This window comes from Nocardia sp. JCM 38205 (assembly GCF_058222935.1).
Genome location: NZ_JBYHFL010000008.1, coordinates 113,152 through 167,629, shown reverse-complemented (window position 1 = coordinate 167,629; position 54,478 = coordinate 113,152). Strand labels below are relative to the sequence as shown.

The window sequence follows — 54,478 nt, the reverse complement described above, 5'->3', positions numbered from 1 at the left end:
GGCGGCTATAGCGGTGGGGAAACGCCCGGTCCCATTCCGAACCCGGAAGCTAAGGCCACCTGCGCCGATGGTACTGCACTCGACAGGGTGTGGGAGAGTAGGACACCGCCGGAACATCCTTTCACGATAGGGGACCCATACACTGGGTCCCCTATCGTCGTTTGTATGCCGAAATGCTCGGCGAACGTCGAGTAGATGTCAGGAATTCGTGGCCGAGCCACCTGTGCGCGCAACTCAGAAAGGGACCACCGTGCCGGAACAGAACGACGGTCGGAAACCCTTCCGCCGCAACGACCCCGAGCGCGGATACGGAGGCCGCGGCGATAATCGGGGCGACCGCGGTACCTCGGGGGAACGCGGCGGTCGGGGCCGAAGCGGAGACGACGAACGCAGAACGCGCCGAGGTGACGACCGCGCCGACCGAAGCAGCGGCGAACGTGGCGGCTTCCCGCGCGGTGGACGCGACAGCGGGCAACCCAGCGAAGGCGGGCAGGCTCGGCGCGGACCGCGCAATGAGAGCAATAGCCGCCCACAGCAGCGTGGCAGCAACTGGAACCGCAGCGACGATCGCGGCGGGTACCGGGACCGGCGTGAATCCGACCGCGGCAGCTCGTCCGAAGGCCGGCCACAGTGGCGGGATCGCCGCGACGACGCACCGCGGCGCGATACGGGCGACCGGCCGTGGAACGACCGTGGCGCGGACCGTCGCGGCGGCGAGCGGAGCGAGCGCGGATCGTCATCGGACCAGAACCGCGGTGGATACGGCCGATCCGGTGATCGAGATGATCGGCGCGGCGGAGACCGGCGCGAATGGGGCTCGTCCGGCCAGGATCGGCGCGGATACGGCCGGTCGGGCGATCGGGACGAGCGACGCGGGCCCGATGACCGGCGCCGATACGACGACACCACCGGTTCGGTGGAGCGTGGCGGCAACCGGGCCGGGTTCCGTGGTGATCGGGACCGCGATTCGCGGCCCGGCGGTCGGGCGAACTTCGGCGACCGGCCCGGTGGGTTCCGGCGCTCCGGCGACCAGGGACCGCGCGACGACCGGGCGCGCGGCGGGGACGATCGCTACCGCGGTGCGGACAAGGGCGGTTTCCGGCGTTCCTCGGACGACGCTCGCGCCCGGCGTGACGACCGCCCCGGCGGCGGAGATGACCGCTACCGTTCGGACCGGGGAGGCTTCCGGCGCTCGTCGGAAGAGCCTCGTGGCGGACGCGACGATCGAGATCGTGGCGGGAGCGACCGCTACCGGGGGACGGACAAGGGCGGTTTCCGGCGTTCCTCGGACGACGTTCGCGGCGGCCGCGACGACCGCCACGGATCCGACCAGGGTGGTTTCCGGCGTGGCGACAGCGGACGGCCGAGCACTTCGGGCGATCGTCCGGGCGGATTCCGGCGCTCAGGAGGCGAATCCCGCGGCGGGAGCGGCGGTGGATTCCGTCGCGGCGAGTTCGAGGGCGGACGCCCCGAGCGTGGATATGCCGAGCGGGACGACTCGGGCACCCAGGGCCGGCGCAGTGGTGGTTTCCGGCGGCAGGACGACCGTTCGTCGCAGCGGTCCTTCCCGAACACCGAAGCGGGCGATCGTTCTGGAACCGAGCGTGACGACATCGCGCCGATCGAGGCAGCAGCCAGCCCGGACCACGACCAGGACCTGAGCGCAGGATCCGCCGCTACCGAGCAGGCCACGGGCAACACTTCCCGGACCGAGTCGGTGCCTGCGGCCGCAAGCGGAGAAACTGAATCTCCCGCCGAGCGGACGGGCGACGAGCCGGCTCGTGCAGGCGAGTCCCACGCCGAATCGACAAACGCTGCCCGGGCGGACGACATCGAACGTCGAAGCTCGTCGGCGGACGACGCTGCTTTGCGCCGAACCGAGGAGACGGGTGCGGATGACACCGAGCGGTCGACCTCCGACGCAGACCCGGTCTCGGCGACGGAACTGATTGCTGACGCCGCACCGTCCGGTCGGCGTGGCGATGCCGATCGCGCGGATCGACCGGCAGACTGGACCGGCGGCGACGACGCGGGCACGGCTGTAACCGGGGCGCGCGCCGACGACCGCGACGATGCCGTCGAACAGCGGCCCTCGGTGGTCGCGCAGACCGGAGAGCGGGGCGATGTGACCGACAACGGCGACCGTGGCCGGCGCGAAGACAGCCGCGGCTGGAACGATCGCGGGCCGAAGCGGCGCGATGAGGGCCGTGGCGATGGACCCGGTGGCGATCGGCGTCGCGGCGGCGATGGTGGCCGGGCGCCCGGCGGCCGGATGATGGATCGCCGTCCGCCCCGGCCGGAAGAGCCGGACCTGCCCGATGACGTTCAGGCCTCCGACCTCGACACCACGATCCGGCGTGACCTGCTCAGCTTGGACAAGGGCAATGCCGAGACCGTCGCAAGGCATCTGGTGATGGCCGCGCGCCTGCTCGACGACGATCCGGGGCTGGCGCTGGCGCACGCGCGCGCCGCCCGGCAGCGGGCCGGCCGCATCGCGGTGGTGCGAGAAACCGCCGGTGTGGTGGCCTATCACGCGGGTGAATGGGCCGAAGCTCTCTCCGAGTTGCGGACCGCGCGACGCATGTCCGGTGGCTCCGGTCTGCTCGCGGTGATGGCCGACTGTGAACGCGGGCTCGGGCGCCCAGAACGCGCCATCGAGCTGGGCCGCAGCGAGGAAGCGCGAGCCCTGCGCGGCGACGAAGCCAACGAACTGCGGATCGTGGTCGCAGGCGCTCGCATGGACCTCGGCCAGTACGACCAGGCCGTCGTCACGTTGCAGACACCGGATCTGGACCCCTCACGCACCGGCTCGGCCGCCGCCCGCCTGTTCTACGCCTACGCCGACGCCCTGGTCGCCGCCGGCCGCACCGAGGAGGGCCTGACCTGGTTCCTCAACGCCGCCGCGGCAGATCTCGACGGCGACACCGACGCGGAGGAACGAGCGGCCGAACTCACCGGCGACGCCTGAGCGCGGCTCACCGGTCAGGTGAGGCCGCCGTCGGCGCGGATGATCTGCCCGGTGATCCAGCCGCTGTCCTGGTGCGCGAGCAACGCGACCATGCCCGCGATGTCGGCGGGGCCGCCGATCCGTCCGAGCGCTGTCATGGCCGCGGTCGCGTCGAGTGCGGCCGGTGGCGCGGTCGAGCGCAGCAGATCGGTGTCGGTCGGTCCGAGGGCGAGCACATTCGCGGTGATGCCGCGGCCGCCGAGTTCTCGGGAGGCGACGCGGGTCAGCTGCTCGGCCGCTGCCTTGCTCGCGGCATAGGCGGCCTCGCCGGGGCTCGGCCAGTGCGTGCCGATGGTGGAGATGGTGATGATGCGGCCGTTGTCGCGCAGGTTGCGCGCGGCGAATTGCAAGGTCAGCAGGGTGCCGCGGGCATTGACCGCCATCGCGTGGTCCCACTCGCTCAGGTCCAGCCCGTCGAGCGGGGCACTGGTGAAAATGCCTGCGTTGGCGACGACGATGTCGAGGCCGATGCCGAAACGGTCGGCGAGAGTGACCGTCGTGGCCTCGAACGCGCCGGCGGTCTGTTCGCTATCGGCCAGATCGCAGGGCACGGCGTGTGCGCGGCCGCCCTGTTCCCGGATCTCGTCGACGAGGGCCTCGGCCGCCGCGGCCGAGGTGCAGTAGGTGAAGACCACAGCCGCGCCCGCAGCGGCCAGCCGCGTGACGATCGCACGGCCGATGCCGCGGGATCCGCCGGTGACCAAGGCGCCGCGGTCGCGCAGTGGAGCGGACTCGGAAGAAGGTGGTGATGGGGTCATCTGGCCAGGATCGCAGGTATTGCGGCCGCATCTTGTCCTCGATTCGGTGCGCGGCTCATGTCGGTGCTGTTGCCTACACTGCTCCGCGACGGGACGGCGTTGATACGCAGGCCGTGCCGGTCGATCGCATGGGCACTGCGGGTGGGAGGATTTCGGGTGGACGCTGAATCGGTGCGAGGGAGTGAAGTGATGCGGGTGCGGGACCGATACGGCGCGCTGCTGCTGGATCTGGACGGGACGCTCTATCGCGGGCAGGTCGTCATCGACGGGGCGCCTGCGGCATTGTCGGAGGGGGACCAGCGGCTGGTGTACGTGACCAACAACGCGAGCCGGGGGCCCGCTGTGGTGGCCGAGCATCTGACCGAACTCGGGTTCCAGGCCGGTACCGAGGACGTCGTGACCAGCGCACAAGCCGCCGCGCGGCTGTTGGCCGAACGGCTCGAACCGCAGGCGCAGGTGCTCGTCGTCGGCACCGACGATCTCGCCGCCGAGGTGAGCGCGGTCGGACTGCGGCCGGTGCGCCGGTTCAACGGCTCGGCGCCGGAGGCGGTCGTGCAGGGCCATTCGCCCGAGACCGGCTGGCCCGACCTCGCCGAAGCCGCCTACGCCCTGCGTGCCGATGCGCTGTGGATCGCCGCCAACACCGACAAGACCTTGCCGAACGAGCGCGGCCTCGCGCCGGGCAACGGATCGATGGTGGCGGCGTTGCGGGCCGCCTCCGACCGCGAACCCGTCGTCGCCGGGAAGCCGTATGCACCGCTGCTCGAAGACGCGCTGGTGCGGGCGGGTACGCGCAACGCGCTCGTGGTCGGGGATCGACTCGATACCGACATCGAAGGCGCGGCACGCGTCGAGCTGGATTCGTTGCTGGTGCTCACCGGCGTCAGCACCGCGGCCGATGTCGCGGAATGGCCCGAGGAGCTGTGGCCCACTTACGTCGCGACGTCCCTGGACGCGCTGAATCAGCCGCCGGTGCCCGCGGGGGACGGTGATCTCGCCGACACCCTGCGCGACAATCCTGGTCGCGCCGTGACGGTACGCGCGTCCCGTTCCGAAATCCGATAGCGTTGTCGCCACGATGAGTACTCCCACGCCCCGTCCGCCTGTGCCCGGCCCCCGTCCAGGGGCGCCGCTGCCCGGTCAGCATCTGCCTGGTGCACAGGGACGACCGGAACCGGCCGATCCCGACCGCATCCGCACCGAGATCGATGCGCTGCTGGACGAACTCGGCGCCGGTGCGGGCGCGGGCGACGGTGATCCGGACAGCGGCACCGACCTCACCCGGCGGGCGCACATCCTGGAACAGGCCCACGAGGTCCTGGTGCAGGCGCTGGCGACGGTGGACAAGATCTGAGGTGGCCAGGCGCGCACGAGTGGACGCCGAGCTGGTACGCCGCGGATTGGCCAGATCGCGAGAACACGCGGTCGAGCTGATCGGGGCGGGCCGCGTCCTCATCAATGGCGCCGTCGCGGTGAAACCGGCGACGGCCGTGGAACCCGGAACACCGCTGCTGGTGCGGGAACAGCCGGACGAGGTGTCGTGGGCGTCGCGTGGCGCGCACAAACTCCTGGGAGCGCTGGAGGCGTTCGAACCGGGCGGTTTGCGTGTCGCCGGGAAACGTTGCCTGGATGCCGGCGCGTCCACCGGGGGATTCACCGATGTGCTGCTGTCGCGGCAGGCTCGTGAAGTGGTCGCCGCCGATGTCGGCTACGGCCAGCTGGTGTGGCGATTGCAGAACGACGAACGGGTGCGCGTGCTGGACCGCACCAATGTCCGCACGTTGACCCCCGAGGTTATCGGCGGCCCGGTGGAACTGGTGGTGACCGACCTGTCGTTCATCTCGCTCGCGCTGGTGCTGCCCGCGCTGGCCGCCTGCGCGGCACCCGGTGCCGACCTACTGCCGATGGTGAAGCCGCAATTCGAGGTGGGCAAGGAAAGAGTAGGCTCCGGCGGTGTGGTGCGTGATCCGGCGCTGCGCGCCGAAGCGGTCCGCACGGTGGCCTCGGCCGCGGGCGAACTGGGTCTGCGCACCCTGGCGGCGGTGGCCAGCCCACTGCCGGGGCCGTCGGGAAATGTCGAATACTTCCTGTGGTTGCACAACGACGGACCGTTCGACTACGACGACGCGGCGGTCGCGGCCCTGGTCGAACGCGCGGTTGAGGAGGGTCCACAGTGAACGCGCTGACGGGCGAGGCCGCCGGGCGGGAGATCCTGCTGGTCTCGCATCCGGGGCGGGCCGAGATCATCGAGACCTCGCATCGGGTGGCGAAGATCCTCGCCGACGCTGGCATCGGGCTACGGGTGCTGGCCGACGAGGCCTACAGCACCAAGTTCGAGGCGGATTCGAGCGCAGGCGGCGGCTATCCGGTGCGCGTCGTCGAACACAAGCCGGATGCCGCCCTCGGCTGTGAAATGGTGCTGGCCCTCGGCGGTGACGGCACGTTTCTGCGCGGGGCGGAACTGGCGCGGACAGCGTCGGTGCCGGTGCTGGGAATCAATCTGGGCCGCATCGGTTTCCTGACCGAAGCCGAGGCCGAACATCTGGACGAGGCGCTGGCGCAGGTGGTGCGCCGCGACTACCGGGTCGAGCAGCGGATGACGATCGATGTCTCGGTCCGCGTCGACGACGAGGTGGTCGAAAGCGGTTGGGCGCTCAACGAAGCCAGCATCGAGAACGCCGCCAGGATGGGTGTGCTGGAAGTGGTGCTCGAGGTGGACGGCAGGCCGGTGTCGGCGTTCGGTTGCGACGGCATCCTGATCGCCACGCCCACCGGCTCCACGGCTTATGCGTTTTCCGCCGGCGGGCCGGTGGTGTGGCCGGAGCTGGAAGCGCTGCTGGTCATTCCCAGTAACGCGCACGCCCTGTTCGCCCGTCCGCTGGTGACCAGCCCGGATTCCCGGATCGCGGTCGAATCCGTTGCGACGGGCCACGATGCGATAGTTTTCCTGGATGGCAGGCGCACCCTCGCCCTGCCGAGGGGTGGTCGAGTGGAAGCGGTCCGCGGCGCCGAACCGGTGCAGTGGGTGCGGTTGGATTCCGCGCCGTTCGCCGACCGGATGGTGCGCAAATTCCAATTGCCCGTGACAGGCTGGCGTGGCCGACGGCGAACGGAGAGCACACGTGCTGACAGAGATCAGGATTGACGGACTCGGCGTCATCTCCACGGCGACCGCGCAATTCCATGAGGGTCTGACGGTCCTGACCGGTGAGACCGGCGCCGGAAAGACGATGGTCGTCACCAGTTTGCATCTGCTGAGTGGTGCGCGCGCGGATGCCGGGCGGGTGCGGTTGGGCGCGTCCCGTGCGGTGGTGGAGGGCCGGTTCACCATCGACGAGGTGAACGAGGCGGCGCGCGCCGAGGTGGCCGAGGTGCTGGAGGCCGCTGCCGCCGAACGTGACGACGACGGCAGCGTGATCGCCATCCGCACCGTCGGCAACGATGGGCGTTCGCGTGCGCATCTGGGCGGGCGCGGCGTTCCGGCCTCGGTGCTGTCGGATTTCACGGCCCCGCTGCTGACGGTGCACGGGCAGAACGACCAGCTGCGGTTGCAGCGGCCGGATCAGCAGCTGAGCGCGCTGGATCAATTCGCCGCCGACACCGTCGGACCGCTGCTGCGCAAGTACCAGCAGCATCGCCGGGCTTGGCTGGATGCGCGCACCGAACTGCTCGAACGCACCGCGCGCAGCCGCGAACTCGCGTTGGAGGCCGACCGGCTCAAGCACTCGCTGGCCGAGATCGACGGCATCGCACCGGAGCCGGGCGAGGACGAACGCCTGGTCGCCGAGATCCGCAGGCTCAGCGATCTGGATTCCTTGCGCGAGGCCGCTTCCACCGCACACGATGCACTGGCCGGCCCGGCCGACAGCCCCGAGACCAACTCCGGCGCGCTGGATGCGCTGGGCACCGCCCGATCTCGGCTCGAATCGGCCGAGGATCCGGCCTTGGCGGCCTTGGCGCCCCGGCTGGGTGAGGCGATCGCGGTGGTGGTCGACCTGACCACCGAACTGAGCGGCTACCTGTCGGATCTACCGTCCGATCCGGGCGCCCTGGATTCGATGCTCACCCGCCAGGCCGAACTCAAAACGCTCACCCGCAAATACGCTCCCGATATCGACGGGGTGATCGCCTGGGCCGAGGAATCGCGGGCCCGGCTGGAATCACTGGACGTTTCCGAGGAGACCCTCGCCTCGCTGGCCAAAGAGGTCGAGGTGGCCGCGGACAAGGTGCGCGCGGCGGCCAGCAAGCTGACGGCGGCGCGGACCAAGGCGGCGGGCAAGCTCGCCGAGGCGGTGAGTGCCGAGCTGGGCGGGCTCGCGATGGGTAAGGCGCGGCTCGAGGTGGTGGTGCGGCCGGTGCCTGCGGCACCGCAGGATTCGGCCCCGTTGACCATCGGGGAGACCGAGCTGCACGCCGGGTCGACGGGTGTGGACGAGGTCGAGTTCCGGCTGTCGGCCCATTCGGGTGCGCAGTCGCTGCCGCTGAGCAAGAGCGCTTCGGGCGGTGAGCTCTCCCGGGTGATGCTGGCGCTGGAAGTGGTGCTCGCCGGCAGTGAGCACGGTGCGACGATGGTGTTCGACGAGGTCGACGCCGGCGTCGGCGGCCGGGCGGCGGTGGAGATCGGGCGCAGGCTTGCCCGTTTGGCGCGCACCCATCAGGTGATCGTGGTGACCCATCTGCCGCAGGTCGCGGCCTTCGCCGATACGCATCTGGTGGTCAACAAATCCGATGACGGTGCGGGTGCGGTGAATTCCGGCGTGCGGGCCCTGACCAACGACGAGCGGGTGATCGAATTGGCCCGCATGCTCGCAGGCCTCGACGACACCGAAACCGGGCGTGCGCACGCCGAAGAACTCTTGCAGATCGCGCGGTCCGAGCGGGCCACCGCGCGCTGAGCAGGCGCGGGAACCGAAACCCGGCCGATGCCGGTGCGTGATCGGCACGTGGAATCCGGGCCGGCCCGCCGAGCCGATCCAGACCCCATCGATGCGCAACGGCCGCGCCCGGTGCACTCCGGGCGCGGCCGTTGTCGGAAGGTCAGCTCAGCGCACGGCCTTCTTCGCTCCGTTGATGAACTGGGAGATCAGCACTTTCAGGCCGGCCTCCAGCACCTTGGCGGGCACGGGCAGCGACGGCTCGGACTCCATGGTGTAGGTGACGCGGGTGCCGCCGGGGGCGTCGGCGAAGGTGACGATGCCGACGTGCCGCTTGACCGGCGCGCCCTTGACGATCTTGTATTCCATCCGCTCGCCGGACACCAGCGCGGTGATCTCCTCGGTGACGCCGACCGGCCCGAGCCCGACGTGATGCTGCGCGCCGACACCTTCGCGTTCGGTGGTGCCCGGCTTGACCAGCTTGAGCTGGACGGGCAGGTAGGGGCTGATGCTCTCGCGGTCGGCGAACAGCCGGTACACGGTCTCCCGCGGTGCGGCGATGACGGTATCGACGGTGGTGCTGGCCATGACGTCTCCTCTTCGGATATCTGTGACCCGGAGAATACGGGTAGTCCCGGGCATTGCGAAAGGCGCACCCCGGATAATTGCGGGCAGGTGGTGTCAGTTTCCGGGCGGCAACTGCGCGATCACCTCGGCGACCTCTTCGGCAGGCGGGCGCCCGATTTCGACGACGATGCCGTTCTCGTCGGGTTCCAGCGGTTCCAAGGTGTCGACTTGGGATTGCAGTAGCGATGCGGGCATGAAGTGGCCGGCGCGGTGGCCGATGCGATCGCGGATCTGCTCGGTGCTGCCGGTCAGGTGCACGAAGATCACGCCGTCGCGGCGCAGGACGTCTCGGTAGCTGCGTTTGAGCGCCGAACAGGTGACGATGCCGGGGCGGCGGGCGGACTGGCGGGTGTCGATCCAGTCGGCGATGCGGCGCAGCCACGGCCAGCGGTCGGCATCGGTGAGCGGGGTGCCCGAGGCCATCTTCGCGACATTGGTCTCGGGGTGCAGATCGTCGCCCTCGAGCATGTCCCAGCCCAGCTTCTCCGCCAGCAGCCGGGCCACGGTCGACTTACCGGACCCCGACACACCCATGACGACCAGGACCGGCGTCACACGACCACGCTCAACGCCAGCACTCCGGCCAGACCGCATACCGATATCAGGCATTCCATCACCGTCCACGATTTGAGGTTTTGCGCAACTGTCAGCCCGAGAAACTCTTTCACCAGCCAGAATCCGGCGTCGTTGACATGAGACAGGAACAGCGAACCGGATCCGATCGCCAGCACCATCAGCGAGACGTGGGTGTTGGACAGGTCGGCGGCCACCGGCGCCAGAATTCCGGAAGCGGTGACCGTGGCGACGGTAGCCGATCCGGTCGCGACCCGGATGAGCACCGCGACCAGCCAGGCCAGGAACAGCACCGGCAAGCTGCTGTCCTGGATGGCGTCGGCGATCAGGTCGGCGATGCCGGTATCGACGAGCACCTGCTTGAAACCACCACCGGCGCCGACGATCAGCAGGATGCCCGCGATCGGCGGTAGCGAACTGTTCATCGTCGCGGAGATGTCGTCGCGGCTCATCCGGGCGGTGGAGCCGAGCAGCACGATGCCGGCCAGCAGGCCGATGCCGAGGGCGACGACGGGTGTGCCGAGGAAGTCGAGGACGGTCTTCGCCGCGGAGGTGGATTCGGGCGCGATCACGTCGGCGAGGGTCTTGCCGAGCATGAGCAGCACCGGCAGCAGGATGGTGCCGATGGCGACCAGGAAGGGTGGCTGGGGCTTCGTGTCGTCGGCGTCGTTGTCGTCCTCGTCGGTGAACAGCTCCGGGACCGGAACATCGACCCAGCGGGCCGCCAGCGTCCCGAACAGCGGGCCGGCGACCACGACCGTCGGGATCGCGACGAGCACACCGAACGCCAGGGTGAGACCGAGGTTGGCGTCGAGAGCGTCGACGGCGACGAGCGGACCTGGATGCGGCGGCACAAGTCCGTGCATGGCCGACAGGCCCGCCAGCGTGGGGATGGCGATGCGCATCAACGGAAGTCCGGAGTGGCGGGCCACCAGGATGATCACCGGCATCAACAGCACGACGCCGATTTCGAAGAACATCGGCAGTCCGATGACGGCACCGACCAGACCCATCGTCCACGGCATCAGTTTCGGGCCGGACAGTTTGAGCAACGTGTCGACCACGCGGGTGGCGCCACCGGAGTCTGCCAGCAGTTTGCCGAACATGGCGCCGAAGCCGATCAGGATGCCGACACTGCCCATCGTCGAGCCGAATCCGGAGACGAAACTGTCGACGGTGTCGGCGGCGCCGGACCCGGCACCGATGCCGACACCGATGGCACCGACGGTGAGTGCGATGAACGGATGAATCTTCAGCCAGGTGATCGCGGCGACGATGACGACGATGCCCGCGAGCGCGGCGATGACCAGGTGCGCGGTGCTCACCCGGGTACCCTACGTGGCCAGCGGCGTTTCGCCGGGCAGACACGTCCGGGGTTGCGGGCCGATTGCGTGGGGACTCGCCGGTGGCGGGAGGTGCGCAGTGGTATCACAGTGACGAATGTGGTAGCAGGTGCGGCGCGCCTCCACCAATGGTTGAGGGTTTGCGGCCATCATCGGCGTCATGAAGATGCTGGCGCTGTTGTCGAAGAACACCGAGACGCTGCCCGGTCGCACCGGAATAGCCCGCGTGGACCGCAACACCCGGCGTCTGCTCAAACGGGTCGGTCCCGGCGACATCGTCGTGCTCGACGAAATGGACCTGGACCGGCTCACCGCCGACCGTCTCGTCGAAGCGGGCGTGGTCGCGGTGATCAACACCTCGCCGTCGATCTCGGGCCGCTACCCGAACCTCGGCCCGGAAGTGCTGGTGGCCAACGACATCCTGCTGCTGGACACGGTGAGCTCGGATGCGTTCAGCAAGATCAAGGACGGCGCCAAGATCCGCATCGACGGTGGCGTCGTCTACGCCGACCGGCTCACCAAGAAGGAGCCGGAAGTCCTCGTCGAGGCCATCGAACTCACCGAGGCCGCCATCGCGGAACGGATGATCGAGGCCCGCAACGGCCTCGCCGATCATCTGGAAGCGTTCGCAGGCAACACCATCGAATTCGTGCGCACCGAATCGGCGCTGCTCATCGATGGGATCGGCGTGCCGGATCTGGAACTGGAGATGCGCGGCAGGCATGTGGTCGTCGTCGGCGACGGGCCGGGGCACGCGGAGGATCTGAAGAAGCTCAAGCCGTTCATCAAGGAGTACGCGCCGATCATGGTCGGCGTCGGGCGCGGCGCCGACACCCTGACCAAAGGCGGCTACCGCCCGGACCTGATCGTCGGCGACCCGGACGAGATCACCACCGCGACATTGAAATCCGGTGCGGAGGTGATCCTGCCCGCCGACACCGACGGCCACGCCAAGGGACTGGAACGCATCCAGGATCTGGGCATCGGCGCGACGACGTTCCCGTCCTCCGGTGCACCGACGGATCTGGCGTTGCTGCTGGCCCACCACCACGGTGCGGCGCTGATCGTCACCGCCGGAGCCGCCGCCTCGCTCGACGAATTCTTCGACCGCGGACGCCGCGACAGCAACCCGGCGACCTTCCTGACGCGGCTCAAGATCGGTTCGACGCTGATGGACGCCACCGCGGTGGCCACCCTGTACCGCAACCGAGTGTCCGGCACCGCGATCGCGCTGGTGGTGCTGGCCGCGCTGATCGCGGTGATCGTGGTGGTGCTGGCCTCGAATTCCGGCACCGAGATGCTGGATTGGGGCGCCGACACCTGGAACCGGTTCGTGCTCTGGGCGCGTGACCTACGGGGTGGGACGGCGGCGTGATCTCGCTTCGCCAGCACGCGATTTCGATCGCGGCGATCTTCCTCGCGCTCGCCCTTGGCGTGGTGCTCGGATCACAGACCCTGGCCTCGGACCTGCTGTCGGGTCTGCGCAGCGACAAGGACGATCTACGCGCCCAGGTCGATACCCTCACCGCAGAGAATCAACGCTTGACCGGGCAGATGAACGGCGCCGATGCCTTCATCGCCCGTTCCGCGCCGCGGCTGCTCGGCGGCACCCTCGCCGACCGCAGCGTCGTGGTGTTCACCACCCCCGACGCCGATCCCGGCGATGTGGACGGTGTCGTGGCCGCGTTGCAGACCGCGGGCGCCGCCGTCACCGGCCGGATCGCGTTCACCGAGGCGTTCGTCGACGCCACCGAGGGTGACCGGATGCGTTCGACTCTCACCAACGTCATCCCGGCGGGCGCCGAACTGCGCACCGGTGCCGTCGACCAGGGCAGCCTGGCCGGCGATCTGCTCGGCCTGGTGCTGCTGCTCGATCCGGCGTCGGGGCAGCCGCGCAGCACGCCGCAGGAACTGGGCCTGGCCCTGGAGACGCTGCGCGGCGGCGGATTCCTGGCCTACGGCGACACCCCCGTGCAGCCGGCCCAGCTGGCCGTCGTCGTCACCGGTGACGGCTCGAAGGCCGGGGAGAACAGCCGCGGCGCCAATACCGCCCGCTTCGCCGGCGCTCTGCGTGCTCGCGGCGCGGGCGTGGTCCTGGCCGGTCGCCCGGGCTCCGCCGAAGGCGCGGGCCCGCTCGCCGTCGTCCGCGACGACGCCCCCCTCGCCGCCGCCGTCACCACCGTCGACAACCTCGACCGCGAACTCGGCCGCGTCACCACCGCCCTTGCCCTGTCCGAGCAACTGGCCGGGCGCACCGGCCGCTACGGCACCGGCCCCACCGCGACCTCCCTGACCCTCGCCGCCCTGCCGGGCTGAGCGCCACCCGGTTGACCTGCCCGAGCAGGTCACCGACTGTATCGGCGGCTACAGGTCCCGGGACTGTCCATGCTCGCCATGCCGGTCTGACTGCCCATTGACCGGACGGGCCATGGCGGGTTCGATGGCAGTGCGGAGGTCATGGCTCCTGGTGGCGTCGCCGAAGAGGCTTGCTACCTCCGGGCGAGCTTGCGGCGCCAATCGCGACCGATCTGGCTGGACCGAATCGAACAGCAGTGGCGATTTACACCATCGAAGAAGGGGTCGTCATGTTCTTCTACAGTCACTCCGGAGCTGCCGCATCAGGGAAACTGGATGCCTCGGGTAACTACGTCAACCTGAAGGACTATCCAGCCGGTCAATTCGGACAGTGGCACTTTATTGTGCCCGCCGACGGTCAGCGGCTCTTCTTCCACAACTATCAAACGACACAGTCCGCTTCGGGAGAGATCGATGCCGCGGGTAACTATGTCAACCTGAGAGACTTTCCCGCGGGACAATTCGGTCAGTGGGCGGTGGTGCCGCTGGGCGATGGCCGGCTCTTTTTCTACACAGCGGTTACCGGGGCCGGCGCGGTCGGGAAACTCGATGCCACCGGCGACTACGTCAACCTGAAGGACTTCCCACCCGGAAAATTCGGAAAGTGGACGCACATCGTTCCGGTTGGCCGGAACAGACTCTTCTTCTACAACGTTCAGACTCGGGGAGCTGTCACCGCCGAGATCGACGACTCGGGTGAGTATGTCAACCTGATGGATTTCCCGGCGGGGCACTTCGGCCCGTGGTGGATGATCGCGCCCGCCGGTGGCAACCGGCTCTTCTTCTACAACGGGTACCAGCAACCGTGGGCTGCGTCCGGTGAGATAGCTAGCTCTGGCGACTATGTCAACCTGAAGGACTTTCCTCCCGGGCAATTCGGGCACTGGACCCACGTTGTTTCCGTCGACGATGATCGGCTCTTTTTCTACAACAGCGGTCATTCCGATTCGCATCTCCAGGGGGCCGGCGCCTCCGGCGAGCTCGATACCGCCGGTGACTACGTGAACCTGAAGGACTTCCCTCCCGGACAGTTCGGAAAGTGGAGCATCATCGTGGGCTGAGAATGGTCATACCTCCCGAAGCCGAGACGATCCGAACGACGGCACGACCACCCGTGCTGTCGGCAGCATCCGGGCCATGCCGAGATGGGGCAGGGCGTGAGCTGGGTCGCAGCGGCAAGAGGGTGGTATGAGCGAGTGCGAGCGATCGGGTGGCAAACCGGGCGTGGCGTACAGAGGACCGGGGGTTTCGTGTTACCGTGAAGACCCGTGGGTCAAACACGGATTCAGGCGCGAACTGCCACCAAACACATCTTCGTCAGCGGTGGTGTCGCCTCCTCACTCGGTAAGGGTCTTACCGCCTCCAGCCTCGGTCAACTGCTGACCGCGCGGGGACTGCGGGTCACGATGCAGAAGCTCGACCCGTACTTGAACGTCGATCCGGGCACCATGAATCCGTTCCAGCACGGAGAGGTGTTCGTGACCGAGGACGGTGCCGAAACCGACCTCGACGTCGGACACTACGAACGCTTCCTGGACCGGGATCTGTCCAGGGACGCGAATGTGACGACAGGGCAGATCTATTCGTCGGTCATCGCCAAGGAGCGCCGCGGTGAATACCTCGGTGACACGGTGCAGGTGATCCCGCACATCACCGACGAGATCAAGGCGCGCATCCTGGCCATGCGCGGCCCGGACCTGCAAGGTCAGGAACCGGATGTGGTGATCACCGAGATCGGTGGCACCGTCGGCGACATCGAATCGCAGCCGTTCCTGGAAGCCGCCCGGCAGATCCGCCACGACGTCGGCCGCGACAACGTCTTCTTCCTGCACGTCTCGCTGGTGCCGTACCTGGCGCCGTCGGGGGAACTCAAGACCAAGCCCACCCAGCATTCGGTGGCCGCGCTGCGCAATATCGGCATCCAGCCCGACGCGCTGATCCTGCGCTGCGACCGCGAGGTCCCGCAGTCGCTCAAGAGCAAGATCGCGCTGATGTGCGACGTCGAGGTCGACGCCTGCATCTCCACCCCGGACGCCCCCTCGATCTACGACATCCCCAAGGTGCTGCACCGCGAGGGCCTGGACGCCTATGTGGTGCGCAAGCTCGGTCTGCCGTTCCGCGATGTGGACTGGACGGTGTGGGGCGATCTGCTCGATCGGGTGCATTCCCCGCGCGAAACCGTTGAGGTCGCGCTGGTCGGCAAGTACGTCGATCTGCCCGATGCCTACCTGTCGGTCACCGAGGCGCTGCGCGCGGGCGGATTCGCCTCGCGGGCCAAGGTGCAGATCCGCTGGGTGCAGTCCGACGACTGTGAGACCCCGGCCGGAGCGCAGGCCGCGCTGCGTGACGTGGACGCGGTCCTCATCCCCGGCGGCTTCGGCATCCGCGGAATCGAGGGCAAGGTCGGTGCCATCCGCTACGCCCGCACCCGTGGGCTGCCGCTACTCGGGTTGTGCCTCGGCTTGCAGTGCATGGTGATCGAGGCGGCGCGTTCGGTGGGGCTCACCGACGCCAACTCCGCCGAGTTCGAGCCCGACACCACCCACCCGGTCATCTCCACCATGGCCGATCAGGAGCAGGCGGTGGCCGGGGAAGCCGATCTGGGCGGCACCATGCGCCTGGGCGCCTACCCGGCGGTGCTGGCAAAGGGTTCGGTGGTGGCGCAGGCCTACGGCACTACCGAGGTCTCCGAGCGGCACCGTCACCGCTACGAGGTGAACAACGCCTACCGCGACAAGATCGCCAAGAGCGGGCTGAAGTTCAGCGGCACCTCACCCGACGGGCATCTGGTCGAGTTCGTCGAGCTGCCCGCCGACAAGCACCCGTTCTTCGTCGCCACCCAGGCCCATCCCGAACTCAAGTCGCGCCCGACCCGGCCGCATCCGCTGTTCGCGGCGCTGATCGCGGCAGCCTTGAAATACAAGGCGGCCGAACGGCTTCCGGTCGACATTCCCGGTGAGGAATTGGCCAATGCGGGTGATCAGGCCTCGTAGATGAGCGACAATTCCACCGTGCCGGGTAGCCACGACTTCGAGACCGTGTCCAGCCGGACGGTGTATTCCGGCGCGATCCTGGCGTTGCGGCTGGATCAGGTGGCCATGCCGGACGGCCGGGTCGTCGAACGGGAAGTGGTCGAGCATCACGGCGCCGTCGCCGTGGCCGCGCTGGACGACGACGACAACATCGTGCTGATCCGCCAGTACCGTCATCCGCTGGGCATCCGGCTGCTCGAACTTCCCGCCGGGTTGCTCGACATCGACGGCGAGGACCCGCTCGAAGCGGCCAAGCGTGAGTTGGCCGAGGAGACGGGCCTGGCCGCACACGAGTGGTCGGTACTGGTGGATGTGGCGTTGTCGCCGGGTTTCACCGATGAGGCGCTGCGGGTGTATCTGGCCCGTGGGCTCTATGACACCGAGCGCCCCGACCCCGAGCACGAGGAAGCCGATCTGGAGTTGGTGCGGATGCCGCTGGAGCAGGCGGTGCGGGCCGCGCTGGCCGGCGAGATCGTCAACGCCACCGCCGTGGCCGGTGTGCTCGCGGTGTCGGCGGCACGGGCGCAGGGACTGGCCCCGCGCCCGGCGGACGTGCCATGGCCCGGGCAGCCGACGGCGCTGCTGGGCAGGCAAGCACGCCGGGCGCAGGACTGACGGGCCACCACGGTGCGGGAGGTGGACGCCTACCTCGACCATCTGGCCGTCGAGCGGGGCGCCGCACGCAACACCCTGTCCGCCTATCGGCGTGATCTGGAGCGGTACCGGGCCTTCCTGGCCGGTCGCGGCATCGGCGATCTCGACGCCGTCGCGGAAGGCGATGTCGCCGAGTTCGCCATGGCGCTGCGTTCCGGCGGCGCCGGGCATCCGCCGCTGGCTGCGGGATCGGTGGCCCGGGCGCTGATCGCCGTCCGTGGCCTGCACCGGTTCGCCACCGCCGAGGGCATGACCAGCACCGACGTGGCGCATGCGGTGAAACCGCCGGCCCCTGGGCGCAGGCTGCCCAAGGCGTTGCCCTATGACGAGGTGCTGAAGCTGCTGGAAGCGGCGGGCGGTGATTGCGGCACCAGCGGTGAGGGGGTGGCGCGCGGACTGCGGGACCGGGCGCTGCTGGAACTGTTGTATTCCACCGGGGCCCGGATCTCGGAGATGGTCGGGCTCGATGTCGACGATCTCGATATGCCCGAGCGTGCGGTGGTGTTGCGTGGTAAGGGCGGTAAACAGCGCATCGTGCCGATCGGGCGTCCGGCGCTGGCGGCCGTGGATGCCTATCTGGTGCGCGGCCGCCCGGTGCTCGCGGCGCGTGGGCGCGGCAACGCGGGTGCGTTGTTCCTGAACGCACGCGGTGGACGACTGTCGCGGCAGAGCGCATGGCAGGTGTTACAGAGCGCGGCCGAACGTTCGGGGATCGGCGCCAGTGTCTCCCCGCACACGCTGCGGCATTCGTTTGCCACGCATCTGCTCGACGGCGGCGCCGACGTGCGCGTTGTCCAAGAACTACTCGGCCACGCCTCGGTCACCACCACGCAGATCTACACCCTGGTGACCGTCAAGACCCTGCGCGAGGTCTGGGCGACTGCCCATCCGCGCGCGACATGAGCGCCGCCGGATCCACCCGCTCCTGGCGGCTTCGACCAGGCGCCGAGGGCCGGTCCGGCGGGAAAGGTCACCGGTTCGACAGTGCTCCGCAATGGCAATGACAACGAACAGGTAGCGTTTTGTTATCCGTGACGCGGCGTGGCGTCGCGAACACGCCGGTCGGACTCGCGGCACTCGGGGACGAACTAGCGGTAGCGTCTACCGAGAGCTGGACCATCCGAAAGTGAGGTCGTGCACTGATCGGCCTCGCTACGCTCGGCGGGGAACGGGCAGGAACGTATAAGGAGCAGCGGATCGTGACGACAGCCGGAGCGGCAGAGCCGCCGATGGGTGCTGGGACGGAGCCGCTTACGGACGCCGGCGCGGGACTCGACGCCGACACCGGAACCCCCTCGGTGTGGGGCAACGCCGTGGAAGCGGCGCCGGTGCCCGACGATGTCGAGCTCGGCCCCACCGGACGTCCGTTGCGTCTGGTTCCCGAACCGCCCGCCGTGGCACCCGGCGGTGAGGCCCTGATCATCGCCATGTGCAATCAGAAGGGCGGGGTCGGCAAGACCACCTCCACCATCAATCTCGGTGCGGCGCTGGCCGAATACGGGCGCAAGGTGCTGCTGGTCGATCTCGATCCGCAGGGCGCGCTCTCGGCCGGGCTCGGCGTGGCCCACCACGACCTCGACCTCACCGTGCACAACCTGCTGGTCGGTTCGAAGGTCTCCATCGACGACGTGCTGATGCAGACCAGGGTCGAGAACATGGATCTGCTGCCCAGCAATATCGATCTGTCGGCGGCGGAGATCCAGCTGGTCAACGAGGTCGGCCGGGAGCAGACCCTCGGGCGGGCCCTGGAATCGGTGCGCTCGCGCTACGACTACATCCTCATCGACTGCCAGCCCTCGCTCGGACTGCTCACGGTGAACGCGCTGGCCTGCTCCGACGGTGTGATCATCCCGATGGAATGCGAGTACTTCTCGCTGCGCGGGCTCGCCCTGCTCAACGACACCGTGGAGAAGGTGCGCGATCGGCTCAATCCGCGTCTGAGCCTCTACGGCATCGTCGTCACCATGTTCGATGCGCGACTGCTGCATTCGCGGCAGGTCATGTCCCGCGTGGTGGAGGTGTTCGGTGACCTGGTGTACGACACCGCGATCTCGCGCACCGTGCGCTTCCCCGATGCCAGCGTCGCGGGCGAGCCGATCACCACGTGGGCCCCGAAATCCGGTGGCGCGGAAGCCTATCGGGCGATGGCGCGGGAAGTCATCCACCGGTCCGGCCGGTGACCGCAGCGTCCGAGCCAGCACTGTCGACCAGCACCGATAACCCAGGCTCCACCGATTCGACCGCGAGCAGCGAACCCGGCTCGGCTGTGAGCACCGAGCCCGGCTCGGCTGTGAGCACCGAGCCCGGCTCGAGTGCGGGCACCGAACCTGGCTCGAATGCGGGCTCGGAGCCCGGCTCGACCGTGGGCGCCGAGCCTGATTCGACTACGAGCGCCGAAGCCGGCTCGAATGCGGGCACGGATCCCGGCTCGGCCACAGACACCGAGCCCGAGCGCCCGTCCGGATTCCATCTGCGGCTGAGCAACTTCGAAGGCCCCTTCGATCTGCTGCTGACCCTGATCAGTCAGCGTCGTCTCGACGTCACCGAGGTGGCGTTGCACAAGGTGACCGACGAGTTCATCGCCTACACCAAGGCGTTGACGGCGGACCTGGCCGAGCAGTCGGGGCTGCGCGCGGACAAGATCCTCGATCAGACCACCGAGTTCCTGGTGGTGGCCGCCACCCTGCTGGATCTGAAGGCGGCGCGGCTGCTGCCGTCGGGCGAGATGACCGACGCCGAGGATCTGGAACTGCTCGAGGCGCGCGACCTGCTCTTCGCCCGGCTGCTGCAGTACCGGGCCTTCAAGCAGGTCGCCGAACTGCTCGGGGAGCTGGAGGCGGCGGCGCTGCGCCGGTACCCGCGCGCCGTGGGGCTCGAGGACCGCTTCACCGACCTGCTGCCAGAGGTGACCCTGGGTGTGGACGCCGCCGGGTTCGCCGAGATCGCGGCGGCGGCGTTCCGGCCGCGGCCCGTGCCGACGGTGGGTCTCGACCATTTGCACGCGCACGCCGTCTCGGTCGCCGAACAGGCCGCGATCGTGCTCGAACGTCTCGAGGAGCGCGGTGCGGGCGGGTGGACGACCTTCGCCGAACTGGTCGCCGACTGCGGTGCGCCGATCGAAATCGTCGCGCGCTTCCTTGCCTTGCTGGAGCTCTATCGCGGCAAGAGCATCGAGTTCGATCAGCCCGATCCGCTCGGCCCGCTGGCGGTGAGCTGGATCGGCGATCAACCCGAGGACGGGCAAGCAGATAACGTGGTGACCATCGAAGAGGACTACGGATGACCGAGGCAGTGGCAGAGTTCACCCCCGAACCCCTCGACGACGACGAATTCCGCTCGGCGCTCGAGGCGATTCTGCTCATCGTCGACACTCCCGCCCCGGTAGAACAGCTGGCAGCGGCCCTCGACGACAGTGCCGAGCGGGTCGAGCGCACCCTGCGCGAGATGTCGGCCGAGCTGTCGGCCCGGCGCTCCGGGATCGATCTGCGTTTCGCCGGTGACGGGTGGCGCTTCTATACTCGCAGCGAGTACGCACCGTATGTCGAACGGCTGCTGCTCGACGGCGCCCGGTCGAAACTGACCAGGGCCGCCTTGGAAACGCTGGCGGTGGTGGCATACCGCCAGCCGGTGACCCGGACCAGGGTCAGCGCGGTGCGCGGCGTGAACGTCGACGGCGTCATGCGCACCCTGCTGGCCAGAGGGTTGATCGCCGAAGCAGGCGTCGACCCGGAGACCAACGGGACGCTCTACCGCACGACCGAACTGTTCCTGGAACGGGTCGGGCTGGCGTCACTGAGCGATCTGCCACCACTGGCGCCCCTGCTACCGGGCGTCGACCTGATCGATGAGATCAACGAGAGCCTGGAGACGGACCCCCGCTACACCAGGCTGAAGAAACCCGCCGAGGACGATCTGGACCTCGGCACCGAGGATTGACAGGACAACGTGAATACACCCGCTCGCCGAGATGGCACACCGGACCGTAGGAAACGTAACGACCAGCACCCGAGGGGTGGCCGCCCGATCGGCTCCCGTGATGCGCGTGCGGCCCAGCGCGGGGTCACCCCGCGGGGCGCCGCGACGGGTGCGGACCCCCGGCGCGGCACCAGTGGATCGGCAGGCGCCCAGCGCGGTGGCTCCGCGGCCCCGTCGCAGCGCGGCGCGCAGGGCGCGGCCCGCAGGCCCGACCGCGCGCAGCCGCCCCGCAAGAACAAATCCGCCAAGCCGCAGCGCCAGACCGCCTCGACGCCGCAGCTGAGCAATGCCAAGCCCGCCAAGCGCCAGCACGTCGAGCCGGCTCCCGGCGCGCACACCAAACTGCCCTGGGGTGAGGGCGAGCGTTTGCAGAAGGTGCTGGCCAAGGCCGGGGTCGCGTCCCGGCGCGCCGCCGAGGACATGATCGCGCAGGGTCGCGTCGAGGTCGACGGCATGATCGTGCGCGAGCAGGGCCTGCGCATCGACCCGCAGCACGCCGTGATCCGGGTGGACGGCACCCGGGTGGTGGTGCGCGAGGAGCTGGTGCACCTGGCGCTGAACAAGCCCAAGGGCTGGCAGTCGACGATGTCGGACGATCTGGGCAGGCCCTGTGTGGGCGATATCGTCGCCGAACGCATCGCGGCCGGGCAGCGGTTGTTCCACGTCGGACGCCTGGACGCCGACACCGAGGGCCTGCTGCTGCTCACCAACGACGGCGATCTGGCGCACCGGCTGATGCATCCCTCGTTCGAGGTGTCCAAGACCTACCTGGCCACCGTCAACGGTGAGGTGCACCGCGCGGTCGGCAAGCAGCTGCGCGACGGCGTCGAACTTGAGGACGGCCCCGCCAAGGTCGACCGCTTCCAGGTGCTCGATATCGGCGAGGGACGTTCGCTGGTCAAGATCGTGTTGCACGAAGGGCGCAAGCACATCGTGCGCCGGCTGCTGGACGCGGTCGGCCATCCGGTGACGCGGCTGGTGCGCACCGATATCGGCCCGGTGGCGCTGGGCGATCAACGACCGGGCACCCTCCGGGTGCTGGGTCGCGATGAAATCGGCAAACTCTACGAGGCGGTGTCGTTGTGAACAGTGTGGACAGCGCGGTCGAGGTGCCCGAACAGCTGTCGGGGTCCTCGTCGCTGGTGGTGGCGATGGACGGGCCGTCGGGGACCGGCAAGTCCAGCGTGTCGCGCCGGCTCGCCGCACGTCTGGGCGCCCGCTATCTCGACACCGGCGCCATGTACCGGGTGGCGACGCTGCGCGTGCTGCGCGCGGGCGTCGACCTCGGCGATCCGGCTGCCATCGCGGCCGCGGTGGTGGACCTGCCGCTGACCATCGGCACCGACCCCAGCAATGAGCTGATCCAGCTCGACGGCGCCGACGTCTCCGCGGAGATCCGCGGCGACGCGGTCACCAAGGCGGTGTCGGCGGTGTCGGCGGTGCCCGAGGTGCGCGAGGCGCTGGTCGCCCTGCAGCGTGAGATCGCGGTATCGGCCGGCCGGATCGTGGTCGAGGGCCGCGATATCGGCACCGTCGTGCTGACCGACGCCGACGCCAAGATCTATCTGACCGCTTCCGCCGAGGCGCGGGCCCAGCGGCGCAATCAGCAGAACATCGCCGAGGGCCGGGGTGACGACTACGCCGCGGTGCTGGCCGACGTGCAGCGCCGCGACACCCTCGATTCCACCCGCAAGGTGTCCCCGCTGCGTCCGGCCGCGGACGCGGTGCTGGTCGACACCAGCGAACTGAGCATGGACGAGGTCATCGACGAGCTGTACCGCGTTGTCGCGCAGCAGGTTTCGGTGCGCACGGCGGGAGAGGCCAAATGACCGAGGACGTGCTCGCCGGCGACGGCGTATGGAGCGACGAATCCGAATGGGAGATCACCGATCTCGACGGTGACCTGGAGGCGGGCGAACATATCGCGATGCCGACACTCGCCGTCGTCGGGCGGCCGAACGTCGGCAAGTCGACGCTGGTCAACCGGATCCTCGGCCGCCGAGAGGCCGTGGTGGAAGACATTCCCGGCGTGACCCGCGACCGCGTCTCCTACGAGGCGAACTGGGCCGGGCGCCGATTCCTGGTGCAGGACACCGGCGGCTGGGAACCCGATGCCAAGGGGCTGCAGCAGTCGGTGGCCAGGCAGGCCGAATTGGCGATGAACACCGCCGACGCGATCCTGCTCGTCGTCGACGCCACCGTCGGCGCCACCGCGACCGACGAGGCCGCGGTGAAGGTGCTGCGCCGGTCCAAGACGCCGGTCATCCTGGTCGCCAACAAGGTCGACGATCAGCGGGTGGAGGCCGATGCCGCCACGCTGTGGTCGCTCGGTCTCGGTGAGCCGCGCATGGTGTCGGCCGCTCATGGCCGCGGCACCGGCGATCTGCTCGACGACGTGCTCGAGGTGCTGCCGGAAACCCCGCGTGAGGGCACCGGCGGGACCGGCCCGCGCCGCGTGGCGTTGGTCGGCAAGCCGAACGTCGGCAAGTCGAGCCTGCTGAACAAGCTGGCAGGCGATGAGCGGTCGGTGGTGCACGACGTCGCCGGAACCACCGTCGACCCGGTCGACACCCTGGTCGAATTGGGCGGCAAGATCTGGAAGTTCGTCGATACCGCGGGTTTGCGCCGCAAGGTGTCCACCGCCAGCGGTACCGAGTTCTACGCCTCGCTGCGCACCAAGTCGGCGCTGGAGGCCTCCGAGGTGGCGATCATGCTGATCGATGCCTCCCAGCCGATCACCGAACAGGACCTGCGGGTGATCAGCCTGGTCGCCGATTCCGGTCGCGCGCTGGTGCTGGCGTTCAACAAGTGGGATCTGGTCGACGAGGACCGCCGCTTGCAGTTGGAGAAGGAGATCGACCGCGAGCTGGTGCGGGTGCCGTGGGCGCAGCGGGTCAATATCTCCGCGCACACCGGCCGGGCGGTGCAGAAGCTGGTGCCCGCGATGGAGACGGCGCTGGAATCCTGGGACAAGCGGATTCCGACGGGCCGGTTGAACAACTGGCTCAAGGAAGTCGTCGCCGCGACTCCGCCGCCGATGCGCGGCGGGCGGCTGCCGCGCATCCTGTTCGCCACCCAGGCGACCACACGTCCGCCGACGTTCGTGCTGTTCACCACCGGCTTCCTGGAGGCGGGCTACCGCCGCTTCCTGGAGCGCAGGCTGCGTGAGGAGTTCGGTTTCGCCGGTTCGCCGGTGCGGATCTCGGTGCGAGTGCGCGAGAAGCGGCCACGGAAGTAGTGCTGCGGCCCGTCCGCACCGGGACGGGCCGTGCCCTTGCTCGGTCGCGGCTGCCGGCTCAGGCGTCGAGATCGCTGGCGACCATGCCGACGATCTTGTCCAGCGTCGGCTGATCATCGCTGCTGACCACGACCTCGGTGCCGCAGGTGGCACCGAGGGTCATGATCATCAGTGACGAGCCCGCATCCACGGGCTCACCACCGGGCAGGGCCAGGGTGACCGGGACGCCTGCCGCGGCAACGGCCTCTGCGATCAACGCGGCGGGGCGGGCGTGCAGGCCGATCGAGGAACCGACGGTGACGGTGGTACTCGGCATTTCTTCTCCTTGGTGGGGTGGATACGAGTGTGCAGCGTGGACGGGGTGCGCGGTGCGGCTTTCGGGTGCTCAGGCGGCCACGAGCGCGGTATCGGTGCTCGTCCGAGCCCGGCCGAAGGACTTGGCGGCCGTGACGCAGACCGCGGCGGTGACGGTGCCGGCCGCGATGGCGACCAGATACCAGGCGATCTGCCCGACGGCGAAGAAGACGAAGATGCCGCCATGCGGTGCGCTCAGCGTCACCCCGGTCGCCATCACCAGCGCCCCGGTGACCGCGCCGCCGGCCATCATCGACGGGATCACCCGCAGCGGGTCGGCGGCCGCGAACGGGATGGCGCCTTCGGAGATGAACGAGGCGCCCAGCAGCCAGGCGGCCTTGCCGTTCTCGCGTTCGGCGGGAGTGAACAGGCCCGGCCGCAGCACGGTCGAGGCCAGCGCCATGGCCAGCGGCGGCACCATACCTGCCGCCATGACCGCGGCCATGATCTTCAGCGTCGCCGGATCGGTCACCGACAGGCCCGCCGCGGCGAACGAGTACGCGGCCTTGTTGACCGGGCCGCCCAGGTCGAAGCACATCATCAGGCCGAGGATGACGCCGAGCGCGACGGCCGAGGTCCCCGACAGTCCGTTGAGCCAATCGGTCAGGCTCTCGGTCATCACCGCCAGCGGTTTGCCGAGCACGGTGAGCATGAGCAGCCCGACGATGAGCGAGGCGAACAGCGGGATCATCACCACCGGCATCAACCCACGCGCCCACTGCGGCACCGGAATCCGGCTCACCCACAGTGCCGCGAACCCGGCGATCAGACCACCGACCAGGCCGCCGAGGAACCCCGCCCCGACGAAGAGGGCCACCGCGCCCGCGGTGAAACCCGGTGCCAGACCGGGCCGGTCGGCGATGGCGAAGGCGATGTAGCCGGCCAGCGCAGGCACCAGGAAGCCGAACGCGAGCGAACCAAGCTGATACAGCACCGCACCCAGATAGGTGGCCAGTCCGCCCGGCGGTAGCGAGGTGAGTGAATTGTCCAGCACGATCGAGGACGCGTTGTCGGCGATCTCGTAGCCGCCGACCAGGAAACCGAGTGCGATCAGCAGCCCGCCCGCCGCGACGAACGGAATCATGTAGCTGACGCCGGTGAGCAGGATCTGGCGTAACCGGGTACCCCAGCCCAGTGCGGCGGGCTCGGGTTCCGGTGCCGTGGTTGTCGTCGCGGCGGCCGCGGCGGGATCGCGGGCCACGCGCAGCGCATCGGCGATCATCGCGTCGGGCTCGTTGATGGCTCGCTTCACCCCGGATTCCACAATGGGCTTGCCCGCGAACCGCTCCCGGCCCTTCACCCCGACATCGGTGGCCAGGATGACGGCGTCGGCGGCGGCGATGGTGGCGGCCGAGAGCGGGGTGGTGCCGCTGGACCCCTGGGTTTCTACCTGAACCCGCACCCCGGCCCGCTCACCCGCGGCCACCAGCGCGTCGGCGGCCATGTAGGTGTGCGCGATGCCGGTGGGGCAGGCGGTGACGGCGACGATCGAGCGAGTGGCGGCGCCGACCGATCCAGCAGCCTGTTCGGCCGGAACTTCTTCGGTGGCAGTGGGAATCGCCGGTGCCGCGGTGGCATTCGTGCTGTCGGATGCGCCGTTGTCGACGCCGGCGGTCCCGCTACCCGCAGACGATCCTGGCGGAGCTACGGCGCCGACCGAAGAGGTGGCCCCTGCGCCGGCCGCCGCTCCTGCGGGGTCGGTGGCCGTGCTGCCTGTCGGCGGAGCGAGCACCGAATCCACCAGTGCGACAACAGCATCAGCGCTGTCCGCCGCGCGCAGACTGCCGACGAACTCCGGTTTCACCAGTGCTCGCGCCAGGCTCGACAACAGCTTCATATGTTCGGCACCCGCGCCCTCCGGTGCCGCGATCAGGAACACGAGATCGGCGGGGCCGTCGGGGGCGCCGAAATCGACCTTCGGTGCCAGGCGCGCGAAACCGAGGGAGGGCCGCAGGACGGTGGCGGCCCGGCAGTGCGGGATGGCGAGGCCGTTCGGCAGCCCGGTGGCCGACTGCTCCTCCCTGGCCAGCGCCGCGGCGGTGAGCGCGGCCGCGTCCTCGGCGCGTCCGGCATCGGTGATCCGCTGTGCGAGGGCGGCGATCACATCCGGTTTCGAGGCGCCGAGATCGGCGTCGAGCGTGATCGTTTCCGGGGTGATGATCGAATCGGCCATCGCGGTGCGCCCTTCAGGAATGGGGGAGGAGGTCCAGCGCCGTGACGGACACGGCGTCGGGGTCGGTGTGGTGGGGACCGGGCAGGCCGGTGCCGGGCAGTGCGGCGGCCGCGCTGCCGTAGGCGACGGCGCGGCGTAGCCGGTCGGCGGGTGCGGCGCCGGCCAGATCGGCGAGCAGGTAGCCCGCGAGGGCGGAATCGCCTGCACCGACGGTGCTGCGCGGACGGATGGCGGGTGCGGCGGCATGCCAGGCGCCGTCGGCGGTGACCAGGACCGCGCCCGCGGCGCCGAGCGTCGCCAGTACCGCGCCGAAGCCGCGGTCGAGGAGTCCGGCGGCGGCGCGCGCGGCCACCAGGGGTTCTTCCAGCGTGCCGGCGGAAGTGCCCGTCAGCTGGGCGAGTTCGTCGGTATTGGGTTTGATCAGCTGTGGCGCCACCGACGTTCCGTCCGCGAGGGCGAGCAGTGGCGCGTCGGAGGTGTCGACGGCGATCCGGGTGCCGGGCATTCGGCGGATCAGCTCGACGTACCAGTCGGCGGGTACGGCAGGCGGTAGCGAACCCGAGAGCACCACCCAATCGGCTGCTGCCGCGAGCTCACTCAGGAGCGCGGCCAGCGCCTCCAGCGCGGCGGTGCTCAGTGGGTGGCCGGGCTCGTTGATCTTGGTGGTGGTGCCGTCGGCTTCGGCGACGGTGAGGTTGATCCGCGCCGAACCGGCGGTCGGCACGCTGCGATGCTCGATCCCGGCCTCGGTGAGCGCGCGCAGCAGCGGATCGTCGGCGTTGCCGGGCAGGACGGCGACGGTGGGCACGCCAGCGGCGGCAACCACCCGGGAAACGTTGACGCCCTTGCCGCCCGGATGGGTGGCGACGCCGCGTGCCCGGTGCACCGCCCCGCGCAGCAGCGGTTCGGCCAGGGTGACGGTGCGGTCGATACTCGGATTCGCGGTGAGTGTGACGATCACGCCGCCACCACCTCGATGCCGCTGCCGGTGAGTTCGTTGCGCACCGAGGCCGGAATACCGGAATCGGTGACCAGCACGTCGATCTCGTCGATGCCGGCGAAGCGTACGAAATCCTCGCGGCCGATCTTGGACGAATCGGCGACCACCACCACCCGATGGGCACTGGCCACCATGGCCCGCTTGACCGCCGCCTCGTCGACGTCCGGGGTGGACAGACCGTGGGCCGGGGTGAGCGCGTTGGTGCCGATGAATGCGGTATCGACCCGCATCCCGGCCAGCACGCGCAGCGTCTCCGCGCCGACGGCGGCCTGGGTGACCCCACGCACCCGCCCGCCGAGCAGATGCAACTGCACGCAGGCATGGCCGCTGAGCCTGGTCGCCACCGGCAGCGAGTTCGTCACCCCGACCAGCTCGCGGTCGGCAGGCAGCAGCGCCGCGACTCGTGCGGTGGTGGTGCCCGCGTCGAAGAGCACACTGCCGCCGGTGGGTGGCAGGAATTCCACGGCGGCCTTGGCGATGCGTTCCTTTTCGGCGGTGTGCGTGGTCTCGCGTTCGGAGGTGCCCAGTTCGATCGCGGTGAGGGCGGCGGCAGGGACGGCGCCGCCGTGCACCCGGCGCACCAGACCCATCCGGTCCAGCACCGCGAGGTCGCGCCGCACGGTTTCACTGGTGACGCCGTACTGCTCGGACAGATCGGTCACCGAAACGCGACCGCGCTGCCCCACCAGGGTGGCGATGGCCTGCTGCCGCTCCTCTGCGTACATCCCGATCCTCCTGCGAATGTTGATTTATGTTGTTTTACGTCTGAGTGTGTTGCTTTGTCAATGGTTTGGAGTAGTCTGGATCACATCCACTCGATGGCTGATATGAACACCACAGTCCGATTTCGGTGCGAAGGAGACCGCAGATGACCCGATCGCAGCAGGTAGAAGCCGTTGAATCGGTTCTGCGCGGAACACCGGCGGTGCCTGGCGTGGCGGCCGCGCCCGCGGTTCGCCCCAATCCGCGGGTGGCAACGGATGCCCGATCGGACACGATCGCCGAGTCCGATCGGGCATCGGAGAACACCGCCCTGCACTCGGCCGCGGAGACGGTCGCGCAGCGGCTGCGGGCCCGGTCGAGTGCGGCGAGCGGGGCCGCGGCCGAGGTGCTCTCAGCGAACGCCGCCATGGCCACCGATCGCGGTTGGCTCGGCGCGGCCGAGAAGCTGATCGCCACCGGCGTCGCCGCGCCTGCCGCGGCCGCCGCCGCCACCGAACAGTTCGCGGCGATGTTCACCAAGCTCGGTGGGGTGATGGCCGAACGAGTCACCGATCTGCGCGATGTGTGCGATCGGGTGGTGGCCGAAATACTCGGGCTGCCCGAGCCCGGCGTCCCCACACCGGATCGTCCGTCCATCCTCATCGCGCGCGACCTGGCGCCTGCCGATACCGCGGGCTTGGACCCCACCCGCATCGTCGGGCTTGCCACCTCGCTCGGCGGCGCGACCAGCCACACCGCGATCATCGCCCGTCAGCTCGGTATCCCGTGCGTGGTCGCGGTGACCGGCCTGGACGAGGTCGAAGCCGGCACCGAGCTGCTGATCGACGGCGCGGCGGGCATCGTCACCGTCGACCCGGAGCCGGCTCGCGCGCTGGCCGCTGTCGCCGACTACCGCACGACCGCCACCAGAAACGCGCGCTGGACCGGTCCCGGCGCCACCAGCGACGGCCACCGCGTGGACATTCTCGCCAACGTCCAGGACGGCGCAGGCGCGCGGGCGGCGACCGAGACACCAGCCGAGGGCATCGGCCTGTTCCGCACCGAATTGTGTTTCCTCGACCGCGATTCCGAACCATCCGTGCAGGAGCAGGCCGGAATCTACCGCGAGGTGCTCGACGCCTATCCCGCCGCGAAAGTGGTGATCCGAACCCTGGACGCAGGCTCCGATAAGCCCCTGCGTTTCGCCGATCACCCCGAGGAAGCCAACCCGGCGCTGGGTGTGCGCGGAATCCGCATCGCCGCCCGCGACAGCGGCATCCTGGACCGTCAGCTCGACGCCATCGCCGCCGCGGCCACCGGCCGCGCCACGCCACCCATGGTGATGGCCCCGATGATCGCCACCGTCGGTGAAGCGCGCGCGTTCGCGAGCAAGGTCCGCGACCGGGGGTTGATCGCCGGGGTGATGATCGAGGTGCCCGCCGCGGCGCTGCTGGCCGAGGCCATCCTGGCCGAGGTCGATTTCGTGTCGATCGGCACCAATGATCTCGCGCAGTACACGATGGCCGCCGACCGGATGTCGCCGGATCTCGCGGCGCTCACCGATCCCTGGCAGCCGGCCGTGCTGGCCCTGGTCGCCCGTACCGCCGCCGCGGGCAGGCGGGTGGGGAAACCGGTGGGCGTGTGTGGTGAAGCCGCCGCCGACCCGCTGCTGGCGTGCGTGCTGGCCGGGCTCGGTGTCACCTCGCTGTCCGCGGCCGCGCCCGCGGTCGCCGGTGTCGGGGCGCAGCTGTCGGCGGTCACGCTGGCCGAGTGCCAGGCCGCGGCCGCCGCCGTGCTCGACGCGACCGACCCGCATGACGCGCGGGAGCGTGCGCGGCGAATCCTGCACTGAACTCAAGGGATACGCTCGCCGGCGACGACCGATGCGCTGCTGCCATCCGGCTACGCCGACACGCACCCTTCGAGCGTGGCGTCCTGTAAGACCGTGAGGACATCGGTGATCTCGCCGCGCGCGTGGAAGGCCTCGCGCTGACGGTGTGCCCCGTTCCCGCGCTCGAGCACCACCCCGATGGTCTCGTGGACGAAGTCGCCGGCGCCCAGTGCCGTCAGCGCTGGGTCGATCCGATCGAGCAGCTCACCGAGCAGCGTGCGCATGGGCGCCACCCGGCAGTCGATCGGGTCGACGCCGTCGCCGTCGAGCCCCGAGCGAGCGGCCTTCCAGTACGCGGCTCGCAGCACCTCCGCCGACACCATCGGCGCGGTACGGCCGCGGTCGAGGTCGGCGCGAGCGGTCATCACGGTGGCCCGTACCAGGGTGGCGAGCATGGCCGTCTCGGTCACCGTCGCCGGCACATCGCTGACCCGAACCTCGACGGTGGGAAAGGTGATCGAGGGCCGGATATCCCAATAGACCATTTTCTTGTCCAGAATGCTGCCGCTGGACAGCATCATGTCCACCATCGCGTCGTAGCCGTCGGCATCGGCGAAATACGGCGGCGGCCCGGCGCTGGGCCAGCGCCGCCACAGCACGCTGCGCCAACTGGCGTAGCCGGTATCGGAGCCGCGATAGATCGAGGAATTGGCGGTGAGCGCCAGGAAGATCGGCAGCGACGGCCGCAGGAAATTGCTGACCTGGATGGCCGTTTCCCGATCGGGAATCCCGACGTGGATATGGCAGCCGCACAGGCCCTGTTCATGGGCGAGCATCCCGAAATTGCGGGCGATCCGCTGGTAGCGCGGGGTGTCGGTGACCGGGAATTCCTCGGGGACCGTCGGCGGAATCGCGACCGCGAGCAGGCGGGTGTCGTGTTCGCGAGCACAGGCGGCCACCCCGCCGCGCAGCGTACGCAATTCGGCGAGCAATTCTCCGGTGTGGGTGTGCACACCGGTGCACGTCTCCACTTGGCAGCGGGTCAGTTCCAGTTGCAGATCGATACCGATGTCCTTCGCGGACTGGGCCACCTCGACGTTTTTCGCCGCCGGTGCGCCGCTGTCCGGATCCGCCAGGAGAAATTCCTCTTCAACGCCGACTGTCGATGAGGCCGCGTCCATTCTCGTAGGTTACTCGCCTCCCTCGCGGCCCGCGCCGACATAATTCCCGGCCGATCGGGTAGGCCAGCCAACATGGATCATGCACGAGCACCTTTGCTCGATGCGCTGGCCGAGTACCGGCGCGCGGGCAGATACGGGTACACACCGCCCGGCCACCGGCAGGGGCGCGGTATCGACAAGAGGGTCGCCGAGACCATCGGTATCGACGCCTTCCGCTCCGACGTGCTCGCCGGGCCGGGCCTCGACGATCGGCTGATGCGCGGGGGATATCTGGCCGATGCCGAAGCGCTGATGGCCGACGCGGTCGGCGCCGAGACGACCTTCTTCTCCACCTGCGGCAGTTCGCTGTCGGTGAAGGCGGCGATGATGGCGGTGGCCGGCGGCAAAGACGGCGGGCTGCTGGTCGCCAGGGACAGCCACAAGTCGATCGTGGCCGGGCTGGTGTTCTCCGGGGTGCAACCACGCTGGATCACGCCCCGCTGGGATGCCGAACGGCATATGTCGCATCCGCCGTCACCGCAGCAGGTGCGTGAGGCCTGGGAACGCCATCCCGATGCGGCGGGCGCGCTCGTCGTCAGCCCGAGCCCGTACGGCACCTGCGCCGATCTGGCCGGCATCGTCGAGGTCTGTCACGAACGGGGCAAGCCGCTGATCGTGGACGAGGCGTGGGGCGCGCACCTGCCCTTCCATCCCGACCTGCCGACCTGGGCGATGGACGTGGGCGCCGACGTCTGCGTGGTGAGCGTGCACAAGATGGGCATGGGCTTCGAACAGGGCTCGGTGTTCCACGTGCAAGGCGATCTCATCGACCGTTCGCTGCTGAGTGCCTGCGCGGACCTGCTGATGACCACGAGCCCCAACGTGCTGATCTATTCGGCACTGGACGGCTGGCGCAGGCAGATGGTGCAGGAGGGCCACGAATTGCTCGGCGCCGCACTGCGAGTCGCCGAACGCGCGCGCCGCGAACTGGATCGGATCCCCGGTATCGAGGTGCTCGACGACGTGCTGCTCGGCCATCAGGCCTCCCATGATCTGGACCGGTTGCAGGTGCTGATGGACATCGAGAACACCGGCGCCACGGGGTATCAGGCCGCGGACTGGCTGCGCGAACATCGCCTGCTCGACCTCGGTCTCAGCGATCACCGCAGAATCCTGGCGACACTGTCCATGGCCGATGACGACACCAGCATCGACGCACTGGTGGAGGGGATACGGGCCTGGCGTGAGCAGCTCGATCCGGCCGACGCGGCGCCACCGATCCGGCTGCCGTCACCATCGGAGATCCAGCTCGACACGGTCATGTTGCCGCGCGATGCGTTCTTCGGCCCGCAGGAATCGGTGCCCGCCGACGAGGCGGCAGGCCGGATCGCCGCCGAGCAGCTCACCCCGTACCCACCGGGCATTCCGGTGGTGGTACCGGGCGAACTGATCGACGACGCGGTGGTGGACTATCTCCGTTCCGGGGTGGCGGCCGGAATGAACGTCCCCGATGCCGCCGACCAGTCGCTGCGCACCATCCGCGTCGTCTCACGACGCTGATCGGCCACCGGCATTACACGTGATCGACGAGCGCGTCGTGGCCGGCCCGGCGGGCGCAATGCGCACAGCAGTAGACCTGCTGGCCGGCCTCGACGCCGTGCCCGAGCACTCGGCACCCGCAGTGCGCGCAGGCGGGTGCCAGCCGGCTCGCGGCGCATTCGAAACTGTCGAACGTCCACGACTGCCCGTCACGACTGACCGTGAAGCTCTTGTCGTAGTCGTTGCCGCAGGTATCGCAGATCGCCATGGTGATCAACTCAAACGCTTGGCGAGCAGAGCCTTGGCCTGCTCGGCGCCCTTACGGCTCTCGCCCTGGGCGCGACGGAAGAATTCGGCCAGCTCGGTGTCGCCGGCGCGTTCGGCGTCCTGGCTGTAGACCTCCATCCGCAGCGCGTTGCTCATCGACGCCTCGGCGAACCAGATGAGGTTGTAGTCCTTGTCCTTGGTTCCGGTGATGTGCCCGGTTTCCTGTTCGATGGCCATTGTTTTCCGCACCTCCTGGGCGGTTGTGATCGTCATCGGTGATGACCTCGACGGCGCATTTCGCCGTCACCGAGGCGCTACCCGGCGCCCGCCAGAACAAACACCGGGGCCGTGATGGCGGACACCCTCGGATTGAGCCCGCTCATACCGGGTATGCGGCGACTGTCCAGCAGGAACCGATCACACGGAGGTGACAATCGTGTCGGAGTCCAACAGCGGTCCCCGCGAGGGCGTTGAAGGCGTCGTCGAAGGTGTCAAAGGCAAGGCCAAGGAGGCCGCAGGGACGGTACTCGGCAACGATGAGCTGCGCGATGAAGGCCGGGCGCAGCAAGAGAAGGCCGATTCTCAGCGCGAGGCCGCCAAGAAGGAGGCCGAAGCCGAAAAGCAGCGTCGTGAAGCCGATCTCGACGAGGCGCGACAGCGTTCGCATCAAGGCGAGTAAGCCGTCCGATCCGAATCGGTGGTAACGAACAGCGGTTGCCGTGGCACTGTGCCCGGCAACCGCTGTCGTCTGCGGACAGGTTTTTCGAATCGCGCGGCGGTTTAGTGCGCGTTCACGGGGGAAGCCGCCCCACGACAGGGTTTGCCTCGACCAGCCTGGAGGGCCCACCGTGGACGAACGCACCGAACAGCCGACCGAGACGTCACCGATCGAGGACGCCAAGAGCGAACAGTTGCAGCCGGTCAGACAGGACCGTGACCGCGGCTACCTGACCACCCAGCAGGGCGTGCGCGTGGACCACACCGACGACGCGCTCGCGGCCGGTGAGCGCGGCCCCACCCTGCTCGACGATTTCCACGCCAGGGAAAAGGTCACCCATTTCGATCATGAACGCATCCCCGAGCGGGTGGTGCACGCCCGCGGCGCAGGCGCCTATGGCTTCTTCCGGCCCTATGACAGCTGGCTCGCCGATTACACGGTCGCGAAATTCCTCACCGAACCTCAGGTGCGTACGCCGGTGTTCGTGCGGTTCTCCACCGTCGCAGGTTCGCGTGGCTCGGCCGACACGGTGCGCGACGTGCGTGGTTTCGCCACCAAGTTCTATACCGAGCAGGGCAACTACGACCTGGTCGGCAACAACTTCCCGGTGTTCTTCATCCAGGACGGCATCAAGTTCCCCGACTTCGTGCACGCGGTGAAACCCGAGCCGCACAACGAGATTCCGCAGGCGCAGTCCGCCCACGACACCCTGTGGGATTTCGTCGCCGAACAGCCCGAGTCGTTGCACGCGATCATGTGGCTGATGTCGGACCGGGCGCTGCCGCGCAGCTACCGGATGATGCAGGGCTTCGGCGTGCACACCTTCCGTTTCGTGAACGCGGAGGGGAAGGGCACGTTCGTGAAGTTCCATTGGAAGCCGCGCCTCGGCGTGCATTCGCTGCTGTGGGATGAATGCCAGCAGGTCGCCGGCCGCGACCCCGACTTCAACCGGCGCGACCTGTGGGACGCCATCGAGGCCGGCGATTTCCCCAGCTGGGAACTGGGTGTGCAGTTGGTGCCAGAGGACAAGGAGTTCGATTTCGACTTCGATCTGCTCGACTCCACCAAGATCATCCCGGAGGAGCAGGTCCCGGTGCGCCCGGTGGGGGAGATGGTGCTCAACCGCAACCCCGACAACTTCTTCGCCGAAACCGAGCAGGTCGCCTTCCACACCGCCAATCTGGTGCCCGGCATCGATTTCACCAACGACCCGCTGTTGCAGATGCGCAACTTCTCCTACCTGGACACCCAGCTGATCCGGCTCGGCGGCCCGAACTTCGCGCAACTGCCGGTCAACCGCCCGCTGGCCGATGTGCGCAACCATCAGCAGGACGGGTACGGCCAGCACGCGGTACCGCGCGGGGAAGCGTTCTACACCAAGAACACCATCGGCGGCGGCTGCCCGGCGCTGGCCGATGCCGACGTCTTCCGGCACTACACCCGCCGGGTCGACGGTGAGACCCAGCGGATCCGCGCGGAAAGCTTCAAGGAGTACTACCGGCAGCCGCGGATGTTCTGGCGCAGCATGTCGCCGCCGGAGGCCGAGCACATCGTGGCGGCCTTCGGCTTCGAACTCGGCAAGGTCCGGCGAGTGGAGATCCGCTCCCGGGTGCTCGACCACCTGGTGCGCATCGATCCCGGTTTGGCGAGCCGGGTCGCGGTCGAACTCGGGCTGCCGATCCCCGACGGCGAAAGCGTCGACGACGTGCAGGTCTCACCTGCCCTGTCGCAGTTGAACCTCGCACCCGACACCATCGCCACCCGCAAGATCGCGATCCTGGCCGCCGACGGCGCCGACTCGACCGGCATCGACATCCTCCGATCCGCGCTGGCCGAACGGGGCGCGACGGCCGAAGTGCTGGCCCCGCACGGCGGGCGGCTGCGGGCCGACGGCTCCGGCGATCCGGTGCTGGTGGATCGCGCCCTTCCGACGATGGCCTCGGTGCTCTACGACGGTGTGATCGTCGCCGGTGGGGGTGACTCCGCGGGGACGCTCGCCGAATCCGGCCCGGCGGTGCACTTCGTGCTGGAGGCGTTCAAGCACGCCAAACCGGTCGGTGCGGTTGGCGCGGGCACGCAGGTGCTGCGGGCCGCCGGCCTGCCCGGTGAGTTGAATCCCGGTGAGACCGACTTCGCCGTGGACGGTGTGGTGGTCGCCGCGGCCGAGGGCGCGAGCATCCCGGACGGATTCGTCGCCGCCTTCGCCGAGGCGCTGGCCGGGCATCGCCTCTGGCAGCGCGTCACGGATCGAGTTCCCGCCTGATCGGGTGACAGGGGCAGGTTCGCATGCCAGAATGGGGTCCAGGTTGAGACTCCAGCCGACCCCGGTTCCACGGCCAGAATGTTCGTAGTTCGGTAGCGGTGGTTGTCTCTCCGTCGTCGAGCTCGCCATTTCGGCCGTCGCTCCGTCCCCGCTCGCGGGTACGGAGACGAATCGGAAGCCCCTGTCCAACAGGAGGATTCGATGTCGTTGGTGACCGAACATCAACACGCCGAAGAACTACACCGGCTGGCCAGGCCCCAGCACGGTCGCGATATCCGGCGGTTGACCCAGCAAGATGGTATTCGCCGCGGTTGCGCCGTCGCCCGGGTGGAAGGCGAACTCGATGCCGCACTCTACGACGACTTCTACGACCTGCTGTGCAGGTGCATGCACACCGACCGCTCGATCGTCGTTCTCGATCTACGGGCCGCCGGCTTCATGAGCATCCGGTCGGCCGCGTTGCTGGTCTGCGCGAAGTCCGATGCGGCCGCGCGTGGGCTCGACCTGCGCCTGGTGTGCGGCCGCAAGGAAGTCGAGCGAGTGCTCGAGGTGACCGGAGTCCGCCCCCTGTTCCGCTATTACCCCACCATGCAGGCAGCGCTCGGCGGCTGACCTGTGCGATCCCACCACCACCGCCGACCTGCGGCGGCATCCTCGCCCGCCGAATTGATGGCATGTGTGGACTCCACAGTCGATAATCGAGCGGTGACGGACAATGGATCGGTCTCCGCGAGCGGAATCGACACCGATGACACCGAGGCGTTCGAACATCTCGCCGAAACCAGCTGCGTCGAAGACGTCGGCGGTTTCCGGTTCTGGTTCGACGAGCAACGCTGGGAATGGTCCGACGAGGTGGCTCGGATGCACGGCTACGAGCCGGGCGCTGTGACCCCGACGACCGAGCTGCTGCTCGACCACAAACACCCCGACGACCGCGGCTACGTGGCCGACCTGCTCGACCACGCCCTCACCGACGGGGAACCGTTCTGTAGCAAGCACCGCATCATCGATATCGAGGGCCGCACCCACCATGTGATCGTCGTCGCCGACACCATGACCGACGACGGCGGCGGAGTAGTCGGCACGGCCGGCTACTACATCGACGTCACCGACACCCTCGAGGAACAGCGCAGGGAAACACTGGACGACGCGCTGCCGGAACTGCTGTCCGCGCGCGCGATCATCGAGCAGGCCAAAGGCGTGCTGATGCTGGTGTACGGCATCAGCGCCGACCAGGCGTTCCGGGTACTGACCTGGCGTTCGCAGGAAACCAACGTCAAGGTGCGGGCGCTGGCCGCGCAATTGATCGCCGAGCTGCCCACGCTGCGCAGCGCGCCGCCGCGGCTGCGTTCGGAGTTCGATCATCTGCTGCTCACCGTGCATCAACGCATCCCCGGATAGTCCGCGCCGCGCGTTTCGCGCGGATGATGCCGGGTAAGCGAGCAGATGACACCCGATCAGGGCGGACAAGGTGGTGCGCATGACCGAGCATGTTTCCCGCATAACCGCGGACCCCACGACGACGGTGGGTGTGCGTGTGCCCGCGGAACTGGGCCAGCTGCTGATGTTGCGCGCCCTGACCGAAACCGTCGCGTTGATCGCGGACTTCGCCCTGGACGAGGTCACCGACATCCGCCTCGCGCTCGACGAGGTGGCGACCTCGCTGATTCTGGACGCCGTCCCCGGCTCGGAACTCACCTGCGATTTCAGCTATGGCGAAAATCGGATGACCGTCGCGGTGACGTCGGTGGCGGCCACCGAAGCGGTGGGCGAACGGCACAGCTTCGGCTGGCACATCGTGCGCACCCTGACCGAGTCGATCAGCACCGAGCAACATCCCTTCGACCAGAACGCAGGCGGATACCCCACCACGGCGCGCTTCACGTGGGTGCGCGGGGGCTCCGATGGCGGCTGAGCGGCAGCGGCCTCGTCAGGCCCGCCGCCATTCCGGCGAGGACAGCTACGACCACATCGAGCCGCTGCTGGACAAACTCGCCGCGATCCCCGGTGACGATCCTCGCCACGACCGGATGCGCGAGGAGATCATCGACCGCTGCCTGCCGCTGGCCGAACACATCGCGCGCAAGTTCGCCGGGCGCGGCGAAATGTTCGAAGACCTGCTGCAGGTGGCGCGGGTGGGCCTGCTGCATGCGATCGACCGGTTCGATCCCGCGCGTGGATCGTCGTTCCTGTCCTTCGCGGTCCCGACGATCATGGGCGAGGTCCGCCGGTACTTCCGCGACAACACCTGGTCGGTGCGAGTTCCGCGGCGGGTCAAGGAGATTCAGCTCGCCATCGGACCCGCCACCGACAAACTCTCGCAGCGATTGGGCCGGATGCCGCGGGCCAGAGAACTGGCCGAGGAACTCGGCGTCGACCTGGTCGAGGTGACGCAGGCCTTGATCGCGGGCAACGCCTACCAGAGCTCCTCGATCGACACGGTGACCGGCGGCGATGATTCCGAAAACGCGCCGCTGCCGCTCACCGAATCGCTCGGCGTGGAGGAGCCGTCCTACCAATACGTCGAGGACTATCTTGCGGTTCAGCCGTATATCGCCGAGCTACCCGAACGAGAGCAGCAGGTGCTGCGCATGCGGTTTTTCGAATCGATGACCCAGAATCAGATCGCCGAACAGCTCGGCGTCTCCCAGATGCACGTATCCCGCATCCTGTCGCGCACCCTGGACTGGGTGCGCGAGCAGGCGTTGCGCGACTGAATGTGGCCGGCTCACCCCGGGGTCGGTGGCATCGGATCAGGTGACGGGCCCGGGTCCGGTGGCGGCGGGATCGGCGGCGTCGGCGGATCGCCCGGTCGCGGGGCAGGCGGCACCGGCTCGGGTTCGGGAATCGGAGCCGGTGGCGGGGCAGGGGGCACCGGATCGGGTTCGTGCGGGGGAATCGGTTGGGTCAGCTGGTCGGTTCGCACGCCGGCTCCTTCGACTCGCGGGTCTGCCGGGAGGGGTCTGGTCGGTGATCATCGGTGATCAAGGCAGTGCCATGTCGTGGATGCGGGCCAGATCGCCGACGAACTCGGCGTAGGCGGCCTTGCGGTCGGTGGAGCGCAGCACCGCCGACGGATGCACCGTCGCCGTCACCTGATAGCCGGGACGATCGAGCACGACGCCGCGCAACTCTCCCACCGTGGTCGAGGGGCCGAGCACCGCCTTGGCGGCCACCGAGCCCAGGCACACGACCAGATCCGGTGCCACCAGGTCGAGTTCGGCGGCGAGCCACGCCGAACAGGCCACCACCTCGTGCGGCTCGGTTGTTTGTGGATGCGGCGTTTGCCGCGTTCGACGAACTTGAAATGCTTGACCGCGTTGGTCACATACACCTCATCGCGGTCGAAACCGGCCTCGGCCAGGGCACGATCGAGCAGCCGGCCCGCCGGGCCGACGAACGGATGGCCCGCGCGGTCCTCCTGATCACCGGGTTGTTCGCCGACCATCACCACCCGTGCGGCGGACGGGCCCTCACCGAAGACGGTCTGGGTGGCCTCGCGGTACAGCTCGCAGCCGCGGCAGCCCGCCGCGGCCTCGCGTAACTGCTCGAGATCCGCGTCGGGCGGCACGAACTCGGCGGCACCGGGCGGCTTCTGCGCAGCGCGCCGCGCGGTGGTGCTCATCGGTGAGCCCTACGACCGGCCGAGGGCCTTGGCCAACTGCGCCTTGGACATCTTCGACCTGCCCTTGATGTTGCGCTGTCTGGCCTCGTTGTACAGCTGGTCGCGGGTCGGGCCCTTCGATCCACTGTGCGAACGCTTGCCGCCACGATGCTGCGGCGAGACGTCACGGGTGGAGGAGCGGCTCGCGGTCTTGGACTGACCGGATTGGGCGCGGTTCTTGTTGACCGTGCGGGCCGCGATCTCCTTGGCGCGCTTGGTGCCCGCACCACGATCCTTGGCCGAATCCTTGATGTGCTCGTACTGCCGTTCCTGTTTGTCGGTCCATTCCTTCGGCATGACACACCTCCTGTCTGCGGGACGGGTACCCGCCTCGCGCGTGAACAATCAACGGCTCAGACAACCGGTCCGGTGCGGGCCAGCGTGGCGTTGACCGCATCGATCTTGTTCTCGATTCGTTCGAGATCTTCGGCATCGACGGCGAACAGCCAATGCTTGGCGCCGAGCAGCAGAATCGCCTGGAAAATCAGCTGCAGCCACTCGCTCTGCCAGTTCTCGAAGGTGCTGGCAAAGAAATTGTGCAGGTAGCCGCCCCATTCGAAGGGCTGCCCGAGCGCTTCCTGGGTGCTGCGGTAATCGCTGAGCTGGGTGACGAACTGCGCGGCCCACGAGCCCGCGAACAACAGCACCAGCAGATACACCGCGCCCCAACGTCTGAAGTGGGTCATATCGCAGCGATACCCGGCACGGCCGCGGATACGCAGGTCACCGTACCGGCGCTGGCCGGCCGACCCGTGGCTCGAGGCTGGGAGCCGCGCTCAGGTCCGTGCGGTGAGCTCACGCATCGGTTTGTCCAGTTCTCGCTGATAGAAGTCGATGAACCCGTCCGGATCGGGGCCGGCGTTCTGCATCACCAGATGGTCGTACCCGGCATCGACGTAGTTCTGCGCCGCCGCCAGATACCGGGCCGGATCGGGCCCGCAGGCCATCGCCTCGCGGATGTCCTCGACGCGCACGGTCGTGGTCGCCGCCGCGAAGTTCACCGGATTCGGCAACTCGCTCATCACCTTCCAGCCGGTCACCGCCCAGCGCGACGTTTCATGCGCGGCTTCGGCAGCACTCTGCTCATCGGGCGCCCACGCCATGCCGACCTCGGCGTAGCGCGGCCCCGTCCCGCCCGCCGCGCGATAGTCCTCGACGATGCGCGCCTCGGGCTCGGTGGCGAACAGGCCGTCGCCCAATTCGCCGGCGATCCGGGCGGCGTCGGGTCCTCCCGCGGCCACCGCGATGGGCGGTGGGCTCTCGGGTAGATCGAAGACCCTGGCATCGGAGATCGACAGATACCGCCCGTCATAGGACTGGTAGCCGCCACGCCACAGCAAGCGGATGATCTCCAGCGCCTCGCGCAGCATGTCCTGACGCACCGCGATCGGCGGGAACTCCCGCGCGACCACATGCTCGTTGAGCCGCTCACCGGAGCCGATGCCGAGGGTGAACCGGCCCTGCGAGATCAGCGCGAGCGTGGCCGCGGCCTGCGCCACGATCGCCGGGTGATACCGGATGATCGGGCAGGTGACGCCGGTGGCGAGACCGATCCGCTCGGTGCGGGCGGCGATGGCGCCGAGCGCGGTCCAGGCGAAGCAGGAATGGCCCTGGTTGTCCAGCCACGGATGGAAGTGGTCGCTCATCTCCACGAAGTCGAAGCCCGCGGCCTCGGCCTGCACCGCTTGCCGGATCAGCTCCTCGGGGCCGAACGCTTCGGCCGCCAGTTTGTACCCGATCTGCATGGTTGCCTCCTGTCGTTGGTGCCTGGGGCGTGGGGCGAACAGGTCCTCAGCGCACCGCGCCCGGGCGGCCCACGCGCGCCGGCTCGGGCGCCGATCGCAGGTCGTAGATGGTGTACGCGGCTCGGATCACCGGCTGCGCGACATTGCGGACCCGGATCCCGCCCGGGGTGGTGCCGTGTTCACGTCCGGCGTGCGCATGCCCGTGCAGGGCCAGGTCCGCTCCCGCGTCATCGATCGCCTCGCCGAGCAGATAGGAACCGAGGAACGGATAGATCTCGGGTGGTTCGCCGTGCAGGGTGTCGGTGACGGGGGAGTAGTGGGTCAACGCCACGGTGACGTCGGCGTCGCAGCCGGCCAGCGCCACCCGCAGCGAATCGGCCAGGGCCACTGCGCGTCCGGCGAAATCGCGCATCATCCGCTCACCGAACACACTGGCGCATTTGCCCGCGAAGCCGCCGCCGAAGCCGATGGTGCCCGCGACGGCGAGCGTCGAGCCGTCGATCTCCACGGTCGTGGCGGATCCTTCCAGCACCGTGATGTTGTGCCCGCCGAGCAGATCGGTGATCTCGTCCTGCGCGTCGCTGTGATAGTCGTGATTGCCGAGCACGGCGATCACCGGCACCGGCAGATCCGCGAATTCTTCGGCGACGACGCGGCCCTCGTCCACGGTCCCGTGTTTGGTGAGATCACCGGCCAGCAGCAGCACATCGGCGCGCTCGGGAAGCTGCTGTAGCGCCGGGCGCAGCAATCCGCGTGAATCGGTCCCCAGATGAATGTCTCCGACCGCCGCGATCCGCATGCCTGCCAACTCCTTCCGCTCGATGGGCCGTGCCGTCAGCGCAACTCCTCGCTCGGCCCCGGCTGGTTCGCCGTGCCCACCCGGACCTCGTTGTGGATGCGGGCCTCTGGCACGAGTTCGCGCACCGCGTCTTCGAGCCGCTGTTTTCGTTCGGCGCTGGTGACTTCGCCGTCGAGGACGACGACACCGCCGCGGATATGGATCTGCACACCCAGTTCGGCGGTGCGCGGATCCTCGGCCAGCGCGCGGCGCAACCGGGCGACCAGATACTGCGGCGGAGTGGGTCCGGGATCCTGGGTGACTGGCATCAGTTGCCTCTTCCGGTGTCGGCGATCCCGAGATCGTCGATGAGCCCGAGGAACGCTTTGGCGTAGGGCGAATGTTCGGTCTGGGCGCGCACCGACGGCCAATCCACCTGTTCGCGCAGATCGCGGGCGATGCGCAGCAGCGGGCTGAGATCGAGCCGGTGCGCGCTGAAGACGAGCAGCTTGTCGACCATCAGATCGGTGCCGGAGATGACCGGCGCCCGGGTCGGGCCCACCGGCATCACCTCGGCCCGCGCCAGCATCTCGTCGGTGACGGCGCGGTCGTTGGGGCGGTGGACGACGTCGATGAGGGTGTCGCCGTCGTAGGCCTTGGTCAGCCAGTCCTCGGCCGCGTCGGCCACTCGCAGGCCCGTACGAGCCAGCACGCTGCGCACCTCGCCGATATCGGCGGGCCGGACGAACAGGTCCACATCATGGTCGGAGGCGGGCCCGCCGCGCGCGTACACCGCACAGCCGCCGGCCACCGCGAACGGTATCCCGGCCTCGGTCAGTGCGTTCGCCGCGCGGGTGAGCGCGTGCAGCAGCTGGTCGATCGTCGGTGCCATGTTCGGGGCCTACCCGGGTTCACGGTGCTCAATCGCGGGCCGCGCTCACCCGAGCGAGATCACCAGCGCCACCGCCACCACCAGGAACACGGCCACGACCAGGACCGTCACCAGAATCGCCGCGATGCCGGTGAACGGGAAATGATGGCGGGTGTCGGGTTCGGGCGCCGACAGACCGGAGGTCTGCGGCGTATCCGGCGGTGTCGCGCCCGGCGCGACCCCGCCGCCGGGTTCGAGATCGGGAGTGCGGGACGGATCGGGGTCCATAGACGTCATGACAGGCCTACTCACCGTCGTTGTCCGGGGTCAACGGCTCATTCGGATGTTTTCCGGTCGTCTTGCGGTAGATGATCACCGCCGCGACCGCGATGGGAATTGCGAGGATCACGAGTAGCTCCATGATTGCCGCGTACCCGGTGCGGTCCCGGCCAATCGGCAGAGCGCGGTTGTTCGCGCCGATCGCAGGCCGACCTCGCTCCTGTGCGCCGAGGAGCGACCGACTCGACTGGACCGGCTGTGAGAAATACCCCGGATGGGTACCGTCGGGGATATGGGCCCCGATCACGAATCGAACCAAGACCCGACCTCACGCACCGACGAGAGCGCTGAGCTGCCGAGCAGCGGTCCGGCCCGCGGCGCGGCCGCTGGAGGCGCACCTGCCCACGGTGAGGGCCATGAGAAGCACGGGGGCTATCGGGAGGACCACGGCGGTCACCGACGGCGCGGGCACGGTGATGCCGGCGGCCAGGGCGAGCACGCAGGCGGTGGAAATGACGGGCGCGGCGATGCCGGTCATGGCCCGCATGCTGGGCGTGGTGGGCACGGCCATGCGGCTCATGGAGGGCACGAGGCCGCCGGTCACGCCGGTCACAGCGACACAAGACACAGCGGGCACGGCCACGCTGGGCATGCCGGGCACGGACAAGCCGGCCACGCCGGCCACGGGGATCATGTGGCACAGTTCCGGCGGCTGTTCTGGTACATGCTGGTGCTGGCGGTGCCGGTGGTCGGTGCGAATGCGATGTTCGCGGATCTGCTGGGGTACGAGCTGCCGCACAATGGGCCGGTCACCTGGATTTCGCCGGTGCTGGGGACGGTCATGTATGTCTGGGGCGGGCGGCCGTTCCTCGCCGGCGCGGCGGGCGAGATCCGGGCGCGACAGCCGGGCATGATGCTGCTGATCGCGCTGGCCATCACGGTGGCGTTCTTCGCGTCGTGGGCCGCGGTGCTCGGCCTCGTCTCCCATGAGCTCGATTTCTGGTGGGAGCTGGCGCTGCTGATCGTGATCATGCTGCTCGGGCACTGGATCGAGATGCGGTCGCTGGGGCAGGCGTCGAGTGCGCTGGAATCGCTGGCGGCGCTGCTGCCCGACGAGGCCGAACGGGTCGACGGCGACGACATCACCACCGTCGCGGTCTCCGAGTTGTCCGAAGGCGACCTGGTGGTGGTGCGCCCGGGCGGCCGGGTGCCCGCCGACGGGGTGGTCGAATCCGGCAGCGCCGACGTCGACGAATCCATGATCACCGGCGAATCGGTCGCCGTACGGCGCGCGCCGGGCGATCGGGTCGTCGCGGGCACCGTCAGCACCGATTCCGCGTTGCGGGTCCGGATCACCGCGGTCGGTGACGATACCGCGCTGGCGGGCATCCAGCGTCTGGTCAGCGAGGCGCAGAACTCGTCGTCACGAGCACAGGTGCTCGCCGACCGGGCCGCGGGCTGGCTGTTCTGGTTCGCCGCGGGAGCCGCGGTGATCACCGCGACGGTGTGGCTTGCCCTCGGCGAACCCGACGCCGCCGTCACCCGCACCATCACGGTCCTGGTGATCGCCTGCCCGCACGCACTGGGGCTGGCCATTCCGCTGGTGGTGTCGATCGCGACCGAACGAGCGGCCAAGGCGGGGGTACTCATCACCGATCGTCGCTCGCTGGAGGCGATGCGCACCGTCGACGCCGTGCTCTTCGACAAGACGGGCACGCTCACCAAGGGCGAACCCGCGGTGGTCGATATCGCGGGCGGCGACGGATACGACGCCGATCAGGTCCTGGTACTGGCCGCTGCCGTCGAAGGCGACAGCGAACATCCGCTGGGGCGCGCGATCGTCACCGCGGCCGAACAGCGCGGCGACCGCGTTCCGGCCGCGACGGATTTTGCCGCCCGCAACGGTGTCGGCGTCACCGCGCGCGTCGACGGTGCGAAGGTCGGCGTCGGCGGGCCGGGCATGCTCGGCGAACACGGCCTGTCCGAACTGCCGGAAACCGCTGCGTGGGCGGCACAGGGCGCCACGGTGCTGCACGTCATCCGCGACGGCGCGGTGATCGGCGCGCTCGCCCTGGCCGATGAGATCCGCCCGGAATCGCGCCAGGCCGTCGCCGCTCTGCACGAGCGCGGTGTGCACGTCGCCATGATCACCGGTGACGCCGCCCCGGTCGCGCATGCGGTGGCCCGGCAGCTGGGTATCGACGAGGTCTTCGCCGGTGTGTTGCCGCAGGACAAGGGCGCCAAGGTGACGTCGCTGCAAGCGGCGGGCCGCACCGTCGCCATGGTGGGCGACGGCGTCAACGACGCACCAGCGCTGGCGCAGGCCGATGTGGGCCTGGCCATCGGCGCCGGCACCGACGTGGCCATCGCCTCGGCCGGCGTGGTGCTGGCCGGTGACGACCCGCGCTCGGTGCTGTCGGTGATGGCACTCTCGCGCGCCACCTATCGCAAGATGATCCAAAACCTCAGCTGGGCAGCGGGATACAACTTGGTCTCGGTGCCGCTGGCCGCCGGCGTGCTGGCGCCGTGGGGGTTCACCCTGCCGATGGAAGTGGGTGCGCTGCTGATGTCGGCGTCCACGGTGGTCGTCGCGATCAACGCCCAGCTGCTGCGCCGGCTGGATCTGCGCCCGGCGGCAGTGCTCGGGTCCGACGGGGCGCGCGCCGATTCCCCGGCCCCGCAGGAACTTCCGGCCGCTCGATAGGCAACAGCCGATCGTGGCCACCGCGGCCCGGCCGCAGCTCAGTCGCCGGTGTCGTAACCGAGTCGCACGTCGTGCGACACCTCACCGCCGGACGCCTTCACCTGCCCGGAGACCGCCGGATATCCGCGCGCGACGATCGTGTACCGGCCGACCGGAAGATCCGGCACCACGTACCGTCCGTGCTCATCGGTGCGGGTGGTGGCGGTCAGTTCGCCGGTGGCGTCGAGCACCGTGATCTGGGCGTCGGCAACGGTGCGGCCGTCCTCGGTTGCGGCCGTGCCGACCAGCACCGCCATCGGCGTCAGCTCGATATCGTGGCGCAGCACACCGGTGTCGGGCACCGCGAGGGTGCTGGCGTCCGGGCGCATATGGTCGGCTACTGCCACCAGCGTGTAGGAGCCAGCGACCACGCCTTCGCACACATAGCCGCCGTCCGCGCCGGTCACCGCCGCGGCTACCACCTCGCCCCGCTGATCGGTCAATGTCACGGTCGCACCGGTCAGCGGATCTCCGCTGCCGGCCGAACGCACCACACCGGACAGCCGCCCGGACCCGAGCAGCGTCAGATCGAGTCGCTGCGGCTGTGGTCCGACGGTCACATTGACCGCGGTGGGCTGATGCCCGCTCGCCGACGCGATCAGCACATAGCTGCCCGCGTCCGCGGTCGGGAAGGCGAATGCGCCATGCGCATCACCGGTGGCGCGCGCGGCCTGACGGCCCTTCGGATCGATCAGGGTGAGCGCCGCGTCGGGGACCGGCTGCCCGTCCTCGCGATGGACCCGACCGGCGATCGCGACGTGCTCGCCAAAGTCGCCGCGGGGCGCGAACGCGGCGGTCACGCTGGCCTCGGGCGCGCCGTGACCGTTGGACTCCGCGTGCCTGGCCGCGGCGGCCAGCACCGGCTCGGGCTCCGACAGCGCCTGCGCGGCTCCTTCCCACACCTGATCCTCGTCCCAGGACGAAGCGGCTGCCTTGTCGGTCGACGCCGCATCCGCTGCGGTCGCCGGTATCGGTGCGTCCTGGAGCGGGATCTCCTTCATGAACATCAGCACCACACACGCCAGCAACGCCACCGCGGCCGCGGCATAGAACACGCCCTGCATGGAGTCGGTGAAGCCGGTCAGGATCGGCGCCCGCACCTCCGGCGGCAGCGTGGCGATCACACTTGTGTTGCTTTGCAGGTCGCCGAGGGCGGCGGCGTCGAAGCCGGGCGGCAGCGTGCCGCCGAACGCGTCGGTGATCTTGCGCGGCAGCAGATTGAACAGGATGGTCAGGAAGATCGCGACGCCGAGGGTGCCGCCCATCTGCCGGAAGAACGTCGCCGATGCCGTCGACACACCCATATCCGACCGCGGGCCCGCGTTCTGCGCGGCGATGATCAGCGTCTGCATGCAGGCGCCGAGCCCGAGCCCGATGACGCCGCCGTAGACCAGCGGCTGCCACAGTGCGCTGTCGTAATGCACCTGCGCGTACAGCACGGCGCCCACCGCGATGATGAAGGTGCCCGCCACCGGCAGGATCTTGTAGCGGCCGGTGCGTTTGGTGATCTGCCCGGCCACACCGGAACCGATCATGATGCCGAGCACCAGTGGCAGCATCAGCAGCCCCGCTTTGGTGGGCGAATACCCGCGCACCACCTGGAAGTACTGCGGCACCATGGTGATCGCGCCGAACATCGCCACACCGACGATGAATCCGCCCGCGATGGTGACGCTGAACGTCGAGTTCTTGAACAACCGCAGCGGGATCAGCGCCGCGTCCTTCATCAGGAACTCGATCAGCACGAACAGCAGCAGCCCGGCCGCGCCGATGCCGTAGCAGGTCAGTGCCTTGTGCGAATCCCAGCCCCAATGCCTGCCCTGTTCGGCCACGATCAGCAGCGGCACCACACAGATCGCCAGGGCTATCGCGCCGAGCCAGTCGATGCGGTGGTTCTGCCGTTGATGCGGAACATTGAGCACCTTCGCCACCACGATCATCGCCAGCACCCCGACCGGCACGTTCACCAGGAACACCCAGCGCCACCCCTCGATACCGCCGAGGATGTCGTAATCGGAGAAGAAGCCGCCGAGCACCGGGCCGAGCACCGTCGCGCCACCGAAGACGATCATGAAATAGCCCTGGTAGCGCACCCGTTCGCGGGCAGGCACGATGTCGCCGATGATGGTGAACGCCAGCGACATCAGCCCGCCCGCGCCGAGACCCTGGAACGCGCGGAACGCGGCGAGCTGATACATCGAGGTGGCGAAGGTGCAGGCCACCGAACCGATGACGAACAGCCCGATCGCGATGAGATAGAACGGTTTGCGACCGTAGATGTCGGCGAGCTTGCCGTACAGCGGTGTGGTGATGGTCGCGGTGATCAGATAGGCGGTGGTGGCCCACGCCTGTTCGTCGAAGCCGTGCAAGCTGTTGGCGATCTTGACGATCGCGACGCTCACGATGTTCTGGTCCAGCGCGGCCAGGAACATGCCGAGCAACAGGCCGGAGAGAATCGTCAGCACCTGCCGATGTGACAGGGTGGTGCTCTCGCCGGTCTCCGGGGGCCCCGCGTCCGCCCGGGTGGTCGATGTGGTCATGTGAGCCCTGATTCTGGTCTGGTAGCCGTGGCTGGGGAGCGCGCGCTGCGGCGCGGCCGTCGACCGGATGGGCGGCGCGTGATCAGGCTGTGCGCCCCAGCAGAATTGTTTAGCAACAGCAACTAGTTGCGTCGGCCAACTATACAGTTGCCGGATGTGTCGGCCGTCACCGGGTTCGCGCGGGCTTGTGCGCACCGTCGATGGGAATCAATGGTTTCGCCGACAACGGTGCATCGACTATGAATGTGGGGTGCCACAGCCACGTGTGATCGTCTGCCCGCCTTCCGATCCGTGCCGCAGGGAGTCGATGTGACCATCGAGCACCCCATCGCGCAGCCCGTCGAGGACGAGGTCTCACAGCTGGCGCAGCGGGTCGAGAAAGCCCGCGGCCGGCTGGCCTACCAGTTCGATCCGGCGCTCACCGACGCCCTGTCGGAAGAAGAACTGCGCGCCGAACGCGAACTCGCCGAGCGCATTCGCGTCCAGGACCGGGCACAACGCTGGAAACAGGCCCAGGCGGCGGCCGCCGCCGCCGACCGTGCCAGGCAGACCACCGAAGAAATCGAGAAGGCCGACATTCGAGATCTCTTGTTAGCCCGCAAGGCAATCGCCAACCAGCAGCGCGAATCCAGTCCGCACGCCAAACTGGCCTCGCTCTACCGTCACCGCTCGTGGTCGCTGCGCGCACTGGCCGGTGTGGTGGCGGCGGGCATGTTGTGGTCGGCGGTCAATGTGCAGCACAACATCGCCCCCGGCGGGCCCGGCGACCCGCTGTACTGGTTCAGCTATCTGATCGAGGCGATGATCAGCGTCTGCCTCATCATCATCATGATCGGCACCAACAAGGTCGCCGAATGGGGTGTGGTCGACAACCGCCAGAAGGTCGCCGCCGCCGAAATCGCCCTGCTGGCCCTGACTGTCAGCCTGAACACCTACCCGTATGTGCGTGACGCGCAGTGGTACGAGGCTGCCGTGCACGCCGTGGCTCCGGTGATGATCGGCGTCGCGTTGCTCATCCACGACGCCGTCAGCGCCCGGTACGGTCTTGCCATCGCGCGGGCGACCGAGCAGGTCAGGGAATTGCCGGATCCGGCCGAGCAGATCCGCAATCGGCTGCCCGACATCAACAGTTTCCGGTTGAGCGCGCCCGATTACGCGTTGCAGCAACCCGCGTCGATGGATCCCGAACCCGCGGTGCGGGAGGAGGTTCCGGCCGAGGCGGCGGAGCCGGAGATCGAGGGTGAGGCCGCCGAGGCCGAGACCGAGGTGCTCGAGCAGGAGCCTGCCGCAGAGCCCGCGCCGAAGGCGGCTTTCCGTAGCTCGGGCAAGCCGGCGACGCCGAAGATCCCGGTGTCGTTCGACGACGATGTGTTCCTCGGTTCTGCCGAGAAGGCGCCGGCCTCGGCGACGCGTGCCGGCACCAATGGTGTCGCGGCCGAGAGCAAGGCTGCTGCCGGCGCGTCCGATGGTGCGCGAACGGCCGAGCAGCGTTCGGTGAAGACGAGCGAGCCGGTGAACGGCGCTGCCGCCACGTCGAGCGCGAAGGTGGGCGCCTCGTCGAACGGTGCTGCCCAGCCGGTGTCGAAGCCCGCCGCGAAGACTCCGGCGCCGGAGCCGCGCTCGACATCGACGGCATTCCGCTCGGCCGCGGCGCCGAAGCCGGCCGAGCCCACGGTGAGCATCGACCGGCCCGAACCGGCCCCGGCGTTCAGCGCCGTCGCCTCCTCGGACAGCCCGAAGATCGGCGCGCTGCGTGGGCGCAAAGCCAAGAGCAAGGCGTCCGAGGCCGAACCCGCGCTGCACGAGGTCGTGCAGGCCACCAGCATCTACGACACCGGCCAGTTCCGCATCGCCGAAGAGCTGGAACGCGAACTCGCCGAGATGCAGGCCGCACGTCGTCGCGCCAGGACCAGCAAGCAGCGCTGACCGCCTGCCCTCGGCGTCAGGGTCGCAGGGCGAAGCTTGCCGATCGTCGCGCGCTCGGCCAGGGCGGCCACTCCGCTGGCCCGTCGCCAGTTCGTGGACGGACGGCGCCCCCGGTGGATAGACGCCGGCCTCGCGCAGCGCGTCGCGTTCGCGCATGAGCGCGCCGACGATCTCGCGTGCGTGCTCATGAGCATGCGGATGTGCAGCCCGATCAGGTGGATCTGGTGGCGGAAGTCGCACGGGACGCGAAGTTTGTCCCGCACTTTTCGATGACAGGCGAAAAGAACGCGGCTACGCTGTCATTATTCGATAGGTGTCGAAGAGACGGAGCTGCGGTGCCGCTGGGGCGTTGGAAGTCCGCCGACCACCCCGCGATCGAGGAGGTCGCGATCGATGATGTGCTGCACGCACTGGCCGACCCGACCCGTCGCCGGATCGTGCGCGCCCTGCTCGCCGACGGCGACAGACCGTGCGGCACCTTCGATCTCGACGTCGCCGCCTCCACCCTCAGCCACCACTTCAAGGCCCTGCGCAAAGCCGGCATCATCCGTCAGTTCGACATCGGCCGTCAGCGCATGAACACGCTGCGGCTGGACGAACTCGGCACCCGGTTCCCGGGTCTGGTCGACTCGATCCTGTCGATGTCCGAACCCGACCGCTGAGCTGCCTCAGGAGTCCATCATGCCGACGATCATGTTCGCCCGGATCGCCGCCGTCCCGGTCAGCGCCTGGCTCATCGCCCAGTTGACCTTCGATACCGCCTATCGCACCGACAATATCTTCGCCGCACCGGATTTCGTCTTCTCGCTGGTGCTGCTGATCGCGGCCTTCCTGCCCGCTCGGATCGCGCTGCCCGCGTTGACCGCGGGATTCTTCTTCGGTTCCGGCGTCATCACCGTCGCCGCGCTCGACCGATTCCACCGTGCGCAATTCGGCGCCGGGATCCTCGACCTCGTCATCGCCGCGATCTACCTGACGTGCGCCGCATTCCTCGTGGCGCGCACAATTCGTCGGATCGAGCCCGCAGGCTAGGGGACCGGTGTGTGGACCAGGATCTCCAGCCGGACGAAGGTCTGGTCGTAGGTGCCGTCCGGGGCGCGCAATTCGTCGACGGCGTCGGCGAGTTCCTCGGCCAGGTGCGCGTGTGCGGCCGCGGGAGCCTGCCGGGTGAGTGAGACCGCCGCGGTGGTGCGCAGCACGGCGGCCAGCCCGTCGCGGGTGAACGGGCGACGCTGCGGCACCGCGCGCACGCCGTCGTCGGGGATGACGAATCCGGCCGCGGCGAGCAGTTCGGCCACGGGCGCCGGCTCCGGGAACGGTTCGGGCGGGCGCAGGTCATGGGCGCGGGCGACGCGCTCGAGCAGGCCGATCACCCCTGGCGCGTTTCCCGCCGCGGCAGACTCGGAGTGATACCAGCCATCGGGACGCAGCACCCGGTGCACCGCGGCGAAGACCCGCGGGTAGGCCGAGATCGGCAGCCAGTGCAACATCGCGCGGCTCACCACGAGATCGACCGTCCCCGGCGGGATCAGGCCGTCGAAATCCGTGGCCGAAGCGGTGAGGAACTCCAGGTTGGCGCCGGCCCGACGCCGAGCGGAGGCGAGCATGGACGGGTCCTGATCGATTCCGATGACCAGTCCGTCGGGAACCGATGCGCTGATCTTCGCGGTGAATTCCCCGGTACCGCACCCGAGATCGACCACCGTGTCCCACGCCCGAGGCGGATGGCGGGCCAGAAACCAGTCGTCGACCGCGCGATGATGCTCGGCGGCTGCCGAGTACTCCTCGCCACGCCACCCCGCACCCGCCGAACCGCCGAGGTTCATATCTTCGATGCTAATCCCGCGCCGCATCCTCGAGCTCATCCGGAGAGTAGAACCGGCGCCCGCCCGGACCGCCGGAAACCGACCACACTTCGGTGATGAACTCGCCGGTGGCGCGGAGGATGTCGGTGCCGCTCACGTCGATCACAGATCCGTCGGCAGCGGTGAAGCGCGCGCCGTAGGGGCTGGCTACCAGGCCGGTGCCGGATTCGTCCATGTCGATGACGAAACTGCCCTGCGGCGCGAAGCGGAGATCCGGGCGCTGGTGCCGTAGCCGGGCGATCTGGGCGGTGAAGGCCGGCCGATCGCGAATGGAGTCGTAGTCGGCGGCGCCCGGCTGGGCGTACCGCAGGATGAATTCCGGCGCCATGATCTCCTCGACCAGCTGGAGTTCGCCATTCCACATGTCGGTCCACTTATCGAACAGTTGGACAGCGGCTGAGCTCATCGACGGATCCTCTCATTGATACGGTCGCAACGGGAGGAACGTATAGTCTCACTGAGACGGTGTCAATCGGTGTGTGGAGGGCGACATGGCGGATCTCGGAGCGCAGGACCACATCGTGCTGGGCTTGATCGCCCGCCACGGCCCGCTCACCCCCTATGACCTGAAGGCCCGCATCGAGGAGAGCGTCGACTACTTCTGGCCGATTCCGCACGCCCAGCTCTATCGGATCCCGGTGCGTTTGGCCGAACAGGGTCTGCTGCGTGAGGAAGCCGAAGAAGGAGGGCGCAGGCGGCGGGTCTTCCACCTGACCGGCAAGGGCCGCGAGCGCCTACGCGAGTGGCTCGCCGATCCCGCGACCCCGCCCGCCGAAACCAGGGACCCGGCTCAGATCAAACTCTTCTTCGTCGACCTCGGCGATCCGGACGATGTCGTCGGCTTGGCCCGCCACCAGTCCGCGGAGCATCGCCGCTGGCTCGATCACTACCGCAAGCTCTACGACGCCATCGATCACACCGGAGGCGATGTGCGCGCCGTCGCGCGAGCCCGGATCCTCCAGCTCGGTATCGGGCATGAGCAGGCGTACGTGGATTTCTGGGAGGAGCTGGCCGCCGATTCCGAAGGGCCGGCGACTCGGAACAGCAAGTAGCGCAGGGTATTCGCGCGGACGTGGGGCGCTCAGATGTCTGAGCGCCCCACGTCGGATGCGTAGTCGGAGGTTGGCGACCGCCGTCCACAGGAGCATCTGCTCGGATCAGCCTTGCGGGGTGCGCACGGTGAACGCCGCGGTGCGGACCGTGTCGCCGTGCTCGAAGTCGAGGAACAGCCGGTAGGTGCCGGGGCCAGGGACCGCGGTGAGGAACGAGATGTCCGGGCCGGGGGTGGTGACGCCGTCCCCCGGTTCACCGTTCGGGTGGACGTGGACGTAGGCCAGATCGCCGGCCCGGATGATCACGAGGTGACCGAATGCGGCGAGGTAGGGCTGCAGATCGGTGACCGGGGCACCGTCCTTGCGCACGGTGAGGGTGAGCAGGCTGCCCGCGCCGGTGGTGAGATCGCCCGCGAGCTCGACCTCGTAGCCGTCCACCTGGTACTTCCGGGCCGCCTCCGGAACCGGCCGAGGCGCGTACTCGCCGGCCACCGCCAGATCCGCGCCCAGCGTGATGGTCTTTCCGAGCGCCTGTGGCGAAATGTCGGTGAACACCCGATATGCGCCCGCGT

General features: G+C 68.9%; 54 protein-coding genes, 1 rRNA gene and 1 pseudogene (1 of these 56 cut by a window edge). 32 read left to right on the top strand and 24 right to left on the bottom strand.

The features are described 5' to 3' along the window. Positions 1-114, top strand: a 5S ribosomal RNA gene (gene rrf / locus AC4HOU_RS25900); the annotation flags it as partial. A gap of 1,981 nt (positions 115-2,095) precedes the next feature. Further along, positions 2,096-2,968 carry a tetratricopeptide repeat protein gene (locus tag AC4HOU_RS25895; RefSeq protein WP_324197469.1) on the top strand — a complete coding sequence of 291 codons (873 nt, stop codon included), beginning with the start codon at positions 2,096-2,098 and terminating at the stop codon, positions 2,966-2,968. Between the two features lie 14 nt (positions 2,969-2,982). Here AC4HOU_RS25895 and AC4HOU_RS25890 read toward each other — a convergent pair whose 3' ends face one another. Continuing rightward, positions 2,983-3,765, bottom strand: coding sequence for an SDR family oxidoreductase (locus tag AC4HOU_RS25890; RefSeq protein WP_195021571.1), 783 nt, complete (start codon positions 3,763-3,765; stop codon positions 2,983-2,985). Positions 3,766-3,954: 189 nt separating this feature from the next. On the opposite strand from AC4HOU_RS25890, the gene AC4HOU_RS25885 reads away from it, so the two are divergent. From AC4HOU_RS25885 to recN, 5 genes are read left to right on the top strand one after another with little or no spacing between them, the layout of a single operon-like run. Continuing rightward, entirely contained in the window at positions 3,955-4,830 is an 876-nt protein-coding gene (locus tag AC4HOU_RS25885; protein WP_228816206.1) for an HAD-IIA family hydrolase, read from the top strand. A 13-nt stretch (positions 4,831-4,843) separates the two neighbouring features. After that, on the top strand, positions 4,844-5,119 hold the full coding sequence (locus tag AC4HOU_RS25880) for a hypothetical protein (protein WP_163812519.1): 276 nt from the start codon (positions 4,844-4,846) through the stop codon (positions 5,117-5,119). 1 nt (position 5,120) lies between these two features. Continuing rightward, positions 5,121-5,942: a TlyA family RNA methyltransferase gene (locus AC4HOU_RS25875; RefSeq protein WP_195021572.1), complete on the top strand. Its 822-nt coding sequence runs from the start codon at positions 5,121-5,123 to the stop codon at positions 5,940-5,942. Then, positions 5,939-6,910, top strand: coding sequence for an NAD kinase (locus AC4HOU_RS25870; protein WP_416381952.1), 972 nt, complete (start codon positions 5,939-5,941; stop codon positions 6,908-6,910). Before AC4HOU_RS25875 ends, AC4HOU_RS25870 begins: the two co-directional genes overlap by 4 nt. Then, positions 6,888-8,660 (top strand): DNA repair protein RecN, encoded by a 1,773-nt coding sequence (gene recN / locus AC4HOU_RS25865; protein WP_195021573.1) that lies wholly within the window; start codon positions 6,888-6,890, stop codon positions 8,658-8,660. Before AC4HOU_RS25870 ends, recN begins: the two co-directional genes overlap by 23 nt. A 147-nt stretch (positions 8,661-8,807) precedes the next feature. Here recN and AC4HOU_RS25860 read toward each other — a convergent pair whose 3' ends face one another. The 3 genes from AC4HOU_RS25860 to AC4HOU_RS25850 all read right to left on the bottom strand — a co-directional run bounded on the left by AC4HOU_RS25860 (position 8,808) and on the right by AC4HOU_RS25850 (position 11,164). Next, positions 8,808-9,227 (bottom strand): SRPBCC family protein, encoded by a 420-nt coding sequence (locus tag AC4HOU_RS25860; protein ID WP_195021574.1) that lies wholly within the window; start codon positions 9,225-9,227, stop codon positions 8,808-8,810. A 93-nt stretch (positions 9,228-9,320) separates the two neighbouring features. After that, positions 9,321-9,860 carry a gluconokinase gene (locus tag AC4HOU_RS25855; protein WP_194989501.1) on the bottom strand — a complete coding sequence of 180 codons (540 nt, stop codon included), beginning with the start codon at positions 9,858-9,860 and terminating at the stop codon, positions 9,321-9,323. Next, the gene (locus AC4HOU_RS25850; RefSeq protein ID WP_163812529.1) at positions 9,818-11,164 is read right to left on the bottom strand and encodes a GntP family permease; all 1,347 of its coding nucleotides are present in this window, start codon (positions 11,162-11,164) and stop codon (positions 9,818-9,820) included. Before AC4HOU_RS25850 ends, AC4HOU_RS25855 begins: the two co-directional genes overlap by 43 nt. Positions 11,165-11,342: 178 nt before the next feature. Between AC4HOU_RS25850 and steA the strand changes: the two genes are divergently transcribed. The 12 genes from steA to der all read left to right on the top strand — a co-directional run bounded on the left by steA (position 11,343) and on the right by der (position 24,436). Then, complete coding sequence (gene steA / locus AC4HOU_RS25845; RefSeq protein WP_163812531.1) at positions 11,343-12,557, top strand: putative cytokinetic ring protein SteA; 1,215 nt, start codon at positions 11,343-11,345, stop codon at positions 12,555-12,557. Beyond that, positions 12,554-13,498 (top strand): copper transporter, encoded by a 945-nt coding sequence (locus AC4HOU_RS25840; RefSeq protein WP_195021575.1) that lies wholly within the window; start codon positions 12,554-12,556, stop codon positions 13,496-13,498. Before steA ends, AC4HOU_RS25840 begins: the two co-directional genes overlap by 4 nt. Before the next feature lie 236 nt (positions 13,499-13,734). Continuing rightward, a complete protein-coding gene (locus tag AC4HOU_RS25835; protein WP_163812536.1) occupies positions 13,735-14,598 on the top strand; it encodes a hypothetical protein in 864 nt (287 codons plus the stop codon). A gap of 207 nt (positions 14,599-14,805) precedes the next feature. After that, positions 14,806-16,530, top strand: a complete 1,725-nt coding sequence (gene pyrG / locus AC4HOU_RS25830) for a CTP synthase (RefSeq protein WP_051016407.1) — start codon at positions 14,806-14,808, stop codon at positions 16,528-16,530. Beyond that, complete coding sequence (locus AC4HOU_RS25825) at positions 16,531-17,184, top strand: NUDIX domain-containing protein (protein WP_195021576.1); 654 nt, start codon at positions 16,531-16,533, stop codon at positions 17,182-17,184. A 12-nt stretch (positions 17,185-17,196) separates the two neighbouring features. After that, a complete protein-coding gene (gene xerD, locus AC4HOU_RS25820) occupies positions 17,197-18,126 on the top strand; it encodes a site-specific tyrosine recombinase XerD (RefSeq protein WP_163812541.1) in 930 nt (309 codons plus the stop codon). A gap of 326 nt (positions 18,127-18,452) precedes the next feature. Then, positions 18,453-19,403, top strand: a complete 951-nt coding sequence (locus AC4HOU_RS25815) for a ParA family protein (protein WP_228807037.1) — start codon at positions 18,453-18,455, stop codon at positions 19,401-19,403. A 182-nt stretch (positions 19,404-19,585) separates the two neighbouring features. Next, entirely contained in the window at positions 19,586-20,506 is a 921-nt protein-coding gene (locus tag AC4HOU_RS25810) for a segregation and condensation protein A (RefSeq protein WP_416383108.1), read from the top strand. Continuing rightward, positions 20,503-21,159, top strand: coding sequence for an SMC-Scp complex subunit ScpB (gene scpB / locus AC4HOU_RS25805; RefSeq protein WP_163812543.1), 657 nt, complete (start codon positions 20,503-20,505; stop codon positions 21,157-21,159). Before AC4HOU_RS25810 ends, scpB begins: the two co-directional genes overlap by 4 nt. A 9-nt stretch (positions 21,160-21,168) precedes the next feature. Then, entirely contained in the window at positions 21,169-22,284 is a 1,116-nt protein-coding gene (locus AC4HOU_RS25800) for a pseudouridine synthase (protein ID WP_163812545.1), read from the top strand. Positions 22,285-22,349: 65 nt separating this feature from the next. Next, positions 22,350-23,027, top strand: coding sequence for a (d)CMP kinase (cmk, locus tag AC4HOU_RS25795; RefSeq protein WP_195021696.1), 678 nt, complete (start codon positions 22,350-22,352; stop codon positions 23,025-23,027). Further along, positions 23,024-24,436 (top strand): ribosome biogenesis GTPase Der, encoded by a 1,413-nt coding sequence (gene der, locus AC4HOU_RS25790; RefSeq protein WP_163812547.1) that lies wholly within the window; start codon positions 23,024-23,026, stop codon positions 24,434-24,436. Before cmk ends, der begins: the two co-directional genes overlap by 4 nt. Before the next feature lie 58 nt (positions 24,437-24,494). Here der and AC4HOU_RS25785 read toward each other — a convergent pair whose 3' ends face one another. From AC4HOU_RS25785 to AC4HOU_RS25770, 4 genes are all read right to left on the bottom strand, one after another. Beyond that, complete coding sequence (locus AC4HOU_RS25785) at positions 24,495-24,752, bottom strand: HPr family phosphocarrier protein (protein WP_163812549.1); 258 nt, start codon at positions 24,750-24,752, stop codon at positions 24,495-24,497. A 69-nt stretch (positions 24,753-24,821) separates the two neighbouring features. Next, positions 24,822-26,963, bottom strand: coding sequence for a PTS fructose transporter subunit IIABC (locus tag AC4HOU_RS25780; protein WP_195021577.1), 2,142 nt, complete (start codon positions 26,961-26,963; stop codon positions 24,822-24,824). Between the two features lie 13 nt (positions 26,964-26,976). Next, positions 26,977-27,924, bottom strand: a complete 948-nt coding sequence (gene pfkB, locus AC4HOU_RS25775) for a 1-phosphofructokinase (RefSeq protein WP_490725474.1) — start codon at positions 27,922-27,924, stop codon at positions 26,977-26,979. After that, positions 27,921-28,688, bottom strand: coding sequence for a DeoR/GlpR family DNA-binding transcription regulator (locus AC4HOU_RS25770; protein WP_163812555.1), 768 nt, complete (start codon positions 28,686-28,688; stop codon positions 27,921-27,923). The genes pfkB and AC4HOU_RS25770 overlap by 4 nt, the downstream gene beginning before the upstream one ends. Positions 28,689-28,831: 143 nt before the next feature. On the opposite strand from AC4HOU_RS25770, the gene ptsP reads away from it, so the two are divergent. Then, the gene (ptsP, locus tag AC4HOU_RS25765) at positions 28,832-30,517 is read left to right on the top strand and encodes a phosphoenolpyruvate--protein phosphotransferase (RefSeq protein WP_195021579.1); all 1,686 of its coding nucleotides are present in this window, start codon (positions 28,832-28,834) and stop codon (positions 30,515-30,517) included. A gap of 50 nt (positions 30,518-30,567) precedes the next feature. Here ptsP and AC4HOU_RS25760 read toward each other — a convergent pair whose 3' ends face one another. Then, positions 30,568-31,677 carry a glutamate--cysteine ligase 2 gene (locus AC4HOU_RS25760; protein WP_195021580.1) on the bottom strand — a complete coding sequence of 370 codons (1,110 nt, stop codon included), beginning with the start codon at positions 31,675-31,677 and terminating at the stop codon, positions 30,568-30,570. Between the two features lie 72 nt (positions 31,678-31,749). On the opposite strand from AC4HOU_RS25760, the gene AC4HOU_RS25755 reads away from it, so the two are divergent. Then, positions 31,750-33,216, top strand: coding sequence for an aminotransferase class I/II-fold pyridoxal phosphate-dependent enzyme (locus AC4HOU_RS25755; RefSeq protein ID WP_195007395.1), 1,467 nt, complete (start codon positions 31,750-31,752; stop codon positions 33,214-33,216). A gap of 13 nt (positions 33,217-33,229) precedes the next feature. Here the strand turns inward: AC4HOU_RS25755 and AC4HOU_RS25750 are convergent, their stop codons facing one another. After that, positions 33,230-33,463, bottom strand: coding sequence for a hypothetical protein (locus AC4HOU_RS25750; protein WP_163812563.1), 234 nt, complete (start codon positions 33,461-33,463; stop codon positions 33,230-33,232). Positions 33,464-33,468: 5 nt separating this feature from the next. After that, the gene (locus tag AC4HOU_RS25745; RefSeq protein WP_163812922.1) at positions 33,469-33,699 is read right to left on the bottom strand and encodes a hypothetical protein; all 231 of its coding nucleotides are present in this window, start codon (positions 33,697-33,699) and stop codon (positions 33,469-33,471) included. A gap of 199 nt (positions 33,700-33,898) precedes the next feature. Between AC4HOU_RS25745 and mbp1 the strand changes: the two genes are divergently transcribed. From mbp1 to AC4HOU_RS25715, 6 genes are all read left to right on the top strand, one after another. Then, the gene (mbp1, locus tag AC4HOU_RS25740; protein ID WP_163812565.1) at positions 33,899-34,141 is read left to right on the top strand and encodes a microaggregate-binding protein 1; all 243 of its coding nucleotides are present in this window, start codon (positions 33,899-33,901) and stop codon (positions 34,139-34,141) included. Between the two features lie 208 nt (positions 34,142-34,349). Then, positions 34,350-36,443, top strand: coding sequence for a catalase (locus tag AC4HOU_RS25735; protein WP_163812924.1), 2,094 nt, complete (start codon positions 34,350-34,352; stop codon positions 36,441-36,443). 201 nt (positions 36,444-36,644) lie between these two features. Further along, a complete protein-coding gene (locus AC4HOU_RS25730; protein WP_163812567.1) occupies positions 36,645-37,055 on the top strand; it encodes an STAS domain-containing protein in 411 nt (136 codons plus the stop codon). 93 nt (positions 37,056-37,148) lie between these two features. Further along, positions 37,149-37,844, top strand: coding sequence for a PAS and ANTAR domain-containing protein (locus AC4HOU_RS25725; RefSeq protein ID WP_280499217.1), 696 nt, complete (start codon positions 37,149-37,151; stop codon positions 37,842-37,844). Between the two features lie 79 nt (positions 37,845-37,923). Further along, positions 37,924-38,358 carry an ATP-binding protein gene (locus tag AC4HOU_RS25720; RefSeq protein ID WP_490725473.1) on the top strand — a complete coding sequence of 145 codons (435 nt, stop codon included), beginning with the start codon at positions 37,924-37,926 and terminating at the stop codon, positions 38,356-38,358. Then, a complete protein-coding gene (locus tag AC4HOU_RS25715) occupies positions 38,348-39,160 on the top strand; it encodes an RNA polymerase sigma factor SigF (RefSeq protein ID WP_490725472.1) in 813 nt (270 codons plus the stop codon). The genes AC4HOU_RS25720 and AC4HOU_RS25715 overlap by 11 nt, the downstream gene beginning before the upstream one ends. Before the next feature lie 267 nt (positions 39,161-39,427). Here AC4HOU_RS25715 and AC4HOU_RS25710 read toward each other — a convergent pair. The 9 genes and pseudogenes from AC4HOU_RS25710 to AC4HOU_RS25670 form a co-directional block, all read right to left on the bottom strand. Continuing rightward, positions 39,428-40,068 (bottom strand): annotated as a pseudogene (locus tag AC4HOU_RS25710) (UdgX family uracil-DNA binding protein). A gap of 9 nt (positions 40,069-40,077) precedes the next feature. Then, positions 40,078-40,404 carry a plasmid stabilization protein gene (locus AC4HOU_RS25705; RefSeq protein WP_163812577.1) on the bottom strand — a complete coding sequence of 109 codons (327 nt, stop codon included), beginning with the start codon at positions 40,402-40,404 and terminating at the stop codon, positions 40,078-40,080. 56 nt (positions 40,405-40,460) lie between these two features. Next, a complete protein-coding gene (locus AC4HOU_RS25700; RefSeq protein ID WP_014350462.1) occupies positions 40,461-40,793 on the bottom strand; it encodes a DUF6766 family protein in 333 nt (110 codons plus the stop codon). A gap of 90 nt (positions 40,794-40,883) precedes the next feature. Beyond that, positions 40,884-41,852 carry a TIGR03557 family F420-dependent LLM class oxidoreductase gene (locus AC4HOU_RS25695; RefSeq protein ID WP_163812579.1) on the bottom strand — a complete coding sequence of 323 codons (969 nt, stop codon included), beginning with the start codon at positions 41,850-41,852 and terminating at the stop codon, positions 40,884-40,886. 46 nt (positions 41,853-41,898) lie between these two features. After that, positions 41,899-42,651 (bottom strand): metallophosphoesterase family protein, encoded by a 753-nt coding sequence (locus AC4HOU_RS25690; RefSeq protein ID WP_195021583.1) that lies wholly within the window; start codon positions 42,649-42,651, stop codon positions 41,899-41,901. Positions 42,652-42,686: 35 nt separating this feature from the next. Next, positions 42,687-42,959 (bottom strand): BON domain-containing protein, encoded by a 273-nt coding sequence (locus AC4HOU_RS25685; protein WP_490725471.1) that lies wholly within the window; start codon positions 42,957-42,959, stop codon positions 42,687-42,689. Then, positions 42,959-43,522, bottom strand: a complete 564-nt coding sequence (locus AC4HOU_RS25680) for a nucleotidyltransferase family protein (protein WP_194991039.1) — start codon at positions 43,520-43,522, stop codon at positions 42,959-42,961. Before AC4HOU_RS25680 ends, AC4HOU_RS25685 begins: the two co-directional genes overlap by 1 nt. Positions 43,523-43,567: 45 nt before the next feature. Further along, complete coding sequence (locus tag AC4HOU_RS25675) at positions 43,568-43,789, bottom strand: DUF6480 family protein (protein WP_014350467.1); 222 nt, start codon at positions 43,787-43,789, stop codon at positions 43,568-43,570. A 319-nt stretch (positions 43,790-44,108) separates the two neighbouring features. Then, positions 44,109-44,360, bottom strand: a complete 252-nt coding sequence (locus AC4HOU_RS25670) for a hypothetical protein (protein ID WP_490725470.1) — start codon at positions 44,358-44,360, stop codon at positions 44,109-44,111. Between the two features lie 114 nt (positions 44,361-44,474). Between AC4HOU_RS25670 and AC4HOU_RS25665 the strand changes: the two genes are divergently transcribed. Further along, complete coding sequence (locus tag AC4HOU_RS25665; protein WP_490725469.1) at positions 44,475-46,484, top strand: heavy metal translocating P-type ATPase; 2,010 nt, start codon at positions 44,475-44,477, stop codon at positions 46,482-46,484. Between the two features lie 38 nt (positions 46,485-46,522). Here AC4HOU_RS25665 and AC4HOU_RS25660 read toward each other — a convergent pair whose 3' ends face one another. Continuing rightward, entirely contained in the window at positions 46,523-49,063 is a 2,541-nt protein-coding gene (locus tag AC4HOU_RS25660) for an MFS transporter (protein WP_490725468.1), read from the bottom strand. 309 nt (positions 49,064-49,372) lie between these two features. Between AC4HOU_RS25660 and AC4HOU_RS25655 the strand changes: the two genes are divergently transcribed. The 3 genes from AC4HOU_RS25655 to AC4HOU_RS25645 all read left to right on the top strand — a co-directional run bounded on the left by AC4HOU_RS25655 (position 49,373) and on the right by AC4HOU_RS25645 (position 52,021). Then, entirely contained in the window at positions 49,373-50,989 is a 1,617-nt protein-coding gene (locus AC4HOU_RS25655) for a hypothetical protein (protein ID WP_195021586.1), read from the top strand. A gap of 200 nt (positions 50,990-51,189) precedes the next feature. Further along, positions 51,190-51,651 (top strand): ArsR/SmtB family transcription factor, encoded by a 462-nt coding sequence (locus tag AC4HOU_RS25650; protein ID WP_490725467.1) that lies wholly within the window; start codon positions 51,190-51,192, stop codon positions 51,649-51,651. A gap of 19 nt (positions 51,652-51,670) precedes the next feature. After that, complete coding sequence (locus tag AC4HOU_RS25645; protein ID WP_194990714.1) at positions 51,671-52,021, top strand: hypothetical protein; 351 nt, start codon at positions 51,671-51,673, stop codon at positions 52,019-52,021. Here AC4HOU_RS25645 and AC4HOU_RS25640 read toward each other — a convergent pair. Both AC4HOU_RS25640 and AC4HOU_RS25635 read right to left on the bottom strand, forming a co-directional pair. Further along, positions 52,018-52,815: a class I SAM-dependent methyltransferase gene (locus AC4HOU_RS25640; protein WP_490725466.1), complete on the bottom strand. Its 798-nt coding sequence runs from the start codon at positions 52,813-52,815 to the stop codon at positions 52,018-52,020. The genes AC4HOU_RS25645 and AC4HOU_RS25640 overlap by 4 nt on opposite strands. Before the next feature lie 10 nt (positions 52,816-52,825). After that, positions 52,826-53,260, bottom strand: a complete 435-nt coding sequence (locus AC4HOU_RS25635; protein WP_490725465.1) for a hypothetical protein — start codon at positions 53,258-53,260, stop codon at positions 52,826-52,828. An 85-nt stretch (positions 53,261-53,345) separates the two neighbouring features. Between AC4HOU_RS25635 and AC4HOU_RS25630 the strand changes: the two genes are divergently transcribed. After that, on the top strand, positions 53,346-53,906 hold the full coding sequence (locus AC4HOU_RS25630; RefSeq protein WP_490725464.1) for a PadR family transcriptional regulator: 561 nt from the start codon (positions 53,346-53,348) through the stop codon (positions 53,904-53,906). A 105-nt stretch (positions 53,907-54,011) separates the two neighbouring features. Here the strand turns inward: AC4HOU_RS25630 and AC4HOU_RS25625 are convergent, their stop codons facing one another. Then, a protein-coding gene (locus AC4HOU_RS25625) for a DUF8832 domain-containing protein (RefSeq protein ID WP_490725463.1) crosses the window boundary here: on the bottom strand, positions 54,012-54,478 show its 3' portion. 442 nt of this gene lie beyond the right edge of the window; only the last 467 of its 909 coding nucleotides appear in the window; the start codon falls outside the window, past its right edge; it ends in the stop codon at positions 54,012-54,014.

What these genes read in the sequence shown, in the direction of transcription:
- AC4HOU_RS25730 (WP_163812567.1), top strand. Translation starts at nt 36,645, where the DNA reads ATGTCGTTGGTGACCGAACATCAACACGCCGAAGAACTACACCGGCTG.
- steA (WP_163812531.1), top strand. Translation starts at nt 11,343, where the DNA reads ATGAAGATGCTGGCGCTGTTGTCGAAGAACACCGAGACGCTGCCCGGT.
- AC4HOU_RS25890 (WP_195021571.1), bottom strand. Translation starts at nt 3,765, where the DNA reads ATGACCCCATCACCACCTTCTTCCGAGTCCGCTCCACTGCGCGACCGC.
- AC4HOU_RS25635 (WP_490725465.1), bottom strand. Translation starts at nt 53,260, where the DNA reads ATGAGCTCAGCCGCTGTCCAACTGTTCGATAAGTGGACCGACATGTGG.
- AC4HOU_RS25745 (WP_163812922.1), bottom strand. Translation starts at nt 33,699, where the DNA reads ATGGCCATCGAACAGGAAACCGGGCACATCACCGGAACCAAGGACAAG.
- AC4HOU_RS25770 (WP_163812555.1), bottom strand. Translation starts at nt 28,688, where the DNA reads ATGTACGCAGAGGAGCGGCAGCAGGCCATCGCCACCCTGGTGGGGCAG.
- AC4HOU_RS25755 (WP_195007395.1), top strand. Translation starts at nt 31,750, where the DNA reads ATGGATCATGCACGAGCACCTTTGCTCGATGCGCTGGCCGAGTACCGG.
- cmk (WP_195021696.1), top strand. Translation starts at nt 22,350, where the DNA reads ATGGACGGGCCGTCGGGGACCGGCAAGTCCAGCGTGTCGCGCCGGCTC.
- ptsP (WP_195021579.1), top strand. Translation starts at nt 28,832, where the DNA reads ATGACCCGATCGCAGCAGGTAGAAGCCGTTGAATCGGTTCTGCGCGGA.
- AC4HOU_RS25860 (WP_195021574.1), bottom strand. Translation starts at nt 9,227, where the DNA reads ATGGCCAGCACCACCGTCGATACCGTCATCGCCGCACCGCGGGAGACC.
- AC4HOU_RS25715 (WP_490725472.1), top strand. Translation starts at nt 38,348, where the DNA reads ATGGCGGCTGAGCGGCAGCGGCCTCGTCAGGCCCGCCGCCATTCCGGC.
- AC4HOU_RS25690 (WP_195021583.1), bottom strand. Translation starts at nt 42,651, where the DNA reads ATGCGGATCGCGGCGGTCGGAGACATTCATCTGGGGACCGATTCACGC.
- AC4HOU_RS25815 (WP_228807037.1), top strand. Translation starts at nt 18,453, where the DNA reads ATGGGTGCTGGGACGGAGCCGCTTACGGACGCCGGCGCGGGACTCGAC.
- AC4HOU_RS25660 (WP_490725468.1), bottom strand. Translation starts at nt 49,063, where the DNA reads ATGACCACATCGACCACCCGGGCGGACGCGGGGCCCCCGGAGACCGGC.
- AC4HOU_RS25780 (WP_195021577.1), bottom strand. Translation starts at nt 26,963, where the DNA reads ATGGCCGATTCGATCATCACCCCGGAAACGATCACGCTCGACGCCGAT.
- AC4HOU_RS25760 (WP_195021580.1), bottom strand. Translation starts at nt 31,677, where the DNA reads ATGGACGCGGCCTCATCGACAGTCGGCGTTGAAGAGGAATTTCTCCTG.
- AC4HOU_RS25750 (WP_163812563.1), bottom strand. Translation starts at nt 33,463, where the DNA reads ATGGCGATCTGCGATACCTGCGGCAACGACTACGACAAGAGCTTCACG.
- AC4HOU_RS25675 (WP_014350467.1), bottom strand. Translation starts at nt 43,789, where the DNA reads ATGGACCCCGATCCGTCCCGCACTCCCGATCTCGAACCCGGCGGCGGG.
- AC4HOU_RS25645 (WP_194990714.1), top strand. Translation starts at nt 51,671, where the DNA reads ATGCCGACGATCATGTTCGCCCGGATCGCCGCCGTCCCGGTCAGCGCC.
- AC4HOU_RS25880 (WP_163812519.1), top strand. Translation starts at nt 4,844, where the DNA reads ATGAGTACTCCCACGCCCCGTCCGCCTGTGCCCGGCCCCCGTCCAGGG.
- AC4HOU_RS25685 (WP_490725471.1), bottom strand. Translation starts at nt 42,959, where the DNA reads ATGCCAGTCACCCAGGATCCCGGACCCACTCCGCCGCAGTATCTGGTC.
- AC4HOU_RS25700 (WP_014350462.1), bottom strand. Translation starts at nt 40,793, where the DNA reads ATGACCCACTTCAGACGTTGGGGCGCGGTGTATCTGCTGGTGCTGTTG.
- AC4HOU_RS25695 (WP_163812579.1), bottom strand. Translation starts at nt 41,852, where the DNA reads ATGCAGATCGGGTACAAACTGGCGGCCGAAGCGTTCGGCCCCGAGGAG.
- AC4HOU_RS25825 (WP_195021576.1), top strand. Translation starts at nt 16,531, where the DNA reads ATGAGCGACAATTCCACCGTGCCGGGTAGCCACGACTTCGAGACCGTG.
- AC4HOU_RS25630 (WP_490725464.1), top strand. Translation starts at nt 53,346, where the DNA reads ATGGCGGATCTCGGAGCGCAGGACCACATCGTGCTGGGCTTGATCGCC.
- AC4HOU_RS25705 (WP_163812577.1), bottom strand. Translation starts at nt 40,404, where the DNA reads ATGCCGAAGGAATGGACCGACAAACAGGAACGGCAGTACGAGCACATC.
- AC4HOU_RS25680 (WP_194991039.1), bottom strand. Translation starts at nt 43,522, where the DNA reads ATGGCACCGACGATCGACCAGCTGCTGCACGCGCTCACCCGCGCGGCG.
- scpB (WP_163812543.1), top strand. Translation starts at nt 20,503, where the DNA reads ATGACCGAGGCAGTGGCAGAGTTCACCCCCGAACCCCTCGACGACGAC.
- AC4HOU_RS25670 (WP_490725470.1), bottom strand. Translation starts at nt 44,360, where the DNA reads ATGAGCCGCATGGCCGTGCCCACCACGCCCAGCATGCGGGCCATGACC.
- AC4HOU_RS25720 (WP_490725473.1), top strand. Translation starts at nt 37,924, where the DNA reads ATGACCGAGCATGTTTCCCGCATAACCGCGGACCCCACGACGACGGTG.
- AC4HOU_RS25885 (WP_228816206.1), top strand. Translation starts at nt 3,955, where the DNA reads ATGCGGGTGCGGGACCGATACGGCGCGCTGCTGCTGGATCTGGACGGG.
- AC4HOU_RS25855 (WP_194989501.1), bottom strand. Translation starts at nt 9,860, where the DNA reads ATGCGGTCTGGCCGGAGTGCTGGCGTTGAGCGTGGTCGTGTGACGCCG.
- AC4HOU_RS25640 (WP_490725466.1), bottom strand. Translation starts at nt 52,815, where the DNA reads ATGAACCTCGGCGGTTCGGCGGGTGCGGGGTGGCGTGGCGAGGAGTAC.
- der (WP_163812547.1), top strand. Translation starts at nt 23,024, where the DNA reads ATGACCGAGGACGTGCTCGCCGGCGACGGCGTATGGAGCGACGAATCC.
- AC4HOU_RS25785 (WP_163812549.1), bottom strand. Translation starts at nt 24,752, where the DNA reads ATGCCGAGTACCACCGTCACCGTCGGTTCCTCGATCGGCCTGCACGCC.